We start from the raw sequence: 56,271 nt of genomic DNA, 5'->3' as shown, positions 1-56,271 counted from the left end.
GCAGTATGCCGACAACCAGCTCCTCAAACTCCTGGCCACCGGCACCCATCTCCGCTGCCTGTTTCTCGACCCCGCTGGCGATGCAATAAGGAGGCAAGAGCATGAGGACGACTATCCAGACGGGCACCTCAGCGCGCTCACCGAACTCAACATCCAAAACCTCACCGGGCGCATCCGCAATCGGCTCCCGCCCGACGCCCGCGAACGCTTGACCATCCGCGTGTATGACGAAACCATCCGCGTCAACGTGCTCCTGATTGACGACCGGCTCTGCGTTGTCCAGCATTACCTACCGCAGATGCGCGGAGTTGACTCCCCGACGATGGTCGTCGAGCGCGCCGCTACCACTCCCGGCCTCTACACAGTGTTTGACGGAATGTTCACCTCACTGTGGGAACGCAGCCGCGACGTATGAGCAACTTTGCGCACCTTCTGCCCCTGGCAAACGAGGCTGTCGACCTGGCGCATCACCTCATGCGGACCCTCCGACCTGGCACCCTCACCAGCAAGGGTGACCGCGACATGGCGTCCGAGGTGGACTACGCCATCGAACAACAGGTCCGCGAACTCCTGGCTGCCAAGGCACCCGACATTGGCTTCCTCGGCGAGGAGCACGGTCTGAGCGGCGATGCCACGGAACTCATGTGGGCACTGGATCCGGTGGACGGCACTGTAAATTTTGTGCACGGCTCACCCCTGTGCGCCATCTCTCTCGGCCTTATCCACAAGAAAACGTCAGTCTTAGGCATCATTGACCTGCCATTCCTGGGAACTCGTTATCACGCTGCCGAAGGGAGCGGCGCTTTCGCTAACGGAGAGCGCATCCATTGCAGTCAGGCACAAGATTTGAGAAATTCCGTTGTTGCTATTGGTGACTACGCTGTAGGAACTGATGCTACAGTCAAAAATGTTCAGCGACTCGGTATTACGCATCAACTAGTTGAGAACGTTCAACGGATACGCATGCACGGATCGGCTGCGATCGACCTGGCATGGCTCGCCCACGGCAAGATCGATGCTTTTATCATGCTGAACAACAAGCCATGGGACACGGCAGCGGGCGTCGTAATCGCAAAGGAGTCCGGCGTCCAGTTGGTCGACGTCGACGGGACGCCACACAGTGCAGACTCCACTGCGACGGTCGGTGGAAACGATCAGGTTCTTCCGCTCGTCCTCGCGCTCGTCCAGCAAGCTCTCTCTTCCCCGCAAGCTCACATGGTCGCTGGTCGGCCGGGAGACTGAGCGGTATGGAAGCCATCTGGTCCACCTCAACGCCTTCGGTGGAGTCCTCCCCCGCTTGGGTCGAGTCGATGGGCGGTCCTTTGCTCGCGATACCGGTTTCGGTGTTGAGCGAGTGGGGTGGCTGCACGGCCGCCGGGACGATCGCGGGTACCGGGGCCGCCCTGGATGACTACGACCGCGCTTGCGAGGTTGACGGCCTGGCAGGTGCGATCGCTATCGGTAGCAGCGGCCGGCAAGGACTTGTCTTGGCGGACGAACCCGCCAGAACCTGCTACCTGCCGGAGTGGCGGACGTTCGTCCGTTGGCTCGCCGCCGACTCCGAGGCTGAGCTGATCAACGTCGCGAAGTCCATCCTCGACGACCCTGCCGTCGACTGGGCGCAATGTGGCATCTGGGAGACGGACGGACCGGCGGTGCTTATAGATTCCGTCACCCCTGGAACCGAGGTGACGGTTGCGTACCCGGGTGAAGAGACGATGCCCGAGCAAGCCCCGATTCCGACACCGGCTGGCCGGTGGGCCGTCCGCGCCGTTCACACCCGGGCGAATGAGGAAACCGCGGTAGGCCTGGTTCAACTTTTGCCCTTACCGCAGAGCTGATCGATCGAGCTGATCCGCCGCGATGCGCGCCTTGTCACAGACCGTGAAGGCCTCCGCGACGCGTCTTAAGGATCATGTCAGGCGTCAGGTGGGACGCGAGTGTCAAGCATCAGCCGTGACGGGACAACCGGACTGCCGGCGGGATTGTTCTACGTCTTCAAGGCGGCCCTGAGCGGGCCGCACGCGCCGCCTCCTGGGCGCGCGTCCGTCGCTCCGCTGCCGCTCCGACTCCGGCCACGCAACACGCCCGGTGGCTGGCGCGGAAGCGGAGCCCAAGGGGGGCCGCCCACAGAACGAAAGGCTTTGGGTTGTGGTGTGATGGGGCCGGCAGCCGGCCGGGCCGCGCGGCCAGCCCGCGCGGCGTAGGGGAGCGCACGCCGGCCACGTCGACGAGCTGGCGGCAGTCGCCGGGTTGCTCTTATCGCGCCTCCGGCGGGGGCGCTCCGGCTCCAGGATGGCCGCGGCTGCGTCGGCGGGTCACGGTCCGTGGGTGGTCTCGCGGCAGGCCATCCCGCCAGCCATCGACCCGGGCAAGCCAACCCGCCAGCGTCCGAACGTGCGTCAAGGTCCGCTTGACGCGGCGGGCCGGGCGTCGGCCCGCTCCCCGGAGGGCGGGTGGATGGCAGACGGGATGGCTCTAGGCTCCGTAGTCTCAATGGCCTCAATTAGTCGGGGCTTTCGAGGGCTTTTTGTCGCTCAACGAGGCGAACCACCAATGCAATTGACGCTAAGTAGACGTAGAACAACCAGGCCCACCACAGTTCGCGATCGTAGTCTTTGTACTGATCGGGCTTGTTGTGACGTATCCAGAACTTGTTTGCGATTTCAAAAAACGCGCCCTCATCCTTCGGCAGCAGATGCGCCTTTACGCTTGGGCGGTAGTGTTCTAGAACGTCGGCCAAATCCCGAATTGCATCTCGCCGATCAGTCGGTGTCGCGCCCCTCCGCCGGAACTTGCTAATCGCCGATTCCACGAGGGCGCGGTTATGGGGATCGACTCCTTTCGGAGCACTCTTCATCAGCGCTTCTGTGCCAGAAACAAGGGTGCGTTCAATCACACCATCTTGCCCTAGCTGGAACCCAATCTCACATCGTCGCAATATATTGTTGATCCGCCATCGATACTCTTCCTGTGCGGGCTTAGCATGGAAGCGCGAATAGTGCCAGCCGCAACCAGAGTAAGAGTGAAAACCGCCCGCCGTTTCATCCCCTAGGGAGACACGATCGTGAAGATACTCGATCATATCGAATAACGTATCCTCGTCCCATGCTTGAACTTCGGCGGTAGACAGAGGCCACGCAATTTCGCGGCCGAGATCCAAGAGGATCCGGTCTCCGATTTCCTCGCCCATCAACCCAGCCACATAGCCGGCGTCGACGCATTCATATCCGAAGCATTCCTGCAAAAGATCGCGACGATCGAAGTCCTGCACAAGCACGAAGAAGAGGCGGCGAACCGTGGATTGCCCAAGCGCGCCACCAGGGCGACGCCCCTGCCGCTCCGACCAGTAAGTCCGGTCTGGGTCCGAAATCCCAGAACGTAGCTCCATGTACCACCAACTCCTACAAGTCTGCGAGCATCAGTCGAGCGATCTTCGCATTATCGTTTAGCTGCCAATAAAATCCGGTTTCAAGGGGAGTTTACGGAACGAGCGGTCCTGTAGCAGTTCCAGGGTAACTGCGTTTTCGGCGAACTCACTCAGCCATTTAGTAACAGCGGTACGGGAACATCCAGCTTCTAGACCCGCAAGAGCAAGCACGCGCCGATGGAGAGGATTATCAGCTCGTTTGATGGCCTCAGCGATTACAACGCGTGCCTCCTTTCGGTTCCACTTGGCAAGGCGTTGGGCAGCGACAGCGGTCATCGGTAGAGATGATCCGCCCCGGGAGAGAATAGATGCGAACTCGTCCTGGATGGGGCGACCAACACCGCCGGTCGACGGGAACATGGTACCGAGCTGGGCTGCCGCCCATTCAACCTTGGACCAAGGCTTTCCAAGGTAATCGATGTACCAGTCCTCCATGTCCCCGGTTTTCTTTGCATCTCGAAAGAGCCGCGCTAGCGCGTCTGCGCCTTGCGGCATCCGCATGGCGACTTCGATAAAGTCGTCAACTTTCTCAAAGTGTTTGTAGGTTCGCATCCGGGTAGTGGCGAACTTGATTGAGGTCCGGCTTGCAGTTTCTTTGGCATCAACGAGCCGCTCCACTAGTTCATCGAGCCGCTTGGTGACGAGTCTCTTCTTCCTAAGAAGGAGAAGCTTACCAAATAGGAGTTCCTCGTCGATTGCGCTGTGCTCGACCTCACGAGCACTAACAGCTACCTGCCCTCCCTCAAGTAGTTCAGTCTTGCCGGAGTTCATATGGAGGCCCAAGTCATTAAGCGCGCTGTTGATCTCGACTTGTGCGCGGCGGAGGTTGCCAGCATCGTCACCGAAGAGCCACACATCATCCATCCATCGCACAAAGCTACGCCGCTTACCCGGGTCGCCATCGACGTCGGACGAGTGATGATCCAACACCTCGTCCAGTTGCGACAAGTAGAGGTTAGCAAGCACGGCCGACGCCTGAAAGCGTTGAGGGATACCACTCCGGCCGGTGATTCTGTTCCAATTTACAAGACGGGCGAATAGATTATCGGCGATGGGCCGAGAGCTTGCGCGAGTGACTTTACGTTCAATTTCCTCGATTAGTCTGTCGATCGGGATGCTCGCAAAGCAGGAAACTATATCGGTCTTAAGTGCTACTTCAAACTCTCCGGCTAGGCGAGATAAGTAGGAACGGTAGTTCTCCCACTGCTTGTCGCCCGGGGAATATACCCCCGGAGTCATGCCCTTTAGCGGAAGTCGCCACCCGTATGCGTTGCGATGCATCCCTCCGATCAAGGGCACGCTGAGGTGGCCCACCAGCGCCTGGTAGGCGAGTCGGTCTAGTGGGTCCATCACCATCGCCGGCCGGATGCCGAAGTTCTCCTTTGGGACATCGATCTTGGAGACGGCCCTGACATCAGTGCTCTCAATGCGTGCTTCTATGAAATCGGGTCGGGTTGAGACCACCCAGTCCAACTCGGGCCAGCCCCATGGATCACGGAACCAGTCCCCCACCAGGTCATAGTGACATGCGGCCAGAGCCCTGTTTAGGTCCAGTGATGAGGCCCAAGACACGGCGCACCTACCTCTCAATTGGGCGCGAGAGTCCCAATCTTGCCGAGCCGACCTGGTGTTGGCTAGCCACTATTGGACCGGTTGGACTGCCGTCTGGGCCGTGGCTGGGCCGTATGGGCCGTCACGGGGCCGCCAAACGCCGACCGACGATGCCCAACGGGGACCAGCAACACCCAAGGAAACAGCAGGTCAGCCACCATGTGAAGGCGGCTGACCTGGTAGGCGACGGACGAGTCGACCTGTACGCCGGATTCTGTACGCGACGCGTACCCCGAAGGATCCGCGCCGGCGGCGGTCATCCATCTCGGCCTGCCGTTGCCGACAGGCTCTAGCGGCCTACCCGCAGACATCGGGCGGGCAGCCCTCAAGCGTCTGCGCCGGGTCGTCATCTTGCGGTGACGGCCCTTGCTTGGCCTTGCTCCGGGTGGGGTTTACCGAGCCACCCCGGTCACCCGGGGTGCTGGTGGGCTCTTACCCCACCGTTTCACCCTTACCGTCCCCGTTGGGGGTCGGCGGTCTGTTTTCTGTGGCACTGTCCCGCGGGTCGCCCCGGGTTGCCGTTAACAACCACCCTGCCCTGTGGAGTCCGGACGTTCCTCGGCGGCGGGCCGCAGCCCGCCGACGCGACCGCCCGGTCGACTCGTCCGTCGCGCTTCCATCCTAACGACGAGCGTGCTGCCGGTATTGCCGCCCCGCCAGACCAAGATCGCGCAGCTCACGGCCGGTCCGGCGGAGCTGCCTCGGAAGGCGGCGGCTAGCCTCGTGGGGCTATGGATCTCTCCCACGCCGCGCTGCTGCTCGCCGCCGGTCTCGCCGCTGGCACTGTCAACGCGGTGGCCGGTGGTGGATCGCTGATCACCTTCCCGGCGATGATCGCGGTCGGGTTGCCCCCGGTGCCGGCGAACGTCAGCAACTCGGTGGCCGTCTTCCCCGGGTACGTGGCCAGCGTGGCGGGCAGCCGGCAGGACCTGCCGCGCCCCCGCGCCCTCGCCACGCTGGTGCCGACCACCATCGTCGGCACGATCCTCGGGGCGTTGCTGCTGCTGGCCACGCCGGCCCGCGCGTTCGAGGTGGTCGTACCCTTTCTGGTTCTCGGCGCGACAGCGGTCCTGGCCTTCCAGGACCCGCTGCGCCGGCTGGTCGGTCACCCCCGGGACCTGTCGCCACGCCAGCGGACGGTAGCGGTGCAGACGATGGTCGCGCTCGGCGCGGTGTACGGCGGGTACTTCGGCGCCGCCCTCGGGGTGATGCTGGTCGCCGGGCTGGCCCTGGTGTTGGACGCGACCCTGGCGCGGGTGAGCGCGATCAAGAATTTGCTGTCCGCCGTGGTGGGGTTGACGACGCTCGTGGTGTTCGCCCTGTTCGGCCCGGTGAACTGGGCGGCCGTCGCGGTGGTCGCGCCGGCCACCCTCATTGGGGGGTACGCGGGCGCGCGGCTCGTCCGTCGGCTGCCGCCGGTGCTGCTCAAGGGGCTGATCGTGGTGTTCGGTACGACGATCGGCCTCTACCTGCTCTACCGCGCCCTGAGCTGAGCGCCCGCAACGCCAAGATCCGCGCAACATCCGGGATGGTGCTGCCTCAGCGAGCCCGGAGGCAGCAGTTTCCCCGATGTTGCGCGGATCTTGAAGCGCGGGCCGGGGCCGTCAGTACGCCTCGCCTACCGGCTCCTCGGCGGTCTTCTCGGCAGCTGCGGCGCTGCGGTTCCAGCGGGACCAGAGGACCCGCTCGCCGTAGCCGGCGGCCATCACGTGCGCGAAGGCCAGGTAGACGAGGACTCCGACGGCGAGCACCCCGAAGCCGACCCAGAACGGCAGCGAGAGGGAGTGTTCGGCGAGCTTGCCGGAGATGATCGGCGCGGGCGCGGCGGCGCCCCAGCGGACCAGGTTGAACGCGCCGGTGGCGACCCGCCGGTCGTTGGAGCCGAGGCCGAGGGCCAGGTCGGTGAGGTTGGCGTTGGCCATCCCCATGCAGAGTCCGGCGAGCACCAGCACGACGAGCGACTCGGCGGTGCTGGTGGAGGTGGCGAAGAGGACCATGCAGACCAGCAGCCCGGCGATGGCGACGCCGACGGTCTGCACGGCGCCGATGCGGTGGGCCAGGCGGTGGCCGATCACCAGGATGCCGGCGGCCAGGCCGAGACCCCAGCCGGTGAACGCCAGCCCCAGCGGGATGATGTCCAGCTTGAGGAAGAGCGGCGTGTAGCCGAGGACCACGAAGAACACGAAGTTGTACGTGGCGGTCACCGCGCAGAGGGCGATGAACGCCGGCCGGCGGAACGTGGCGAAGATCTGGCCGACGCGTACCGGAGGCTGGCGGTTGGTGGGTTCGCGGAGCTTGCGGGAGGCCACGCCGAGGGCGAGGACCATGAAGACGCCGCAGACGAAGAACGGCAGCCGCCAGCTGACCTCGCCGAGCAGGCCGCCGATGAGTGGGCCGACGGCGAAGCCGAGACCGAGGGCGGTCTCGAAGAGGCCGACCACCCACTCCCGGTCGACGGCCAGGTTGACCAGCACCACCATGGCGGTGGCGAAGAACATCGCGTTGCCCAGCCCCCAGACGCCGCGCAGCACGGAGAGCTGCACGATGGTGTCGCTGAACGAGGCGAGGATCGCGGCGACGCCGACCACCGAGACACCGGTGATGAGCACCGGCTTGAAGCCGAACCGGCCGCTGGCCAGCGTCGCCGGGATCATGCCGACGGCCATGACCGCGATGTACGCGGTGAACAGCAACTCGACCTGCCACGCGGTGACGCCGATCGCGTCGCCGATGGCGGGCAGGATCGGGTCGACGACGGCGATGCCGGCGATGGCGAGGAAGGCCACCAGCGTGGTGGCGTAGATGGCACTGCGGTTCGGTTCGGAACGCCGATCCACTCCGACTCCTCAATTAGCTGTATCCTACAGGTACTTATTCTGTATCATACAGCTATGAGTGACGACGACGAGATCACCCTGGGCCGCATCGAGACGGAGGTGGCCCTGTTGATGCGCTTCGGCGAGGCGACCCGGCGGGCCACCGGCACCGCCGAGCACCGGGTGCTCGACCGGGCGGCGTACGTGATCCTGCGGCACCTGGACAACTCCGGCCCGCAGAACGTCTCCGCGCTCGCCGCCCAACTCAACCTGGACGGCTCGACGGTGACCCGGCAGGTGTCCGCGCTCCAGCGGGACGGCCTGATCACGCGTACCCCGGACCCGTCCGACGGCCGCGGCACCGTCATCTCCGCCACCACCGCCGGCCTGCAACGGATGGCGGCGGTGCGGTCCGCACGGACCCGGCTCTACGGCGACATGCTGGCCGACTGGAGCGACGAGGACCGGGCGACGCTGGCGGCGCTGCTGGGCCGCCTCAACCAGGCCCTGGTGAACCGCAACCGCCGCCGCTGACCACGCGCGGTGGTGTCGCGGTCCCACTCACCGCCGCCACCTACCGCCGAGATGAGCCCGCCGAGCCCGCCCACCCGGCCGGGTTTCAGGAGAACGTTCGCCGCGCCCAGGTGCGGAAGTCGGTGACAGGCAGGTCGAGGGCGCGGGCCATTTCCGGACGGGCCGGGCTGCCGATCTCGTTGATCCGCTCGACGGCGTTGACCATGGCGGGCAGCAGGCCGCGCTCGACGGCCTCCTGCGGGGTGAGCACGGGAGCGGTGATCGCCCGGCCGGTGACCTCACTCAGGATGGCCGCGACCTCGGTCATGGTGAGCAGGTCACCGGCGAGTTCGACGTCCTGGCCGTCGAGCTTCCCCGGGTTCGTGAACGCGATCGCCGCGGCCTCGCCGATGTCGTCGACGGCGATCCACGGGAGTCGCGTGTCCGCGGCGAAGCCGGTGATGATGGTGCCGGTGGACCAGTCGCCGAAGAGGTACGACCAGCCGACGAGGTTCTCCATGAAGGTCGACGGCTTCAGGACGGTCCAGTGCGCGAACCCGCCGGAGCGCACCATCTCGTCGATGGCCGCCTTGCTCTCCCAGTAGTGCCTGTCCCACCGGCCCTCGGCCCATCCGGGCTGGTTGCGGTGGAAGTCCCCGGCGCCCGAGACACTGCTGTGCACGACGTGTGACACACCGGCCCGGTGCGCCGCCTCGACGACGTTGCGGCCGCGGGTCACCTCGGCGTCGCCCTGCATGTCGGTCACGTCGGGGTACGGGATGGAGAAGAGGCCGTCCATCCCGTCCGCCGCGGCGAGCAGCGAGTTGGCGTCGTCCAGGTCGCCGGTGACCAGTTCGGCGCCCCGAGCCCGCAGAGCCTGGGCGTTGTCGGTGCCGGGATCACGGACCAGGGCGCGGACCGGGACGCCACGGTCGAGCAGCGCTCGAGCCGTGGCCCCGCCCTGCTTGCCCGTCGCGCCGATGACGAGAACAGCCATGATGCCTCCCGAGAAACAAGTGGGGTGGTCCCCCACTTCTCGTCGGCTACGATATGGGGGACCACCCCACTTTTGCAAGGCGGGCCATGAGAGCGGACGCGCAGCGCAACTACGACCTCATCGTCACGGCGGCCTCCGAGGCGATCGCCCGCGACGGCGCGTACGCCTCGCTGGAGGAGATCGCCCGATCCGCCGGGGTGGGATCGGCGACCCTGCACCGGCACTTCCCCACCCGGTGGTCGCTGCTCCAGGCGATCTTCCGCGACTGTGTCCGCAACCTGGCAGCGCGCGCCGGAGACCTGCTCGACGGGCCGGACGCCCTCGACGCGCTGACGACCTGGCTGCACGAGGTCACCGCGTACGCCACGACGACCCGCGGCCTCGCGGACTCGCTCCTGAACGAGCCCGCCGAGGAGAGCGACGCCTGCGGTGCGACGCTCGTCGCCGCCGGTGCGCCACTGCTGCGCCGAGCCGTCGACGAGGGCTCGGTACGGCCCGACGTCACCATGGCCGACTTGATGATCCTCGCCAACGGCATCTCACTCGCCGCGCAACCGATGGGCGCGGCCAAGGCGGAACAACTACTGACCCTCGCCCTACAGGGCATCGGCCGCGAGCAACCGTAGGGCGCGCCAGAAGCACGGCCGTCCCTGGTGGACCGACGCAAGCTTCGAGATCGCGCAGGATCCTTGTTGTAGTGGCCTCGCGCGCGGCCCAACGCCACTACAACAACGATCGAGCACAATCTTGGGAGCCAGAGCGCGCCAAATCGCCGGCCTGACCCGGCCCGGCAGCCCTCGCTCCCGCCGCAACCCCAGCTGGACGCCGCAGCCCCCGCTGACGCCGCAGCTCCAGCTGAACGCCGCACCCCCCGCTGCCGACGTCGGAGGGCGCATGATTCGTTTGCGACATCAGCTCGATAGCGCCTGAAACCACCTCGCCGCTCCGCGACAACGACCCCACGACGACCACGTCACGACGACGCCACCCGGCCGACAACCAGGCCACGACGACGCCGATTCGCCGACGACGGCCCACCGGACAACGGCCCTGGACACAGATACGCCCGGGCACCGACCGATGTCGGCACCCGGGCGTACCAGCGGTCAGGCGACCGGTTCGCGGGCCGATTCGGCGTCGCGGTCGGGGCCGGGGGTGATCCGGGGGTCGCCCTCGTCGGCGAAGTAGTCGTCCGGCTCGGTGCCGTCGACTCCCTCGTCCGCCTTAGCGGCCCGCAGTGCCAGCGTCACCAGCGCGGCGACGGCCAGGTTGACCGCCACGGCCACGATGCCGACGTAGATCGTCTTGGTGGTGTCGAACCCGAACTCGGACAGCGGGAACGCCGAGCCGCCGAAGTGCTTCCGGGTCGGGCTGGCCACCTGGTAGAGCATCCACATGCCCAGCCCCATGCCGACCACCCAGCCGGCGATCAGGCCGGCGCGGTGGAACCAGCGGGTGTAGAGGCCCAACGCCACCGCCGGCAGCGTCTGGAGGATGATCACGCCACCGATCAGCTGGAGGTCGATGGAGAACTGCGGGTCGAGGAAGACGATGCACGCCACCGCGCCGACCTTCACCACCAGCGAGGTGATCTTCGAGACGTTGGCCTCCTGGGCCGGTGAGGCGTCCCGCTTCAGGTACTCCTTGTAGATGTTGCGGGTGAACAGGTTCGCCGCCGCGATCGACATGATCGCCGCCGGCACCAGCGCGCCGATGCCGATCGCCGCGTACGCGACACCGGCGAACCAGTCCGGGAACTGCTGGTCGAACAGCAGCGGCACGACGGTGTTGCTGTCGACAGTGCCCTCCTTGGCCCCGGGCAACGGCTTCACGCCCGCCGCGATGGCCATGTAGCCGAGCAGGGCGATCAACCCGAGCAGCAGGCTGTACGCGGGCAGCGCCGACATGTTCCGCTTGATCACGTCGCGGTTCCGGCTGGCCAGCACACCGGTGATGCTGTGCGGGTAGAGGAAGAGCGCCAACGCCGAACCGAACGCCAGCGTCACGTACTGGAGCTGGTTGTTGCCGTTGAGCAGGATGCCGTCGTTCGGGTTGGGCGAGGCGTCGAACTTCGCGTCCGCCGCGGCGAAGATGTCCCCCCAACCGCCCAGCTTGTACGGCAGGTAGATGACCGCCACCAGGATGACGATGTAGATCAGGCTGTCCTTGACGAACGCGATCAGCGCCGGCGCGCGCAGCCCGGACTGGTACGTGTACGCGGCCAGGATGGCGAACGCGATGATGATCGGCAGGTGCCGGGCCAGCGCGTTGTCGCCGGTGACCCCCATCGTCTTGAGTACCGCCTCGATGCCGACCAGCTGCAACGCGATGTACGGCATGGTTGCCACGATGCCGGTGATCGCGATCAGCAGCGCCAGCACCGGCGAGTCGAAGCGCTTACGGACGAAGTCGGCAGGCGTGACGAACCCGTGCCGGTGCGACACCGACCAGAGCCGGACCAGCACCAGGAACACCAACGGATAGATCACGATGGTGTACGGCACGGCGAAGAACCCGGCCGCCCCCGCCCCGAACATCAGGGCCGGCACCGCCACGAAGGTGTACGCCGTGTAGAGGTCGCCGCCGACCAGGAACCAGGTGATCCAGCCGCCGAAGCTGCGCCCGCCCAGGCCCCACTCGTCCAGGTGCGCCATGTCCTTCGGGGCGCGCCAGCGGGCGGCGACGAAGCCCATCGCGCTGACCAGGAGGAACAGCAGCGTGAAGACGATGATCTCGGTGAGATGGTCGCGCCACATCAGCGGCCTCCACGCTTCTTGGTCATCTGGTAGACCAGCGTCGTGGTGCCGACGCCGAGCAGGATGAACGCCAGTTGCAGCCAGTAGAAGCGGGGAAACCCGAAGACGCGGGGCGAGTCGCCGTTGAAGAAGGCCGGGACCAGCGGCACCACGATGGGAATGAAGAGCAACCAGTTCCAGGGGCTGTGGTCCTTCGCCCTGGTCGGCGCCGTAGTGGGCGCCTCCGGTTCCGGTGCAGCCATCTGACACACCTCCGGGGAGTCGAGGCTCTCGATGTAACGGCCGGAGGCTACGACTTTGTGACGGCCGTCACGCGACCCGTTCGGAGGGTGCTGCGCCGAACGGCCGGCCGGCTGCGCCGAACGGCGCGACCGACCGGCCGACTGGTGAACGGCTCAGAGAGCGGCGAGGTGGGAGGTGTCGTTGACGGTGCGGACGGCGACGCCGCCGTCGGGCCACATGTCGAGCACCGAGATCCCGGCCGCGTCCAGGAAGAGCCGGTGAAGGAACCCGTCGCCGGCGGCGAGGGCGTCGCGCAGCACCAGCTTGATCGGCGAGACGTGCGAGACGAGCACCACCGTCTCCCCGGGGTACGCGGTGAGCAACCCCGCCACGACACGGTGCGCGCGTTCGGCGACGTGGGTGAACGACTCCCCGCCCGGCGGGGCGACCCGGGGTGAGGCGAGCCAGGCGTCCATCTCCCCCGGCCAGCCCTCGCGCACCTCGGCGAAGGTGCGCCCCTCCCACTGGCCGAAGTCGCACTCGATCAGGTCGTCCTCGGTGCGCACCGGCACGTCACCGAGCGCTTCGGCGATGGCCGCCGCCGTGGCCGTACACCGGGACAGTGGTGAGCTGAGCACGGCCGCGACGGTCGGGGCCAGCGCGGCCACCCGGGCGGCGGTCTCGCGGACCTGGGCGCGGCCCTTCTCGGAGAGGGGCACGTCGCCGCGACCGGAGTAGCGGCGCTGCTCGGTGTACTCGGTCTCGCCGTGCCGGACCAGGATCAGCCGGGTGGCGGTGAAGGTCGGGCGGGGCTCCCACGACGCCGGGGCGGTCGCCGGGTCACTGCCGACCGCCGGGGCGGTCGCTCGGTCACTGCCGACCGCCGGGGCGGTCGCTCGGTCACTGCCGACCGCCGGGGCGGCGGCGCCCGTCGACGGGGGTCGCCCGGCGGCGGCGTCCATGGCGGCGTTGGCGAGCGCGTCGGCGTGCCGGTTCTGGTCGCGGGGGATCCAGGCGAACCGGACCGCGGCGAAGCGGCCCACCAGCCCGGCCGCCTGGGCAGCCAGGGGTCGCAGACCGGGGTGCTTGATCTGCCACCGGCCGCACATCTGCTCGACGACCAGCTTGGAGTCCATCCGGACGTCCACCTCGGCGGCACCCAGCTCGGCGGCGGCGGTCAGCCCGGCGATCAGGCCCTGGTACTCGGCGACGTTGTTGGTCGCCGTGCCCAGCGACTCGGAGCGCTCGGCCAGCACCTCACCGGTCTCCGAGTCACGGACCACAGCGCCGTAGCCGGCGGGGCCGGGATTGCCCCGTGACCCGCCGTCGGCCTCGACGGTGACCACGCGCGGTGCCACGACCTACAGACCCGACTCGTTGGTGCGGACCATGATCCGTCGGCAGTCCTCGCAGCGGACCACGTCGTCCGGGGCGGCCCCTCGGATGCGGGCCAGGTCGGCGCCGGACAGCTCCAACCGGCACCCGCCGCAACGGCCCGCGGTGAGCAGCGCGGCGCCCAGCCCGGTGTCCTCACGGATCTTGTCGTAGAGCTTGACCAGGTCGGCCGGGAGGTCAGAGGCGAGCGGCTGACGGGCCCCCCGCTTGAACTCCTCCTCCTTGGCGATCTCGGCCATCGCCTCGTCGCGGCGCTGCTCGGTCGCGGCCCGCTTGTCGCGGGCGTCGGCCAACCGCTGCTCCACCCCGTCGAGGACGCCCTGCGCGGTCTCCCGCTGCTCCATCAGCTCCAGCTCGGCGTCCTCCAGGTCGCCCTGACGGCGGTTCAGCGAAACCAGCTCGTGCTGGAGCGCCTCCAACTCGCGGGCGGGGCCGGTGCCGGCGGCGAGCCGGTTCTCGTCCTTCTCCTTGCGGGCCCGGACCTGCTCGACGTCCTTCTCCATCCGGGCGATGTCCCGGTCCAGGTCGTCGACCGCCACCTGGGCGCGGACCCGCTCGTCCTCCAACGCCGACAACTCCCGGGCCAGCGCCTCCAGCTCGGCCCGCTCGGGCAGCGACCGCCGACGGTGGGCGAGCTGGGCGAGGTTGGTGTCGATCGCCTGGAGGTCGAGCAGGCGGCGCTGCACCTGAGGGTCAGCCTTCACGGTCGGGGCTCCTTGTCGTCCACAACGGGTGCGGCGGCGTGCACTGTCCACGGGTCGGTATCCAGGTCGGACACCAGCGTCTCGACGCCCAACGCCTCCCGGAGGAGGTCGGCCAGGTCGTCCAGCCACGGTCGTTCGGTCGCCCAGTGGGCGGCGTCGATCAGGGCGGGACCATCGGCGGCGAGGTGCTCGCCGGCCGGGTGGTGCCGCAGGTCGGCGGTGAGGAATGCGTCCACCCCGGCGGCGGTCGCGGCGCCGAGGAAACTGTCCCCCGACCCGCCGCTGACGGCGAGGGTACGAACCATACGCCGGGGATCGCCCGCAGCGCGAACTCCCCAGGACGTGACGGGAAGCACGGCGGCGGCGTGCCGGGTCAGCTCGGCGAGGGTCATCGGCCGGGGCAGCTCGCCGATCCGACCGAAGCCCCGGTCGTCGCCGTGGGCGGGCGAGCCGGGCGCGGGTCGCAGCAGTGGCCGCAGCCCGGTCAGCCCGAACCGGGCGGCGAGGGCGTCGGAGACGCCGGGGGCGGCCACGTCGGCGTTGGTGTGCGCCGCGTAGAGCGCCACCCCGGCCCGGATCAGGTCGTGGATGATCCGCCCCTTGAAGGTCGTCGGAGCGACCGACGAGACGCCGCGCAGCAGCAGAGGGTGATGCGAGACGATCAAGTCGACGTCGGCGGCCAGCGCCTCGGCGACCGTCTCGGGCACCACGTCGACTACACAGAGCACCCGGCGCACCGGCGCGGACGGCTCACCGAGCACCAGGCCCACCCGGTCCCACTCCTCGGCCCAGGCCGGCGGGAAACGCCGTTCCAGCTCGGCCACCACGTCGGTCACCGTCGGCGCGGATCCGCTTGTGCTCACGGCGGGCCAGCTTACCGGCGCGAGGGCCGCCGGGCGGTGACGCCCGCCCGGCCACGTCGACCGGAAGCCCCCCGTCGGACTCTCAAGCGGCGTGGCGAAGCCCTCGCCGTCAACCCTCAGCAGCGCCGCGAAGCCCCGCCGTCGGAGCTTAGGCGGCGTTCGCGGCGACGGTGTGCAGCGCGGCCAGAGGCTTCGCCCACGGGAACGCGGACAGGTGCTGCTCCCCCGTTCCCGGCGGGTGCAACGCGACCACATGATCACCGAAGAGCACGGTGACACCCCACTCGGCCAGTCGGGCCACCCCGGCGCGGAACGCCGGGTGGGCGGCCATCGCCACATTGGTGTACGGCACGGCCACGATCGGGATGCCCTTGCCCTGCGCCTCGACCAGCAGGCCGAGCGCGAGGGTGTCGGCGATCCCGGCCGCCCACTTGTTGACGGTGTTGACGGTGGCCGGGCAGACGATCATGGCGTCGGCGGGCGGCAGCACGTCCGGGTCACCGGGGTTCTTGTAGTGCGTCCGCACCGGATGCCCGGTCTGCCGAACCAGTGCCGACTGGTCGACGAACTTCGCGCCGTCCGGCGTGGTGACCACGCAGACGTCCCAACCATCCTGTTGGGCGAGGTCGACCAGGAGGCCGACGTGCCGTGCCAGCGGCGAGCCGCAGGCGATGACGTAGAGCACCTCGCGGTGCCCGCTGGTACGCGGTGAACCGGCCATCAAACCGGCTCCGCGCTCATACCCCTACTCCCATGTGCTCAGCCAACTCCGCTACCGGAGAAGGCGGCGCACCACGTGTGCGACGGAGGACGTCCGACATCACCTCGTGCGCGATCGGCCGGCAGCGGATCTCCGACGGGGCCAGCCGATCGCCGAGCAGCAGCATCTCGCCGGCGTTCGCCACGTCGCCCATCTGGGCGTACCCGCGGGCGATGTCGAGCAGGTGGTGGGCGCGGCGTTCGGGCAGCAACGCGTTGAAGGAGGGTTCCGCGATGCGCAGCTGGTGCACCTCCACGGCCCGACCACCGTCGCCCAGCTCGACGGCGGCGGCGGCCCGGTGCAACTCGACGTTGGTCGGGCCGAACGACGTCCAGTAGTGGTTGTGGTCGCCACCGAGCAGGGTGGCGGCCTCCTGAGCGCAGTTGATCAGGTCGTCGACGCTCGCCGTGTCGCCGATCCGCGACGCGGCCATCGCGCCCTGGAGCAGCAGCATCCCGTAGACGGAGAGCCGGGCCGGGGACACCTCGTTGCCGCCGCCCGGGGCCAACCGGTTGGCGATCTGGACGTTCAGCTCCAGCGCCGGACGGGCCCGGCCCATCGCGACCAGGGCGTTGCAGACCCTTGTGGTGGCGATCCCGGCCAGCAGCGGGTCGTCGGCCCGCTGGGCCACCGCCATCGACCGGTCGGCGGCCAGCCAGGCCAGCTCGCACTCACCGAGTTTGCGCAGCACCGACGAGGCGATCTGGTAGACCTGCCCGAGCAGGTGGGCCGCCTCGATCGCCCGGTCACCGCCGTACGCGGCGTCGGCCGCCTGCGCGTCGCGCAGCAGCTTGGGCAGCGCCCGGGTGAGCATCCCGTAGCGGCCGTACTGATAGGTGAGCCAGGCATGGTTGACGGCCTTGCGCATGTCGTCCAGCGGCGGTGGGGAGGGCGCCGCGTCGAAGTACGCGCTCATCGAGTCGTAGCGCTCCAACGCCGCCCGGATCTCCTGCACCTCGATCTGGTCGATGCAGTTCAGCGCGTCGGTGCGGCGCTCCGGGTCCTTGCCCATGAGGAGTTGGACGTCCACCTGGAGGATGTCGGCGATCTCGTACAGGACGGAGAACTTGTCCAACCGGCGGACGCCGCGTTCGACCTTGTCCACCCAGCTCTTCGACTTGCCCAGTCGGTCCGCGAAGACCTGCTGCGACATCTTCCGCCGTCCGCGCCAGTAGGCGACCCGCCGTCCAATGGGTAGCTCGTCCATCTCCCCATCCTCCCCTGCGCGACGACCGATCGAGCCGAAGCTATGTACACGGGCGCGGCGGCCTTCGTTCACTTTCACGTTTCCGCTGGTCGCACAGGATGTACGTCAGCCGGACAGCCAGTCCTCGTACTTTTCGTGCAAGTTGCACGAGCCGTTCGTCAACCTCAACGATCGTGGGTTACGGCAGTGACGGTGCTCGACATGGGACCTGGCGAACGCCGGGCCCGACGAGGGGAGATGGCACACATGTGGGGGAATGTCGGACCGCGCGTCGCCGAACTGTCGCCGCTGGAACGGGTCCGGCTGCGCCGGGTCGCCATGCGGTACGCCGCACACGGCTGGCAGGTCACCCCGGGTGCCTGTCTGGCCCGCAGCCGCTTCGTCTGCGGGCGTGCCGGCTGTCCCACGGTGGGCTGTCACCCCGCTCTGGAGAACTGGGAACTGGCCGCCAGCGCCGACCCGGCCCGGGTCGCGACCTGGTGGCGGAACCGTCCGCACGGGGTGCTGCTGCCCACCGGCCGGGCCTTCGACGTGTTGGAGGTGCCCGCCCACCTGGGTCGGCTCGTCCTCGACGCGGTGCAGATCCACCCCGCCGGCACCGGCGTACGCGGGCCGGTGCTGGCCACGCCCACCGGACGCTGGATGTTCCTGGTCCGCCCCGGCGACCCGCTGCGGCCGGAGCTGGAGCACTGCTTCCACGTGGTCCGGCACGGGCCGGGCTCGTGGATCCCCGCGCCGCCCACCCGGCTACCCGAGGGCACGGTCCGCTGGGCGGTCGCCCCCGAGCAGGCCCGCTGGCAACTCCCGGACTCGTACCTCGTGCAGAACACGTTGATCGGGGCGCTGCGCGCCACCGGGGTGACGCTCGCTCCCGACCTGATACCCGGTCACCTGCCGCTGCCCCGACGAGGAATGTGAAGAAAGGCCCTGTCCGACGATTCCATCCGGTGCCCGACAGCGTCGCCGGGGCACCGGTCCTCGTTGACAGGAGGACGGCGCGAACGCGCGCCACGATCGGGGGAAAGATGTCCACGCACGACAGAGCGGCCCATCCCGGTGGGACCGAACCACCCCGGCGCGGCCACCGACGACACCGCTGGGCCGGCACCCGACCGTCCGGCTCGCGCCCCGGCCGTCCCCGCCCCACCGGGTCCCGCCCCGCCGGCACCCACCGCCCACTGCGCTAGTCGGTCAGAGGGATGTTGGCGGAATAGTACTGACGGCCGTCGTCGGTGACGACGGCGTGGGTGTGGTCGTCCAGGCGGTCCAGCCAGCCGCGACCCGCCGCCCCCATGGCCAGGGCGGCGGTGGCGTACGCGTCGGCCACCCCGAGGTCGGTGCCGACCACTGTCACCGAACGCAGTCCGCTGGCCGGCGCCCCACGGCGCGGGTCCAGCACGTGCCGACCCCGCTCGTAGACCCCCGAGGTGGCCACGGCCAGGTCGGTTCCGCTGAGCACCAGGCACGTCGCCATCGCGTCCCACGGGTGCCGGATGCCGATGCGCCACGGCTCCCCCGACGGCGACACACCGCGTACGCGCACGTCACCACCGGCGTTCACGCAGTGGTTCGGGGCGCCGGCGGCGAGCAGCCGATCCGAGGCGACCTGCGCCGCCCAGCCCTTCACGAAACCGGACGGGTCGAGCCGCCCGGTGGCGTACGCGTCGAAGAACCCGTCGGTGACGCCCCACAGGTCGGCGCAGGCCTCCAGCACGAACCGCAGGTCCGCCGACGCCTCGGAGAGCAGCACCTCACCCCGGTCGAAGCGGCACACCTCGCTGTCCGGCTTGTACGTGCTGAACCGGGTGTCCACCTCGCGCATCCAGGCGAAGACGTCGTCGGCCAGCTCACGCGTCCGCGCGGGCGGCAGGTCGTCGGCGAGGTCCAGCGTGATCGCCGTACCCATGATCTGCTCGACCCGGCAGAGCCCCGGTCGGGTCAGCGCGGCCGGCACGTCAGAACGCCTGCTCGATGGCGGACCGCAGCGACTGCTTGTAGGAGTTGCTGGTCTCGGTGGCACCGGAGACGGTGTTGAGGTTGGCGTTCTGCTTGCGCACCACCTCGCCGCCGCTGCCGTCGTACGCGCTGCTGACGTCGCCGCTGTGGATGTCGGATTCACCCCCGCTGGGCAGCGACAACGCGACGGCGTCGATGATCCGGTTGCCGGAGACCACGATCTGCACCTGCACGTACCCGTACTCGTTGTCGAAGCCGGCGCCGGTGACCCGGCGGTTGGTCGACTGGGCTGGCTTGCTGGTGCGCGGCGCGCTGGGCGCCTTGGTGGTCTTGGTGGCCGACGGGCGGGCAGTGGTCTTGCCGGGCTTGGGTGACACCGGCGCGTCGGCGCTCTTCGACGGGGTGGGCCCGCCCTCGGCCGGATCGGCGTCCGGTGCGGCCGGGTCGGCGCTCGGGTCGACGCCCTGCCCGGTGGGGTCCACCGGCTGGGCGGTCGGCAGGTTCTGGGCGACCTGGTTGGTGGCCGGGGAACCCTTGAAGACCACCAGCGCGGTGGTGCTGGCGGCGAGGCCGGTGATCGCGAGGAACGCGCGACGCATGGGGGTTGCCCTTCCTACAGCTCGAACGTGGCCAGGTGGATCTGCCGTCGCGGCACGCCGGCGCGGCGCAGCGCACGCACCGACTGTTCCACCAACCCGGGCGGCCCGCACAGGTAGACGTCGCGCCGGGCCACGTCGGGCACCAGTTGACGCAACCCGTCCGGGCTCATCAGTTGACGCGGACCGGGATCGTCGCGGGAGCCGATGACGTACCAGACTGAGGTGTCCCGCTCCTGGGCCAGCCAGTCCAGCTCGCGGCTGAGCAGCACGTCGGCGGGCGTGCGCGCCCGGTAGATCAGGGCGGCACCCGGGGGCAGCTCCTCCAACATCGCCCGGATCGGCGTGATGCCACTGCCGCCGGCGATGAGCAGCGCCCGCTCCCGGACCCGGTGCGCGGCGGTGAAGGTGCCCGACGGGCCCTGCGCCCAGACCCGGGTGCCCTGCTCAAGGTCGCGCAGGTCCGCTGTGTGCTTCCCGACGACCTTGACGGTGAGGCGCAGCCAGCGACCGTTCGCGGCGGCGGAGACGGAGAACGGGTGCGACTGCCACCAGCAACCCCGGGTGAGGAAGCGCCAGCGGAAGTACTGGCCGCCGAGCATCGTCAGCCGCCCCAGGCGCTCACCGGTGAGGTAGATGGAGATGGTGTCCGGGCTCTCCGCGACGACGTCGGCGACCCGCAACCTGTACCGCAGGTTGAACGCCAGCGGCGCGATCACCCGACCCCAGAGCAGGGCGGCGACCACCAGCAGGTAGAGCGCGATCCAGCCGGTCCGCACCGGACCGGGCTTGTACAACTGCGCCCCGTGGGTGAACTGGTGGCCGAAGCCGAGCAGCAGGACCAGGTAGCTGGACAAGTGCAGCGCGTGCCACATCTCGTAGGGCAACGCGCGGCGGATCGCCCGGACGCTGCTGAAGCCGACCAGCATCATGATGCCGGTGGCGACGAACGCCGAGACCATGTCCTCGTAGTCGCCGAGGAGCGTGCCGACCTCGGCGAGGATCGACTGGTTCCGCAGGTCCGCGTAGCCGACAAGGATCAGCGACATGTGCGCCAGCACGGCGACCAGCAGTGTTGCCCCGACGTCGCGGTGCCACCGGGCCATCTGCTCGCCGCCGATCCACCGTTCCAGCATCGGCAGCCGGCTCATCATCAGCACCTGCACCAGCAGCAGGTAGCCGGCGATCAGACCGGTGATCCGACCGGCCGCCGTGACGGTGGCGGCGGTGCTCCGCAACGAGCCGGCGGGGGTGCCCAGCCACCACGGCAGCACGCTGGCGACCAGGCCGACCAGGAGCAGCACGCCCAGCAGCCGCCGGCCGCCGGGACCGCGCCGGTCCGGGATCTGCGGGGGTACGGGCGCAGCCGGCCGGCCGCCGTGCCGGGACGAGGTCCCGGTACGACGGCCGGCGGCGTGGGTGTGCGGGTACGTCACGCGTACAGCTTCATTGGGGCGTACTTCTGGCGGGGGAAGACCTTCTGGACCTCCGCGTTGGTGAGCCCGAACCGGCCCTGCGCCACCGCGCCGTACACGTTGAACATGTTGTTGTACTCCGGCACGTCACCGGAGTCCAGCTTGTCCAGACCGTTCCAGGTGCCGAGCAGGGAGCCGGCCAGCTTCTTGCCGGAGAGCACGGTGACCACACCACCGTGCCCGTGGTCGGTGCCGCCGGTGTTGGAGCCGACCCGGCGACCGAACTCGCTGGACACCATGATCGTCACGTCGGCGGCCTGCGGGCCGAGGTCGGTGAAGAAGGCCGCCATCGCGCTGGCCAGCTCGTTCAACCGGCGGTGCAGTTGACCGCCCGCGGCGGTGCCCTGGTTCTCGTGGGTGTCGTAACCACCCATGCCGACGGTGGCGACCCGGACGTTGGCGCCGCCCTTGATCAGCTGGGCGAGTTGCTTGAACGCGTTGCCGACACCCTCGTACTTGACGCCCTCGACGGGCTGGTACGGCTTGGCGGCGAGCTGCTGGGCGGTGGCCAACGCGCCCATGCCCTCCTGCACGGCCTCCTCGACCGGGTGGTTGATCCCGGTGAAGAGCCCCTTGATGGCCTTCTCGGTGGCCGCCCGGTACTTCTCGTCGCCGTTGAGCCGCAACGAGCCGACGTTGTTCAGCGACAACGCGCCGTTGTTGCCGACCAGCGAGCGGGGCAGCGTGCTGCCGATGCCGACGCTGCGGAACGCGGTGCCCTTGCCCAGGTGGTCGACCAGACCGTCCAGCCAGCCCCGGCCGCCGGTCTCGTTGGGCAGACCGCCCAGGTTGCAGGCGTCCGCGGCCTGGAAGTGGCTGCGCGACAGCCGCTCGTCCGAGACTCCCGGAATGAAGCCGAGCTGGCCGGCGGTGAGCCACTTCTCCAGCGGCTTGAACGCGCTGGTCAGCTTGAAGCCGCGGTCCAGGGCCAGCGAGTCGTTGCCGAGCAGCAGGTCGGGGCGGGCCTTGCTGAGCACCGCGTCGTTGTTCGGCGCGACCAGGCTCAGCCCGTCCAGCCCGCCGTAGAGGAAGACGTGGATCAGGGTGCCGGTCTTGGTCGCCGCGAACGACGCCGACGTGGTGACGAACTGGGCCGTGGCCAGGGCCGTGGCGGTGGCCGCGGCACCCGCGACGAACGTACGGCGGGTGACGCCGCGACCGTCCTGCTGGGCCTCCTCCAGGTTCTCCAGAGTGCGGTAGCGGTCCAGCTCGGCGGCGTTCTCGGCGGCCACGATGTCCGCCTCGGCGCGCAGCAGGGCCTCGGCCGGGTTGTCGGCCAGCCGCCGCACGTCGGGGCATTCGGGGTGCAGGGGGAAAGAGTTGTACACAGTCGTCTCCATCGGGTGCCTCACCGGAGGTGGTGCTGGGGGGAAGCGAGGATCGCCCGCGCGACGGCGGTGATGGCCCCGTTGAACGTGGCGTCGACCTTGGCGGTGGCCGCGACGCCGGCCACACCGAGGATCAGGTTCTTCTCCCGCGTGCTCAGCTTCTGACCCACCAGCCGCTGGGAGAGCGCGTCCACGTACGCCCCGGCGGTCGCCGGCGGCTTGGCGACCAGCTTCTCCGGTGCCGTGTACGTGAAGGCGGTGCGGTAGCCGGCGAGGATCTCGCCCGCCTCGTTCCAGCCGTTGACCATCGTGCCGGCCGACGTCCAGGCGACGTAGACGTCCGGGTAGCCGTCCGGGGTGGGCTGACCCATCGGGTACTGGCCCAGCTCGCGCAGCTTGTCCTGGATCTGCCGCAGGCCCCGCGCGTACGGGGTGCGCTTGCTGTCACCGTTGTTGTGCTTCGGCGACGCCTCCGGCGAGACACCCAGCGTGCGGTACGTGGCAGCCAGGTACTCCATCGGGCGGCGCACCTTCTGGCCCACGGCGGCCCAGAACTCGGTGGAGCAGAACATCGCCATCAGCACCGGCTTGATCAGGCCGTTGTTGGTGGTGTAGATCTTCGCCAGCCGGTCCACAAGGGACTTCGGCGGGGTGTCCGAGACGAACCGGGTCGCCAGGCTCTGCGCCACGTACTTCGCTGTCGACGGGTGCAGCGCGATGTAGGTGATGTACGCGTCGATCGCCGCGTCGGCCTTCTTCGGGTCCGACGAGTCGTTCGCGTGGCTGAAGCCGAGGATTTTCACCTTGCCGACGTAGTGCTGCTCCGGCTTGAAGACGTACTTGCCGTCCTTGTCGATGCCACGGCCGGTCTGCAACATGGCGGCCTGACGGACGTCCGGCTCCTTGTAGCCGCCGTCGACGCCGACCGAGTAGAGCTCGAGGTTCTCCCGGGCGAGGTTCTCGTTGATCGCGTCCTTGCGGGAGTCCTTCTGGTTTAGGTAGATCAGCAGCGCGGGGTGCTTGTTCGCGGCGATCAGCATCTCCGGGTAGCTGCCCAGCGCGTGCTTGCGTACGACGTCCTGGTCGAACGAGTTGCGGTAGACCTCGCCACCGTCGAACTCCGCGGCGACGTGCAGGAAGTCGTTCCAGAAGTCGACCATCACCTCGAAGAGCTGGCGCTTCGACCAGATCTGCCGGGCGATGGTGGCGTCGATCATCTCCCGCTCCGGCTGGGCGCCCTGCTCGTTGAGCTGGTCCCGCTGGGTGCGCAGCTGCTGCACGCTGAGCTTCTGCGTGGGCAGTTCGGCGAGCTTCAGCTCGGCCTTGCTCGGCGCGATCTTGTCCGGGTCCAACTGGGCGCGGATCCAGGCGTCGATGCCCTGCTTCTTGATGTCGGCGACCACCTCGGGGGTGGGCCCGAAGGTGGCCCGCCGGGCAAGGTGCAGGATCGGGTCCTTGGCGAGCACCGTCTTCACTGTCACGTCGGTCGCGGCGGCGGCGGCGGCCGGGCCGGAGAGGGTCCGTCCGCCGGCCGGCGCGTTCTTCTTCAGCGCCTCGCCGGCCCGGGAGCCCATGTAGCTCTCGTTCTGCTCGGTGTAGGTGCGCACCGTGCTGGGCTGCTGGCCACTGGGCCGTGCGGCGGTGCCGTCGGTGACCGTGCTGCCGGTGGCGTCACCGGCCACCTCGTCACCGAAGATGCCGCGGAGCTGCGGGGTCATGGCGAGCGCCGCGCCACCGGCGACGACGGCGGCGGTGCCACCGAGGGCGACCATCGCCTTGCGTCGTCCGACCTTGGGACCCGACTCGTCGTCGTCCAGAGTGGGCAGTCCGGTGCCGGGCCGCGCCGGGACCGGGCGACCGAGCCCTTCCGGGCCGACCCACTGCGGCCCGCGCGGGCCGGGGGCGGGCTGTCCGGCGTGCGCGTAACCCTCGCCGTACTGCTCACGAGGGTCGGCCTGCGCCGGGTAGCCGCCCTGGTAGGGGTTGGGCGAGTCGTACCCGTAGGGCGCGGACGCGTTGGGGTCGCCGTAGCCGTCCGCGTTGTGGTGCTGGCGTCCGTCCCAACCGCGGTCGTCCCGCGGTCGACGTGGTGGCACATTCTGGTCGGCCATGTACCAATCCCGATTTCTGATGAGCGCCGGAAGCTGCGACCGGGCAGGTGCGGCAGGTGCGGCGACTGTTGCCTGAGGGGAGTTGCTACGGCAAAGTAACCAAGCCCTCCGGGGCCTTCAAGGTGGGCCGAACACCCTCGTGAGGGCACTTAAGACAGCGCTCAGTGCGGCGTCCGCGGCAGTCGCCGGGCCGGGGACGAGCGCAGACCTTCCCAGCAGGGCGGACGCGCGGCAGCGGGGTACGGATCGGACCTCGCCGCCGTACGCGACACTTTCCGCGCCGTTCACCACCACAGGCAAACTTAAGGTTCAGGTAAGCCGGACATGAGGTGGCCTCACGACGGTCACCGCACCCGATGTCACCGGGCCCCGCGAGAAGGAAAAGTAGCGGGAGCAGGCGAGCGTGAGCCACCACCGCAGCGGGTATGCCGCCGAACCGCTGAACGCGTGAGGGGAAGGCAGCGCCATGCTCAGCAAAGAGGATCAGCGCAGGTTCGACCAGATCACCCGTCAGCTCCGGGAGAGCGACCCGGCGTTCTTCAAGCGCCTGGACCACCGGGTCCGTGCCCGAAGGGGCCGCTACCTGATGTTGTTGACCATCGTGCTGTGGGCGTCGCTGCCGGCGATAGCCGTGTTCGCCGGTCGGTTGACCGGTGCGATCTGCGCGGTGGTGCTGGTGGCCAACGCCGCCATCATGTGGCGGTTCCGCCGCCGCTGGACGTGACGGCCCACCCGCCCAACGGGCAGCCTCGACCGCTGGATCTGACGGCTCACCGGTCGGCCGGGCCGAAGGCCCGGTACGCGCGGCGCAACCGTTCGAGCAGCCCCGGCCCGCCGATGGCCGGGGCGGGCGCTCCGAGCTGGCGCAGCAGCAGATCCGTGCCGGTCACCAGTCGGGGCGGCCGATCCGGCAGTGGCACCGGCGCGGACCAGAACCGGTCCGCCGCCTCCGCCAACGGGGTCGCCGACAACCCGGCGAGCGCACGCGCGGCGCCGACCGGCGCCGCGACCTCCACTGTCGACGATGTCCGGTCCGGTTCGGACGGTGGGGCGATCGGTGGCGGGGTGGCGCCGGTGGCCTCGGCGCGCCGGGCGCGGAGTTCGTCGAGCAGCTCCGCGCGGGACCGACCGCGCCAGTGCAGCAGCTCGAACGGGTCCGCGTCGAACGCCTCGGCCAGCAGGTAGAACGTCGCCGCGAGGTGTTTGCACGGGACCGCGAAGTCGGGGCAGTTGCACCGTTGGGCCAGCTCGTCCACACCGGCCGGGAACAGGGGCGCGCCGGCGGCGACGAACAGCTCCTCCAGCTCGTCGGGGAGGTCCCCGGCGAGCAGCCGGGCGCTGAAGAACGCCTGCCCGGCCAGCTCCTCCTCGATCCGGGACCAGAGCGCGTCCGGGAACGGTCGCAGCGCGATGGACACCTGGTACGGCTGCGGGCGGGAGCCCTGCACCACGGCGCTGACCCGCCCGGGTGCGATGTCGAGCGTCAGCACCTGGCCGGCGCGCGCGTACGACCGGCCCCGGGTCAACCGGGTGCCCAGCGCGAACGACTCCAGCACCTCGAGGAACCGCCGGGACCACCAGGAGCGGCCGATCGCGCCCCGGGCGCTGCGCGCCCGTAGACCCCCGTCGACCCGGCGGGGGCGCCCGTAGTCGGCGAACCGGTCGGTGCTCACGCCGGCGTTCTCGCTCACTCCACCACCGCCCCGGCCTCCAGGGCGAACAGCTCGCGCAGCTGGCCGGTGGACAGCTCGGTGATCCACTGCTCGCCCGTGCCCACGACCCGCTCGGCGAGGGCGCGCTTGTCGTTGATCATCGCGGCGACCTTCTCCTCCACGGTGCCGGCGCAGACGAACTTGCGGACCTGCACCCGACGGCGCTGCCCGATCCGGAACGCCCGGTCGGTGGCCTGGTCCTCCACCGCCGGGTTCCACCACCGGTCCACGTGCACCACGTGGTTCGCCGCGGTCAGGGTGAGGCCGGTGCCGCCGGCCTTCAGGGAGAGGACGAACAGCGGCGGGCCGTCCGCCGACTGGAAACGCTGCACCATGGCGTCCCGCTCGGCCTTCCCGAGCCCGCCGTGCAGGAACAGCACCTCCCGGCCGAACCGCGCCGACAGGTGACCACGCAACATCGCGCCGAACTCGGCGTACTGCGTGAACAGCAGTGCCCGCTCCCCCGCCGCCAGCACCTCCTCCAGGATCTCGGTCAGCCGGGCCAGCTTGCCGGAGCGGCCCTCCAACGCCGACCCGTCGCGCAGCAACTGGGCGGGGTGGTTGCAGACCTGCTTGAGCCGGGTCATGGTGGCCAGCACCAGGCCGCGTCGCTCGATGCCGTCGCTGGTCTCGATCCGGGCGAGCATGTCGTCGACCACCACCCGGTAGAGCGCTGCCTGCTCGGCGGTGAGGTTGCAGAGCACCTCCATCTCCAACTTCTCCGGCAGGTCCGAGATGATCGACGAGTCGGTCTTGAGCCGGCGCAACACGAACGGGCCGGTGATCCGGCGCAGCCGCTCGGCGGCCTCGGCGTCACCGTTGCGCTCGATCGGCTCGGCGAACCTCTTGCGGAACGTCGCCGCCGGCCCGAGCAGGCCCGGGTTGGCGAACTGCATGATCGACCAGAGGTCCGCGAGCCGGTTCTCCACCGGCGTGCCGGTCACCGCCACCCGCTGCCGGGCCGGCAACGCGCGGACCGCCTCGGCCTGCCGGGTCGACGCGTTCTTGATCGCCTGCGCCTCGTCCACCACCACCCGGTGCCAGTCGATGCCGGCCAGGTCGACGGCGTCACGGGCCGCCACCGAGTAGGTGGTGAGGACCAGGTCCGCGCCGTGCGCGGCCGCGGTGAACTCCGCCCCCCGCGCCCGCTCCGCCCCATGGTGTACGTGCACCCGCAACGTCGGCGTGAACCGCGACGCCTCCCGCTGCCAGTTGCCGACCAGCGACATCGGACAGACCAGCAGGGTGGGGCCGGCCTCCGGTGGGTCCCCGGCGAGCAACGCGAGCAGTTGCACCGTCTTGCCCAGACCCATGTCGTCGGCGAGCACACCACCCAGCCCGAGCGAGCGCAGGAACGCCAACCACGCCAAACCCCGCTGCTGGTACGGCCGCAGCGTCCCCTGGAAACTCGGCGGCGGCTCCAGCGGGGTGAGCCGACGCTCGACCGCACCGGCGAGCAGGTCACCCAGCGCCCCGTCGGCGCTCACCTCCAACACCGGGAGCGCACCGGTGGTGTCACCGTCCTCCAAGCCGAGGCGCAGCAGGTCGGCGACGCTCAACTCACCGCTGGAGCGGAGCAGGCGCAGACCGGCCGCGAGTCGCCCCGGGTCCAGCTCCACCCACCGGCCGCGCAGCCGCACCAGCGGGGTCTTCATCTCGGCCAGCGCCGCCAACTCCTCGGCGGACAGCGGCTGGTCGCCCAGTGCGACCTCCCAGCGGTAGTCCACCAGGGCGTCCAGACCGACACCGGCCTCGGTGCCACTGACCGTGCCGGGAGCGGTGCGGCTGCGGGCGCGTAGCCGGGCGCCGAGCCGGGCCGACGGGCGCTGCCACCAGGAGGGCAGCAGCACCCCGAACCCGGCCGCGTGCAGCACCGGGGCACCCTCGCTGAGGAAGCGGTGCGCCCCGTCGACGTCGAGCTCCATCACTTCCGGAGCGGCGGTACGCAGTGCGGCATCCAGGTCCGGCCAGAGCCGACTGGCCCGCCCCAGCTCGGCGAGCAGTGTCTCCTGCGGGCTGCCCGTGCGCCCGGTCAGGCCACCGAGCGTCTGCGGCGCCCGCCACACCTGCTCGGCGTCGACGTGCAGGCCGGGCTCGTCGGCCGCCTGCAACCCGAACTCCAACCGCCAACGCCCGCCGCCGGACGACTCGACCGATGCCGGCACGATGTCGTCCGGTGCCGGGCGGGTGGCCAGGATCGGCTCGGTGACCTCGTCCGGGGCCGGCTCCACCAACCGGAAACTGGCCCGAACCGGCCCGCCGGCGGCATCCCGCTGCCAGACGTCCAGCTCGTCGCGCAGGGTGGCCAACGCCGTGGGATCGACTGTGAAATCCCGCTGCGGGCCGGCGAGCGCCGCCAACCAGGCCGGTGCCGGGCCACCCGGCCGCAGCCCCCGGGCCAGGGTGGTGGTCGCCAGAGCGGCCCGCGCGGCGGCGTCGGTCAACGCGTCGAGCACATCCGCTACCACCTCGGCGGCGGTCAGCTCGCCCCCGCCCGCACCACGTGCGAGAGCGACGGAGTCGACGGCGGCCCGGGCGGCGGGTGGCAGGGCCAACGCCAGCGAGCGTGCCCAGGCGGCGTCGGTGCCGGTCAGCAGCGGCCGCCAGACCGCCCGCGCCGACACCTGCGCAGCGCCGCCCGCGGAAGCCCCTGCGCCCGTGGCACTGGGCGCCGGCCTCCTCGCCGACGTAGCGGCCGAGGCGGTGACGCCCGCCGACACGGCCGCCGAGGCGGTGACGCCCGCCGATGGGGCGGCGACACCGGGTAGGAGGCGTCCACGGGTCACCAGGTCGGCGGCGAAGTCGGCCAGTTCGGCGAGGTGACGCACCGTGCCTCCGGGCACCGCCGGGAGGTCGTCCAGCGCCCGCAACAGCGACAGCGCGTCGTCCGGGGCGTACACCAGGACGGGAACGCGCCACCCGGCCAGCGTGAGTCGGCCGCGGGCCGGGGGTGCGACGTCGGTCCGGATCAGCTCGGGCGAGTCGGTCGGCACGCCGGCCCGGGTGGGCAGGGTGACCAGCGCGGTGCCGGGGTGGGCCGGCTCGGCGGCGTCGGCGAGGACGGCGACCAGGTCGGCGTGCCCGGCGGCGAAGGGGTGTGGACGTTCCCGGGGCGGCCGGCCGGGGCGGGTCTGCGCGGGTGGCGCGGAGCTGTCCTCGGCCCACACGGCGAGGCCGCCGGTCGGCCCGTCGCCGGGCGACCACAGCCCGTGGATGACCAGCACCTACTCCCCCTCGTCGCCGCCCGCGCCCCAGGATAGGCGGCCCGCCGGGGCCGGCGACCGCAGCCACCGCCGAACCGGCTCACCGCACGGCGCGCACCGGCATCGTGGCGGACCCGCGGGCATGATCGACACGGCATCGCCGATATCGCGGTATCCCAGTCGGTCGGACACCCCAGTTTCGGCGAACCCGTGTTGATCATGGCCGGGGCGGGCGCGCGCAGGGCCGCGACGGCGCACGCAAGGCCGCGACGGCGCACGCAGGGCCGCGACGGCCGCGAGGACGCGCGGAGGCGGCCGGGGTCAGATCGCGCCGCACTCCCCGTCGGTCAGCTCGCGCAGGATGTCGGCGTGACCCGCGTGGCGGGCCGTCTCCTCGATCATGTGCACCAGGATCCAGCGCACCGACACCTCGCCGAGCTGCGGGTGCGGCACCACGTGGTCGAGGTCGAAGCTCGCGGCGACCGCCCGGGACCGGGCGCAGGCCTGCTCGTACGCGGCGACGAGCTCGGCGACGGTCTCCTGGCCACCGAGGGTGAAGCTCGCCACCGCGTCCTCTTCCGAGGTCAGGTAGACGTCGCCGGGCTCGGGGGCCAGCAGGGTCGGGAACCAGTTCCGCTCGACCAGTGTCAGATGCTTGACCAGCCCGGCGAGCGTGGTGGCCGAGGGCACCAGGCGGCGGCCGGCGTCGGCGTCGGAGAGACCGCGCAGCTTGCGCAGCAGCACCCCACGGTGGAAGTCGAGGAACGAGCTCAGCACGGCACGCTCGTCGCCGGTGCGGGCGAGCACCGGACCGAGCGATGGATCGATCGTCTGCTCCATCCGCCGACCCTAGCCACGAAGCGGACCCCCCGCTGCCCCGCTATCCGCTGCGGACCGGCGGTACGACGGGCAGGATGGGCGCATGGCTTCATCCGTGCAGATCCTTCTCGTCGGCGGCACGGCGGACGGGCAGACCATCACCGTCGAGCTGGACAGCAACGGCCGGCCGCCGCTGACCCATCACCACGTCGGCCCGGGTGGGCTGGCGGAGGCGCAGATCTACGAGTTGGAGACCGCCCGCGAGGAGGCCCGCGAGTGGCGTTACCGGTGGACCGGCCCGGCGGTGTGACAGCCCCGACTCAGACCCGGGTGAGGGTCTGGCTGCGCAGGCTCTCCAACACGCCCCGGGTGACCTCCGAGGTGCCCCTCGCCTGATCGCACACCTCCGCGACCCGTCGCGCGGTGCCCTCGGCGCGTTGCTCGCGCTCGTCCCACAACCGGTCGACCTCGGCCAGCAGCGGCCCCTCGACCTCGCGTTCCACGCCGCGCAGGGCCGGCACGCCGAGCCGTTGGGCCAGGTCGAAGACCTTGCCGGCGTACGGCAGGGGCAGGAACGGTGTGCCGACCATCGCCGCGAAGATCAGGAAGTGCAGGCGCATGCCGACGGCCAGGTCGAAGTGGCGCATCAGCCCGAGGACCTGCTGCGGCGAGTAGGTGCCGTGCAGGATTCGACCCCGATCGGCCGCGACCATGTGGGACAGCACCCCGTGGGCGTGCCGGATGTCGTCGCGTTCCATGGGCACGAACAGCACGCACGCGTCGATCCGGTGCACCAGGAAGTCACCGATCTGGGCCAGCAACCGGTGGTAACCGTCCACGTCCAGCCGTTCGGCGGCCCGCCCCGGCTCCCGCACGCTGATCCCGACCAGCCGCTGACCCACCGGCACGCCCTCCTCGGCCAGCAGGTGGGCCGGGAACTCCTCCGGTTGCAGGAGGAACGCCGGGTCGGCGGTGACGGTGATCGGGTTCAGCAGCCCGGCCTCCTCCAGCACCATCCGGGACTCCTGGTCCCGCACTGTCACCTGGATTGCGCTGGAGAGCGTCTCCCGGACCATGCCGGTGTCCACCGCCTCGCCGAGCGGCCCAACCCCCACCGCGTACGTGATCAACGGCAGGCCACGCTCCTGGGCGACCCGGACCACCCGCAGGTAGCGGCGGGCCTCCCGGTCGTAGAGGATGCCTCCCCCGCCCAGGATGAGCAGGTCGAGCTGGGCCAGCACCAGCGCGGAATCGGTACGGCTGACGCCCTCCCAGGGCACCGCCTCGACGTCCGGGTGGGCCGCCCGGGTGTGCTCCGGGTTACGGGAGAAGACGATGATCCGGGCGTTCGGTTCCTGCGTGCGAAGGTCGGTGAGCAGGCCGGTGAGGATCGCCTCGTCGCCGAGGTTTCGCCCACCGTACGAGCCCAGCACACCGATGGTCAGTCCGCCGCCGTGCGTCATCCGTCGCTCCTCCCCAGGTGCGGTCCGCGCCGGTTTCCCGCTGGGCAGGTGAACAGTCCTGCCGGGGGGACCCGTCCCGAGGTCGCCGTCGGCTCAGCTCGTCGGGGCGATCCGCTTCGCCATCTGCTGCGAGGTGACCTCGAAGCCCAGACTGCGGTAGAGCCCGATCGCCACGGTGTTCGTCCCGAACACGTTCAACCCCAGCTCGGGTACGCCGAGGCGGGCGAGTTCGACCTCGATGAGCTGGATCATCCGCCGCGCGTAGCCGTGTCCCTGGTGCTCCGGATGCACCTCGATGTTGTGGATCCAGGCCTGACGGGAGCCGGTTGCCACCGGCAGGGTCACCCAGATCCAGCCGACCTCGGTGTCGTCGACCCGCCCCACCCGCAGCAGCGCCCCCTCGGTCGCCGCGCCGGCCGGCAGCGACTCCCGGATCTGGTCGACCGACCGCTCGCGGGCCGCCTCCGGGCTCAACCCCCGATGAGCCACCAGGTCGTCGGCGTACCCCTGCTCCAGCGGCCCCCGCAACCGGGCCAGCTCCGGTGCCGTCATCGGCGTCAACGTCAACTCCACAGCGGCTCTCCTTCGTCCTCGCCAGCGGACAGTGCAGCAGAACCCGTCCGGGCCTGCCACCGGAACCCCACGCGGTTCGGCCCGGACGGCCGGGGTGCGCGGCCCGGCCATGATGGCGACGTGCGCATCGCCCACGTCAGCGACAGCCACCTCGACAACCCGGAGGGGGTGGCGACCTCGGTCGGCACCACTGTGGCGCTGCTGCGCGCCGCCGGGCACCAGGTCGTCCTGCACTGCCCGGGCCCTCTGCTGCGACGTCACCGACGGCCGGGTGAGGTGCCGTCGCTGACGGTGCCGACCCGGCCATACCGGCTGGCCGCGCCCCGGTCACCGGACGCACCGGCGGACATGGTGCACGTGCACACCACCGGCCCGCTCGGCGTCGCCGGCCTGCGGTGGGCCGCCGCACGGGGCGTACCGACGGTGCTGACCTGGCACACCGACCTGATCGCCTACGCGGCGCACTACCCGGAGATCCCGATCGGAGCCGCGTACGCGGGCCTCCGGCTGGGCCTGCGCTGGCACGCGCGGGACCTGTGGGCGCTCGGCCGGCCCGGCCCTGACCGGCAGACCCGACTGGCGGAACTCGGGCGGTGCCTGCTGGCGCACACCACCGTCCTGGTCGCGCCCTCGGCGAAGACCGCGTCGATGATGGCGACGATGGCGGGGCGTACCCCGATCGTGGTCCTGCCGACCCCGGCCGCCGCGCCGCGCGTCGACGCCGACGACCGGCGGCGGCTGCGGGCCCGGCTGGGCATCCCGACGGACGCGCCGGTCCTGCTCGCGGTGGGCCGAGCCACGCCGGAGAAGAACCCGGAGCTGCTGCTCGCCGCGTTCGCCCAGGTCCGCCGGACGTTGCCGGAGGCCCGCCTGGTGCTGGTGGGTGCACGACGGCACCGGCTCGCGATCCGCCGGACCGCCCACCGGTACGGGTTCGCCGGCGCGTTGCGCCTGCTGCGGCCGGTGCCGCACGACCGGGTCGGCGCGCACTACCGGGCGGCGGACGTGCTCGCCTTCACCTCCACCACCGACACACAGGGACTGGTGCTCTCCGAAGCCGAGGCGTACGGACTGCCGGTGGCCATGGTGGACACCGCGCTGGTCCAACGGCCGGGCACCGGCACCACCCGACCGGTCGCCGAGCCCACCGCCACCGCGTACGGCGCGTTGCTGACCCGGCTGCTGACCGACAGCGAGCTGCGCGCGGAGGTGATCCGGGACGGCCGGGCGGCGGTCGCGGCCTGGTCCGGGGAGCGCTACCTGGCCGAGCTGGTCAGGCTGTACGAGGCGCTGCCCCCAGCGGAGGCGACCCCGTGAAGGGGGATCTCGACCGGGTCCTGCGGGTGGGCACCGCGGCGGTGGTCGCCGTGGGGCTGGTCCTCGCCCTGGTCGCCGCCCGTGACGAGCCCGTCGAGCTGCTCTTCTACTTCACCGTGCAGGTCAACCTGGCCTACCTGGTGGTGTTGCTGGCCGGTGGCGGTGACCGGCTGCGTACCGCGCTCACCGTCTACCTCGTCGGCACCGCACTGGTCTTCGTCCTGGTGCTGGCCAACCCGTGGAGCCGCTACGCCATGGTGGCGAACGCCGACGCCCGAGGGACGATCTCCGACGCCGGTAACCTGCTGCTGCACGTCGTGGCACCGCCGCTGGCCGCCGCACACTGGCTCAGCCGTCGACCCCGGGTCGCGCTGCGCCCGGCGTACGCGGTCAGCCTGCTCGGCTATCCGCTGGTGTGGCTGACGGTCATCCTGGTCCGGGGCGCCCTCGGCGGGGCCGAGGACCGCTATCTGTACCCGTTCCTCGACGTGCCCCGACTCGGCTATCCCACTGTCGCCCTCAACGCCGTGCTCTTCGCCGTCAGCCTGCTCGTGATCGCCCTGACCGCCGTACACCTGACCCGCCGTCAGGCGCGATGAGGCGACGGCCCGTCAGCGTGCCGCGAACGCCGACTCCAACCGGCCCGCCAGCTGCGCCAGGTCGTGCAGGCGCAGGTCGCCGTCGAGCCCCTTCAACGCGGCGGTCAGCGCGCCGGCCGCCCGCCCGGCGCGCACGCCGACCTCGGCGTCCTCGACGACCAGGCACCGCGCCACGGGTACGCCGAGCAGGGCGGCGGCCCGCAGGTAGCCCTCCGGGTCCGGTTTGCCGACCCGCACGTCGTCGACGGTGACCAGCACCGGGGCGACGATCCCGGCCGCGCCGAGCCGCGCCCGGGCCAGCCGGGCGTCGGCGCTGGTCACCACGGCCCAGGGCAGCCCCAACCGGGCCAGTGTGTCGAGGAGTTCGGGCGTTCCGGGGGTGGCGACCACGTCGGACAGGTCGTCGTACTGCAACGCGAGCTGCCGTGCCGCCGCCGTGGCGACCGCGTCGTCGTCGAGGTCGGGCAACAGCCGGCGGATGGTCCGGTCGGCGGGGCTGCCGTGCGCGATGGCCAGCGCCGCTGCCGGGTCGACCGCGTACTCGGCCGCCCACCGCTCCCAGGCCCGCTCGACGGCCGCGTCCGAGTCGACCAGGGTGCCATCCATGTCGAACAGCACCGCGCCGATGCCCGCCAGTTCCACGCCCACGCTCCCCCTGTTGCCCGCACCGCGAGGATAGGTCCTCAACCATCCGCCGTACGGGCGGCGTTCTTCTCACCGAGGGGGTGGGCATGACCGAGACGTTCCACGAGTTCGTGGTGCAGCGTGCGCCGGCCCTGTCCCGGACCGCCTACCTTCTCACCGGCGACCACCAACTCGCCGAAGACCTCGTGCAGACCGCCCTGGCGCGCACCTACCGATACTGGCGACGCATCCGCGACGGCGACCCCGAGGCGTACGTCCGCCGGGTCATGTACCACCAGCAGGTCTCCTGGTGGCGACGCCGACGCCTCGCCGAACGACTGGAGGCCGAGCCCACCGAACGGGCCGGCGGCGACCACACCGACACCACCGCCCTGCGACTCACACTCACCGCCGCGCTGCGCCACCTCACCCCCCGCCAACGGGCCGTCATCGTGCTGCGCTACTACGAGGACCGCACCGAAGCGCAGGTCGCCGACCTGCTCGGCTGCTCAGTCGGCACCGTCAAACGCCACGCCCACGACGCGCTGCGCCGACTCCGAGCGTTCGCCCCCGACCTGCTCGACGCCACCGCGGAGAGGAGCACCCGATGGCCGCCCGGCTCCGCGACGCGCTACGTGCCGCCGCCGAGGACGTGCCCACCTACCCGGTGTACGAGCGCGCGCTCGCCACCGCCCGTCGCGACCGCCTGCGTCGGATGGGCGTCGGCGCGGCGGCGTTGGTGCTGCTCGCGGTGGCTGGCGTCGTGGCGCCGCTGACCCGTACACCCGGCCTCGATCCGGCCGCCACCGCGAACGCCGCGCTGCCCGACGACATCGCCCTGCCGCCGCTCGGCACGCCGCACGTCACCGACCGCCCCCGGCTCGGTCCCGCGTCGGTCGTCTTCGACGGGCCCGCACCGCGTCTGCACGGCTGGAACGACGTGAACGTCGTCGGCGTGGTCGGCGCGGACTCCGACCGCTACCGGATCATGCGGATCGGCGGTGAGTCCGTGGCGGGCAGGACGGTGCACCTCTCCCCCGACGGCAGGTACCTGGCCCGGCCGGACGGCGTCCAGGACGATCCCCCGGGTGTCGAGGTCGTCGACCTGGTCACCGGGCGGACCCAGCGGCTCTCGTCGCCCGTGGACCGCAGTGTCTGGAGCACACCTGTCGGCTGGTCCGCCGACGGCGGGTCGCTGGTGGTCAGCGACGAGGTGCCGGTCGCGTTCGACGGGGCCACCTACACCACGGTGCTGAGCGCGGTGACAGTCGCCGGTAAGCGGTGGACCAGGCTGGCCGCCGGGGCTCAGGAGGCGCACGTCGGCTCGACCGTCGCCGCTGCCCCGGGTCGGCTCGCCTACCAGTACGGCCGCACCGTCGCCGTGACCGACCTGGCCGGCCGGGAACTCTCCTCGTTCGCCCTGCCCGGCGACACGTGGCTGGCCGGAAAGGGAGCGTGGCGTCCGGACGGCACGAATCTGACGCTGGCCACCCGTGGGGCGGACACCGGGTGGACCCTGCGCCAAGTCGATCCCGCCAGCGGACGGGACGTCGGTCCGCTGGCACTGCCGGCCGTGTCCGGGGCCGTTGCCGTCCGGCAGCTCGGCTGGGCCCCGGACGGGTCGGCGCTGGTGGCGGCCTATCTGCCGGACCCCGCCGCCCCCGACCTGCCGCTGGAGGAGCAGTCGAACCCACCCACGAGCGACCAGCGCCTGCGCACCGTGCGGGTGCTGGCGCTGACGCCCGGCGCCGCCGCGCCGCGAACCGTGCTGACCGCGCCGGACCAGGTGATCGCCGTCGACGTCGCCGACCAGGTGATCCGCAACGGACGCGTCCGCGACGCGCAGCCACCCGGTGGGGTGGGTGGACGGTTCTGGCTCTGGACGGGTCTTTTCACGATGCTGGTCACAGTGGGCCTGCTGTACGCGAGCCGCCAGCGGATCGCGCTGTGGCGCGACGACCGGCGGGTCAGGCGGGCGCGTCGAGCCGGCGAGTGAGGTGCGTCACTCGCCCCCGTCCAACACCGGGCGTACCGCGTCGACGAACGAGATGCGGTGCTTCGTCCGTGCCTCGATGGCCGCGAGCCAGCGCTCCCGGTGCCGGTCGCGCAGCGGAACGGTCGCCTGCCCCGGCCCGTCGCCGAGTCGACGCTGGTCGGCGTACTCCGTGGTGAGGCTGGTCAGCACCGACCGGGCCACCGAGTCCACCTCTGCCGGGCCCTCCAACAACACCAGGTTGTACGCCTCGTCCACGGCGCGCATCGCCGCGTACGTCTCGTCGTAGCCGGGCACCGGCTCACTCCCGCCGGCTTCGAGCCACCGCCGGTCCAACTGCCGGTACGCCTGGTCGCAGGCGCTCAGGAACCCGACGAAGCTCGTCCCGGCGCGTCGTCCGACGCTCGGCGCTCTCCTGCCGGGCGACGGTGAGCTGGTGGGCCAGTTGCCGGCGGGTGCTGAGCGCGCCGACCAACCCGGTCAGGCCGGCGGCGGCCAACGTGGACAGTGAGGTGATCAGCGCGACGGCGACGGTGTCCTGCACCCGCCCATCATGGCGTGAGTGGGGCGGCCGGCCGGGGCGGGTCCTCCCCGGTGAGCCCGTCCACCGACTCCCGGATCAGGTCGGCGTGGCCGACGTGCCGGGCGTACTCCTCGATCAGGTCGACAAGGATCCGCCGCAGGCTGGGCACCTGGCCGTCGGGCCACGGACCTTGGGCCGGTTGCTCGGGTCCGGCGTCGGTCAGTAGCTCGGCCACCGTGGCGCGGGAACGGGCCACCGCCTCCCGCCACAGCATGTAGAGCTGCTCCGGGGTGTCCTCGGCGGCGGACTGCCAGTCCCAGCCGGGGTTCGCGTCCCAGTCGACGGTCTCCCACGGCGCGCCGGGCGAGCGCCCGGCCAGCTTCAGCGAGAAGTAGTAGTCCTCCACGAAGGCGAGGTGCTTGAGCAGCCCGCCCAGGGTGATCGACGACGGGCCGAGCGTCGCCCGCAGACCGTCGGCGTCGAGCCCACCGGTCTTCCACGCGAAAGTCGCGCGCTGGCGCTCCAGGGAGCCCAACAGGGTTGCGGTCTCGTCACCCGCGATCGGTGGCCCGCAGTGACCGTGCTCGTCCGAGTCCGCCATGGGGGTCGAGGTTAGCGGCATCAAGCCTGGTTTCGCTGCTTACTGCCTGATGTCATATAAGCCGCTGGATGCGGACCTTCGGGTGCTCGTTTCTCAGGTGGCCATGCTTGTGCTGGCGGACCTGCTCGTCCCAGACCTCCTGGTCGTAGTCCGGGTCTGGCGGGATCCACCTGTGGGAGCCGTCGCTGTAGTGGAACTTCTCGTCACCCAGCCGCAGGATGCTCAACGGGTCCAGCCGAGGAACCGAGAGTGCAGGTGGCCGGCGGGGACGTGGGTAAGGTCGTGGGCGGCATCGACGAACTGGGCAGCCAGGTAGAGGGCCAGTGACACCGGGGCTCGGTCGTATTCGGCTTGAAGCTCTCGGCGTCGGGTCTGGCATGGCCACTCCCCCGCACAGCCGCCGCACGTCCAGGTTGGCGTGGTCGGGTGGTGAGTCGTCACTGCGGGCCGTCCTGGCTGGGCCAGTGAATGCTGCTGATCGGGATGCGGTGGCGGCTTCGGCATGGCAGATCGCCTCCGCAGCGGCAGATGCGCCGCCAGTGTCGCCAGGACCAGACGGGACGGTGACGGTGAGCGAGAGTCAGTGCCACTGCCAGCACGTACTCGTCGTACGAGACTCGCTTCACCGGCTCGCCTCGGCCGCCCGCGTCACGGCCAGCCCTTTCCCTGTCGAAGGGAGCACTGCCGTCTCCTTGTGCTGGAGCAATCTGGGGGGCGTGGATGCCCGAGCGCGGGGGACGCGCCGAACATCCACGCCGGCGAGGACGGCCACAGCGCCAACCGAGGGGATCGACCTCCTCGGCAACCTCCCATAGGTACCGTTGGGTAGTCAAGGGCTGACGTAGGTGGTCTACTCGTGTTGCCAACCGAGGAGAACCACGTGCCGCCGCGTTACCGCTATGAGCAGATTGCCGACGACCTCGCCGAACGCATCGCGTCAGGCGAGTTTCAGTCTGGCTCCAAGCTGCCCAGCCGGCGAGAGTTGATCGAGCACTACGGTGTCACCGAGCCGGTGATCGACCGCGCCATGCAGGTACTACGGATCAAAGGGATGACTGAGACCCTGCCCGGCGTGGGAGTTTTCGTCGCCGAATAGCTGGGGCCCTGGACTGCCGGGTCCGAACCGTCGAACCATCGACGGAGCCGGACGGCTCCATAGCAGTGAAGGGGTGGGCGCGGCAGGTGTCGAACCTGCGACCTCCGCTTGTAAGTTCTCTGAGGCAACATCCGGCAAGGTTCTTTGAAGTCCAGAACCAGGGGCCGGAAGGCAGGACGACCCCTATGGCCCTGCTTGAACGAGGATGAACGAGACGACAGCTGAGACGAGCCCCGACAGCAACCGCCCAGGCGCTGCGGATCGGGCCGGGGACACGGATCGCAACCGTCCAACATGCCCGCCGCGCCAGCAACCGCAAAGATCAGAATCGGCGCACACAACAGTGACGACCTGTCCGGGTTGAGGGAGGCGAGGTGCCACTGTCCTAGACTCCACTGGGCCGATCAGGAAGAGGTGTGCGCGTGGGAACTGACAACTCCGCAAGCAGGCTTGTGGCACTCCTATCGGAGGTACAGCAGCGGTCTGGCTCCGAGAGGCTAGCCATCGACGCCTGGATGCAAATCTTCGGAGTAACGAACCTTGCTGGCGTCCTCAAGAGCGCAGCCGACTTCGCGAGCCTCGTCGATCAGGTAGAAGCCGAAGTGCGTGCTCTGCCAGAGGACGAGGACCCGGAACATCTCTTGGCGCACCTGCCTCAGGTCCATAAAGTCCTCGACAGCTTTTTTTCGTCTAGGCGCCTGAAAATGGATCAAGTCGCGGCCCAGGTAACGGGAGAGATGGTTTACAGCATCGCGACCTGCGAGCGGGCGCTGCGCCGCAACGGCAAGGTCGAGCCTGTGATTTCAGAGAACTCGTCAGGACAACTCGTAGAAGACGTCAGGGCGATCATCGATGAGGTAGTCCGCAGTGACCTTCCGAGTGACCTGAAGGAACTCCTGGTGGACCGGTTGAGGGGCGTGGAGGCAGCGCTGCTCAAGGTCCGCATCGGCGGATACGCCAACGTTGAGAAGGCAATGGATGCCTTAACACTCGGGGCGGTGCGGGCTACCAAGCCAGACAGTGAGGAGCGCGCCAAGGTCGGGTCCGTGCTCGGTCGCCTCTGGGGAAAGCTGGGCGAGCACGCCCAAGGCGCGGAGGCTATCGCCTCGACAGCGGCCAACACCGCGGAGATGGTCAAGGCGATCACCGGAGCCTGACCCGTGCGTCATACGCCCCTTCGACTCGCCACTGGCCCGGCCTAGTTGGGCACCCTCGCAATGGGCTGTGCTGATCAGCCAAGGCAACCCTTCGACGGCGTCCGATAGTAAGCTCACCCGATGGAGCGAGGCAGTGACGACGGATTTACAGTCCGCCACGACCAACGCTTCGACCAGGGCGCACACGATCCCAACAGCCCAGGTGACACGGATGCGACACAGCCCTCGCTTGGTGCGCTCGCGTAGCGCCGCATGCTGGCAGGGGCGTAGCCCGAGAGCAGCGTCACGGTTCTGGCCGCGCGGGCATGTCGCCCGCCGCCGATCGCAGGGGCCTCGGTGGCCGATACAGACCTAACAAAGCACACCGAAGACCTCGAGCGATGCCCAATCGGCTAGTTGCCACCGATGCGTCACGCTAAGTAACGTAGTGCCGTGCGTATCACTCACGTCACCTTCGGTGCATTCAAGTCACTTTATGACGTCGAATGTGACTTTTCGCCTTTCACGGTCATTACAGGACCGAACGGAGCCGGCAAGAGCAACCTTGCCGACGGGATCAATTTTATTGCAGCGGCGTACAGGAATGGGCTAGAAATGGCCGTTGCTGGGGCAGGCGGTTATGACAGCATCGCCCATCGCCGAACTAGCCGAGCTAGGACGCCGATTTCCATCGGCTTAGAACTTGAACTGGGCCCGCACGATGTAGAGCAATACTTCCGACTCCCCCGGCAATCGACACGCCGAACCAGAACATCTAAGCGCGGAATCTCGTACCCGCTCAGCTTCCGCCACCGCTTCTCTTTTCGAGCCCGCGGCCAAGCACTGGCTTCAGAATTCAGCGTCGAACAAGAGACCATGGAAGTTGCTGACGCGGCTGGGACATTGCTGCGAATCTCTCGCCTAACAAAAGACGATGAGTCCGGTTTTGCGATACTACTCGACGACCGCATAAGGAAGCTCGACGAGCACAGTGAACGCCTCTTTTATCCAGTTGTTGACGAACAGTTCCAGCGGATTCAACGACGGCCTCTTGCGAATACTGATCTACTCTTCACCTCGTTGAGTATATACGGGGGCCTCTTCTCACTAATCAGGCGAGAGCTTCACGGAAGCGTCTTCCAACTCTCCCCTCAGCAAGCACGAAAACCAGGTGCTCCGACTCCAAACGCAAGCCTGCAGAGATACGGGGAGAATCTTCCCGCCGTCGTCCACTTCCTGCGAAAACATCGTGCCGAAGCATGGGCCCGCATAGAAGATGCGATGCGCGTCGTGGTTCCAAACCTGGTCGAGATAGAAACTCGACACACCGAGGACCGTTTCCTTGCGCTGCAGTTTAGAGAGAGAGGCGTGAGGCGGGCATGGAGCACCAGCGAAATGTCAGACGGCGCTATCCAAGCCTTGGCGTTGTTCACTGCGGTCCTCGACGGACGTTCGGGTTTCCTACTCATTGAGGAACCCGAAAACTCTCTTCATCCGTGGGTTTTGCGTCGGTTCCTCGATCTCTGCAGAGACGAGAGTGAGAGTCAGATCGTCCTGACTACCCATTCTCCTGTCGCAATCGACTACACACCTGCTGACTCACTCCGTTTGATGTGGCAGCGTCACGGCCGTAGCTCTTACCAGAACTGGACCACGCTGAACCCAGAGATAGTTGAAGCCTGGAAGCGGGGCGACGTCCGAGCTTTCGAAGCCTACGACTCCGGCCTCTTTCACGAAGCTGTTCCACCGGGATTTCTCGCGGTTGACGAGGACCAAATGAGTAGCGGGGATGACGGCTGGATGAATAAGGAGGCGGACCGCTCGTGAAGGTCGCCATCCTCACAGAGGGAGATAGCGAATTCTCGGCGCTTCCCCATCTAGCTAACCAGTTCCGGGAGGCTTGCAGCCTATCCTCATATCGCGTCATTAAGGTTGCAGTAACGCCAGATGCTCCCGTCGGCCAGGTGGCGCGGCAGTGCGCGGAGCGCGCACGCGTCGCTGCCCTCGCCGGTGCTGACTTTGTAGTCGTGCTGCTCGACAGGGAGCAGCAAGCTGATTGCTGCGGGTTGATTGCTGAGAGTATCCGATCAGGAATGTTGCGGTACTGTGAAGCCTTGAATCAGATTCGACTGGCGGTCGTCCTTAAGGACCGCAAGTTCGAGAATTGGCTAGTTGCTGACCTCGAAGCGTTACGAGCACAGCCAGCGCGCTTTAACGTAACAGCGGCGCTCTCTAGGTCCGTCTCTCCAAACAAGGCAGACAGCACGGACGCCGAACTGCTCATTAAGCGAGCAGCAATTGGTAGTTCTTACGATAAGAGGGCCGACGCAGGACGAATCTGCCGTCAGATGGATATCCTCCGGGCCGGCGCGAATAGTCGAAGCTTCCGCCACCTGTTACATGTTCTGGAACATCCTACCTACAAAGACCAATGTAAGCGCGTTCCTGAGGCTCAGGTCCCGTCTCAACCGAAGAGATCGTCCCGGCCCCGGACAGGACGGACGGGCCGGTGAAGCTGCCGCCTTTTCTACTTGCCTAATCAGTACGCCAGCAAGTTCACCCATGCTTGCAATTATCGCAATTGCCTCTACGACATGGAATGCCTCAGCCTCGTGCGGTCCATTTGCATAGCCGATCACTGGCACGCCGGCCGCAGGGGGAGGCGCTTGGGTTGAAGTGGCGGTGGGTTGAACTGGAAAAGCGCATGTTGCGGATGCCCCGGCAATTGCAGCGGCACAAATGGCGACACGGCTGCAACGACCCGCACCGCTGCGGCGCGCGCCTGCACAAAACATCCGACTGCCGCCGAGGCTGCAAACGCCACCAACGCGTGTGCCCCCGCAGTGCCTGTCTGACTGCCAACAGCACGCGAGCAAGTGCCCAAAGCGTCAGGGCGGCGGTTTGCGAGAAGTCGACGTGAAGTCACGCGCCGCCGGCATTCCCAGTCAGTCCGCTAGTCGAGGCCCTGCACAGCAGCGTGAGGTGCAGAAGAAAGAACGGAGGCGGCGGCGCAACTCTGCCAGGAAGGCGATTGGGTGTTCACCCAACCGACCGGCAAGCCGATCGACCCGCGCGCCGACCACGACTCCTGGAAGGCGCTGCTCCTGGAGGCAGGTGTCCGAGACGCGAGGCTTCATGACCCGGGGCATACGGCGGCGACCATGCTCCTGGTCCTCGGCGTGCCGACCCGCACCGTCATGGAAGTGATGGGCTGATCGCAGATGGCTATGACGACGAGGTACCAGCACCTAGCCCCGCAACTCATCGAGGGAATCGCCGGACAGGTCGCCGGATTGCTCTGGAAGGCCGACTGAGACAACAACTGAGACGAAGAGGGCCACCGGATGTCCGGTGGCCCTCTTCGCTTACTGGTCGGAGTGTGGGCGCGGCAGGTTTCGAACCTGCGACCCCTCGCTTGTAAGGCGAGTGCTCTCCCACTGAGCTACGCGCCCGGATCGCCCGTGCGGCGGGCCGGTGGCTGGCAAGCTTACCCTGCCCGCTGCCGACCCGGGCGCACGGCGTACCCCGGGTCAGGCTGTCGCTTCGGCGATGGCCTTGCGCCAGGCCAGCTGGTCGCGGGCCTCGCCGGGGCCGTTCATCTCGGCGAAGCGGACCACGCCGGTCCTGTCGATGACGAAGGTGCCCCGGTTGGCGAAGCCCGCAGTGTCGTTGAAGACCCCGTACGCCTGGGCGACGCCGCCGTGCGGCCAGAAGTCGGCCAGCATGGGGAACTGGTAGCCCTCGCGGTCGGCCCAGATCTTGTGGCTGTAGACCGAGTCGACGCTGACGGTCAGCACCTGGACGTCGTCGTTCGCGTACTCGTCGAGGTTGTCCCGCACCTCGGCCAACTCGCCCTGGCAGGTGCCGGTGAACGCGAGCGGGTAGAAGACCAGCAGGACCGCACGCCTGCCCCGGAAGTCGGAGAGCCGGACCTCCTGGTTGTTCTGGTCCTTCAGCACGAAGTCCGGCGCCTCGGCGCCAACCTCGATGGGCATGTGAACCCTCCTCGGCTCGGTCGGGGAGACGGCACCAGCCTGCCGCCCGGCGGTGCGGACCGCCGGGCGCGCGAAGCGGGGTGGGCTATTTCTTGGCCTTGGCCCCTCGGCGCAGCACCAGGCGGGCGCCGCTCCAGTCCCGACCGGCGTTGACGGTCGAGGTCTGCTGGAGGCCTGCGGTGGGCGCGGACTCCGCGACCTCGCTCGGCTCGACGTGCCCGTCACGCCCCGCCTTCGGGGTGAGAAGCCACACGACGCCGTTGTCGGCCAGCGGGCCGAGGGCGTCGACGAGAAGTTCGAAGAGGTCACCGTCGCCGTCCCGGTACCAGACCAGCACCGCGTCGACCACCTCGTCGGTGTCCTCGTCGACCAGATCTCCACAGCGGTCGGTCAGGGCGTCTCGGAGATCCTGGTCGACGTCGTCGTCGTACCCCATCTCCATGACGACCATCCCCGGTTCGATCCCGAACCGGTCCGCCAGGCTGCGTACCCCGTCGGCGGCCTGACCAGCGGTCGCGCTCACTGTCGCGTGCCTCCTCATCTCGTACTGCTCGCGGCGTCGGTGCGACGCCGTCAGGCAAAGTCCACACAGTTGTGCCTCCCCGCGCAAGTGGCGCACCGGGTGGAACGGAATTTACCGTGCCAGCAGCGTACGGGCACCGTCGGTAATGGCGTCCGTGGAGACCAGAACGTGACGCGCTGCCGGACCTAATGGTACAAACGAGTCAACTCCGGCTACTCGTCGCGCTGCACCGACATATCCGGCGTCGACCAGCGCGGCGATCACTCCCTCGCCGACCCCGCCGGATCGGCGAGTCTCGTCCACCACCAGCACCCGGCCCGTCGCGGAGGACTCGCGGATGATGTCGGCCACCGGCAGCGGGGCCAGCCAGCGCAGGTCCACGACCCGGGTGCCGACCCCCTCCTCGGCGAGGACGGCAGCGGCCCGCAGCGACATCCGCACGCCGTTACCGAAGGTGATGATGGTCAGGTCGTCCGCCGAGCCGACCCGGTAGACCCGGGCCCGGCCGATCGGCACGTGCCCGGCGACCCACGCCCCCGGCTCCGGATAGCCGGCCAGCCACTCCCCGTCGCCGTCGGCGTACAGGTCGCGGGTGTGGTAGAGCGCGATCGGCTCCAGGAACACGCACACACTGCCGTCCACCGCCGCGCTGGCCAGGCAGGTCCGCAGCATGGGCGCGGCGTCGTCCGGCCGCGCCGGCACCGCGACCACCAGACCCGGCACATCCCGGAGTACGGCGACCGAGTTGTCGTTGTGGAAGTGCCCGCCGAACCCCTCCTGGTACGCCAACCCGGCCACCCGGACGACCATCGGGTTGCGGAACGCCCCCTGCGAGAAGAACCGCATGGTGGCCGCCTCACCGCGCAGCTGGTCCTCGGCGTTGTGCAGGTACGCCAGGTACTGGATCTCCGGCACCGGCAGCATCCCGGCCAGCCCCGCGCCCAACCCCAACCCCAGCACCGACGTCTCGTCGAGCAGGGTGTCGAAGACCCGGGCCGGCCCGAAGCGGTCCCGCAGCCCCTTCGTCACCCCGTACACGCCGCCCTTGGCGGCCACGTCCTCACCGAACACCGCCATCTGCGGGTGGTCGAGCATCCCGTCGGCGAGCGCCGCGTTGATGCTCTGCGCCAGGGTCAGCGGACCGGTCAGCTCCGGCGGCTTGCCGCCGAACGCCTCCGCCCGGGCGCCCGCGCCCGGGCCGCTGGCCCGCGCCGCGGCGTCGGCCACCGCCCGCGCCACCCGCACCGGGCGGCGGGGCGCCAACGCCGACACCACGTCGGCCGCCGACGCCAGCTTCGGCTCGCCCAGCACCTCCTCGGCCAGTCGGCGCACCTGCCAGCCGGTCTCGTCGTACCGGGCCAGCAGCTCCTCGCCGGTCGCCACCCCGGCGTCGACGAGCAGGCGCGCGGTGGCCGCCACCGGATCGCGGTCCAGGTCCTCGGCCAGCTCGGCCGGGCTGCGGTACGCCGACTCCGCGTCCGCCCCGGCGTGCCCCATCAGCCGGACGGTGCGCAGGTGCAGGACCGCCGGGCGGCGGTTGCGGCGTACCCAGGCGGCGGCCTCCGCCGCCACCGCGTACGCCCGCACCGGGTCGGCCCCGTCCGCGCTGAAGTAGCGGATGCCCGGCTTGGCCCGCAGGGTCGCCTCGACCCAGCCCTCCGGTGACCGGACGCTGATGCCCAGCCCGTTGTCCTCGCAGACGAAGAGCACCGGGATGCGCAGCCCGGCGTGGTCGTACCACCCGGCGGTGTTGAAGGCGGCGGTGGCGCTGGCGTGGTTGACCGAGGCGTCGCCGAACGAGCAGACGACTATCGCGTCCGGCGGCCACGGGACGTGTGCGGCGCCCGCGCCGCTGCCGACCCGCACCCCGGCCCCGGTACGCCGCCCGGCGCTGTCCAGCCGGCGCAGCCGTTCCACGGCCAGCCCCATCCCGACCGCGCGAGGCAGATGCGAGGCGATGGTGGAGGTCGTCGGCACGACGGCCAGGTCGGCCCGGCCGAACACCTTGTGCCGGCCACCGGCGATCGGCTCCTCGCTGGAGGCGACCATTCCGCGCAGCACGTCCCGGGCCGCGTCCGCGTACGCGCCGAACCCGCCCGCCGGGGCGGGCTCGGGCCCTGACGGATCAGGGTCGGTGGTCGAGTCGGCGTCGGTCGACGCTGGATCGCTGCCGGCCCGCCGGTCGCTGCCCGCCGTCGGATCGGCGGTCGGCGCTGGGTCGGCGGTCGGCGCTGGGTCGGCGGCGGAGTCCGGCTCGCCCGACGGTGACGCGGCGGCGGCCTGGGCGGCGCGCAGGCAGTAGAAGGCACCGGAGCGGTAGTGCAGCAACGCCGGATCGGTGGGGCGCAGCGCGGCGGCGACCGCGGCGTTGCCCTCGTGCCCGGCGGAGCCGATGGTGTAGAAACCCTCCCCGAAACTGCGCAGCCAGCGCCCGGCCAGGTCGAGCTGCCGGCTGGTCACCTGCGCGTCGAACAGGTCGAGCACCTGCGCGCCGGTCAGCGGGGCATCGTCGGTGACCGGGTCAGCGGGGTCACGCCGACGCTCCGCGGCGGGCAGCGCCGCCAGCGTCTCCCGGAACCGGTCGTCGAGGTCTTGCGGGGTGGTCACGTCGCACAGCATTACCGACGGGAGGCCGCCTCGCCCAGTGGGACACGGCCGTCGCGGGCCGACTCACTCCGGACCGCAGGGCTCCGAACAACCATCGTCGGACGCCTTCCGAACCAGGTCACGAAGGGTGCGCAGCTCTTCGTCGGTCAGCCCGGACAGGAGTCGGGAGTCGGACATCACCATGGTCACCCGGTCGCGTTCGACGCGGCCCTTCTCGGTCACCACCAACGTCTTCTGCCGGCGGTCCACCGGGTCGGTGCGTCGTTCCACCAACCCGGCCTGTTCCAGCTTGTCGACAAGCATCGTCACGTTCGACCTGTCGCAGCCCAGTTGGCCGGCGAGATCACGAGCCGGCAGCGGACGGTCCGGGTCCAGTTGGTGCAACGCCCGCGCCGTCGCCGGGGTGAGCCCCAACTCGGCAAACGCGGCACCCTGCCGGTGTCGCAGGGCGTCGCTGACGCGGGCCATCCGGCGCAGCACATCGGCGGCGAGACCAGCCCGATCCACCGGTCCACCTGCTACGGAACCCACCTCCTGCGGCACTGCCACATCGTACGCACCGGGTCCGCCCGGTCGGCTCAGTGTTCGAGTTCGGTGACGGTGGCCGACGCGGCGACGGTCGGGGCCGGCGGGTCGGTCGCGGTGGACGGCGGGCCGGCGGGCCGGTTCAGGGCGCGGGCGCAGCGGCCGGCAGCCACCGGCGCGGCCAACAGCAGGCCGGCTGTCAACGCGGCGGCGGCCGGTGTGTCGGGCCGCGTCAGGTGCAGGCCACCGATGACGGTCACCCCGAGCACCGCGGCCAGCAGGGTGCCGGTGGAGATCAACGCGGAGAACGCGGTCGCCGCGCCGGCCGGCAGGGCGGTCGCTAGCCGGTCGACCAGCGGGGTGAACCCGGCGGCGTGTGCGGCACCGCCCACGAACAGCAGCAGGCTGCCGGGCAGCCACTGCCAATCGTCCCGGGTCAGCATGGTGACCACCAGCACGACGGCCGCCAACAGCGGCGGGCCGATCAGCGGCAGCGCGTCGCGCAGTCGCCCGGAGAGGCGGGGCGCCGCGAGGCCGCAGAGCGCGAACCCGGCGGCGTACGGCAGGAAAGCCAGGCCGGCGGCCAGCGCGGTGAAACCGAGCCCCTCCTGCAACCGCAGGGTGAGGGTGAACAGGAAGCCGGCGTAGCAGCCCATCACCAGGCACGCGGCGAGCAGACCGGCCGGCACGCCGACACGGGTCAGCACCGCCACGTCCAACAGCGGCGTGCCACCGCGCCGGATCAGCCGGCCTTCGTGGCGCAGGAAGACGCCGACGCCGACGACGCCCGCCGCCACCCCCACCGGCGTCGACCAGCTCGGCCAACCGAGGTCCCCGCCGAGCACGGCCGGCCCCACCAGGGCCAGCATCGCGGCGGCCAGCAACAGCACCCCCGGCAGGTCGAGCGCCGCGGGCCGGGTGGCCGCAGCCGGCATGGCGGCCAGCGCCCGCCGACCGGCCACCAGCAGCACCGCACCGACCGGCACGTTGACCAGGAACGCGGTGCGCCAGGCCAGCCCGCCGGCGTCCAGGGTGACGAGCAGACCGCCGGCCACCTGCCCGGCCGCGACCCCGAGCGCGAGAATCATCGAGTACGCCCCGATCGCCCGACCGCGGGCAGTCCCCACGTACGTGGCCTGGATGAGGGCGAGGACCTGCGGCACCATGAGCGCCGCCATGGCGCCCTGCACGACCCGGGCGCCGACCAGCGTCACCGGTTCCGGCGCGAGGCCGCAGGCCAGCGACGCCACGGTGAACCCGGTGAGGCCGAGCAGGAAGACCCGGGCCGGCCCGTGCCGGGAGCCGATCCGGGCGCCGGTGACGACCAGCACGGCGAAGGCCAGGGTGTACCCGGCCAACACCAGCTGGGCCAGTGCGGGCGGGCCGGCCAGGTCGAGCCGGATCGTCGGGGCGGCGACCGCGGCGATCGAGGTGTCCATCGAGGCCATCGCCTGTCCGGTGAGCAGGACGACGAGCGGCGCACGGCGTCCCGCCGTGGTCGTGGTGGTGGTCATGCCGGCCACGGTGCCGACCGGGGTGGGTCGGCGTCTTGACGATCCTTGCGGCCGCCCGGTCCGGCTCCGCGTGTCGTGTCGGCGGGTCCGCCTAGCCTGAGCGGCATGCGCAGCAGCCACACCCTCGTGCGGCAGCCCGACTTCGTGGTCCACGCGGTGCGCTGCCGCGACGACCACACCGGCTGGTCGCATCCCGAGCCGGCCACCGCCCACGGCGTCGTGCTGGCCCGCCGAGGCGGCTTCCGGCGGCACGGTCGGGCCGGGGAGGAATTCGTCGACCCGACGGTGGGCTACCTGACGGTGCCGGGCGAGGAGGAACGGTTCGCCCACCCGGCCGGCGGCGACGACTGCACCTCCGTACACCTCTCACCCCGGCTGTGGCGGGAGCTGCTCGCAGGTCGGTCTGCGACGCCGGTGCTGCACCTGGACGCCCGCATCGATCTGGCGCACCGGCAACTGCTGCGGGCGGCACGGCAGGGCGACGCGGGTTTCGCCGCCGCCGAACGCCTGGTCCGGCTGGTCGCCGTGGCCACCGGCCCGGCGGCCGACGCGCCGACCCGGGATCGGCCGATGGTGGAGGCCGCCCGCTCGGCGCTGCACGACGGCGGGCCGCACACCGACGGCCTGGTCCCGCTGGCCCGCTCGCTCGGCGTGTCGCCGTACCGGCTGAGCCGGTCCTTCCAGGCGTTGGTCGGCGTGCCGCTGACCCGCTACCGCAACCGGCTGCGGGTGGGCCGTGCCCTCGACCGGCTGACGGAGGGGGTGCCCAGTCTCGCCGTGCTGGCAGCCGAGCTGGGCTTCGCCGACCAGGCGCACCTGACCCGCACGCTGCGCGCCCATCTGGGCCACACACCAGGGCAGCTACGCCGAGTGCTCGACGAGGCCCGGTCCCGCCCAGCGGGGTGACGCCGCCGATCTCGACAGCCCGGCCGTCGCCGGGCGTCAGCCCGGGAGGAAGGAGAAGCGGACCTGACGGGTCGGGTTGTCGCCGTTGGTGTCAACGAGGCAGATCGACTGCCAGGTGCCGAGCGCGAGTCGGCCGGCCAGCACCGGCAGCGTCGCGTACGGCGGAACGAACGCCGGCAGCACGTGGTCGCGGCCGTGGCCGGGCGAGCCGTGCCGGTGCCGCCAGCGGTCCTGGGTCGGCAGCAGGTCGTCCAACGCGCTGAGCAGGTCGTCGTCGGAGCCCGAGCCGGTCTCGATGATCGCCAGGCCGGCGGTGGCGTGCGGCACGAAGACGTGCAGAAGTCCGTCGTCCTCGCCGGAGACGAACTGCTGGGCCTCCGCGGTGATGTCGCGGACGGCCGGGCGGGACCCGGTCTGGACGGTGATGACGTCAGTGCGCATACGTCGCATTCTGCCGCAACCCGCGGTCAGGAACCGCCGCCACCGCCGCCCCCGGAGTCCCCACCACCGCCGGAGGAGCCACCGCCCCCGAAGTCGCCTCCGGAGTAACCGCCGCCTGCGGAGCCACCGTCCCCGCCGCCGGACCAGGTCCAGCCGTCCGAGTCGCCGTAGTAGGTCGAGGGGATGCTGGTGTCGGCGTGCCGCTGGCGTGGACCGGGCACACGACGAGGGGCGCGGCGCGGCGCGGGTGCTCGCAGCCCGCCGCGGACCTGAACCGCGCCGAACGCCATCGCTCCGACGCCGAGGATCATGATCGGCAACGCGGCGGTGTCGCCGGCCAGGAGGACCGGCACGGAGAGAAGCGCTCCGAGCGCGCCACCCGAGAGGATCACGACGCCGGTTGCCACCCGCCACCCGTTCATGTCCGGCACGGTAGCGAGCCCGGGCAAGCGGGCGGTTTGGGCGGTCGTAGCGCTAAGTTACCGGTGAGTACCTGTGTTCAGCATCGCGTCGGGGGCACCTAGGCGTGACGACAGGTGCCACCAGGGGGCAGGATGGCGCTAGAGACCTATCCCACACACAACCGAGGGAACGCCTGTGGCTACGGAACGCAAGCGCCCGGTGATCAGCGACGGCCTACCGAGCCAGCTTCCGGACATCGACCCTGAAGAGACAAGCGAATGGGTCGAGTCGCTTGACGGTGTCATCGACGAGCGCGGCGCCAAACGCGCCCGCTACGTCATGCTGCGCCTGCTGGAGCGGGCCCGTGAGCGCCAGGTCGGGGTTCCGCCCCTGACCACCACCGACTACATCAACACCATCCCGTCCGAACGCGAACCGTGGTTCCCGGGTGACGAGCACGTCGAGAGGCGCATCCGGGCGTACGTCCGGTGGAACGCCGCCATGCTCGTGCACCGGGCACAGCGCCCGGAGATCGGCGTCGGCGGGCACATCTCGACCTTCGCCAGCTCGGCGTCGCTCTACGAGGTGGGCTTCAACCACTTCTTCCGGGGCAAGAACCACCCGGGCGGCGGCGACCACATCTTCTACCAGGGTCACGCCTCCCCCGGCATGTACGCGCGGGCGTTCCTGGAGGGGCGGCTCAGCGAGCACCAGCTCGACGGGTTCCGCCAGGAGTTGTCGCACCCCGGCGGCGGCCTGCCGTCGTACCCGCACCCGCGGCTGATGCCGGACTTCTGGGAGTTCCCCACCGTCTCGATGGGTCTCGGCGGTCTGAACGCGATCTACCAGGCCCGGTTCAACAGGTACCTGCAGCACCGCGGCATCAAGGACACCTCGCAGCAGCACGTCTGGGCGTTCCTGGGCGACGGCGAGATGGACGAGCCGGAGACGCTCGGCGCGATCGGCGTGGCCGCCCGCGAGGAGCTGGACAACCTCACCTTCGTGATCAACTGCAACCTCCAGCGGCTGGACGGCCCGGTCCGGGGCAACGGCAAGGTCATGCAGGAGCTGGAGGCGTTCTTCCGGGGTGCCGGCTGGAACGTGATCAAGGTCGTCTGGGGCCGTGAGTGGGACCCGCTGCTCGCCGCGGACACCGACGGCGCGCTGGTCAACCTCATGAACACCACGACCGACGGCGACTACCAGACCTACAAGGCGGAGTCGGGCGCGTACGTGCGGGAGCACTTCTTCGGGCGCGACGCGCGCACCCGCAAGATGGTCGACCCGCTCAGCGACGACGAGATCTGGAACCTCAAGCGGGGTGGGCACGACTACCGCAAGCTCTACGCGGCCTACAAGGCGGCCACCGAGCACACGGGTCAGCCCACTGTCATCCTGGCGAAGACGATCAAGGGCTGGACCCTCGGCTCGCACTTCGAGGGCCGTAACGCGACCCACCAGATGAAGAAGCTGACGCTGGAGGACCTGAAGACCTTCCGCGACCGGCTCTACCTGGACATCCCGGACAAGGCGCTGGAGGACAACCCCTACCTGCCGCCGTACTACAACCCGGGTGAGAAGTCTGACGAGATCCAGTACCTGAAGGAGCGGCGCGAGCAGCTCGGCGGTTACCTGCCGTCCCGGCGGACCAGCACCAAGCGGCTGACCATCCCCGGTCCGGAGCGGTTCGCCGACGTCAAGCGCGGCTCGGGCAAGCAGAAGGTGGCCACCACGATGGCCTTCGTCCGCCTGCTCAAGGACATCATGAAGGACAAGGAGTTCGGCAAGCGCTGGGTGCCGATCATCCCGGACGAGGCCCGCACCTTCGGCCTCGACTCGATCTTCCCCACCGCGAAGATCTACTCGCCGCACGGCCAGCGCTACACCTCTGTCGACCGAGAGCTGTTCCTGTCGTACAAGGAGTCGACGACCGGTCAGATCCTGCACGAGGGGATCAACGAGGCCGGTTCGGTGGCCTCGTTCACGGCGGCGGGCTCGGCGTACGCCACCCACGACGAGCCGATGATCCCGATGTACATCTTCTACTCGATGTTCGGGTTCCAGCGGACCGCCGACGGGCTGTGGGCGGCGGCCGACCAGATGGCGCGGGGCTTCCTGCTCGGCGCGACCGCGGGGCGCACCACGCTCAACGGTGAGGGCCTCCAGCACGAGGACGGTCACTCGTTGCTGATCGCCGCCACCAACCCGGCGGTGGTCGCGTACGACCCGGCGTTCTCGTTCGAGATCGCGCACATCATGGAGCAGGGTCTGCACCGGATGTACGGGGACGCGCAGGAGAACGTCTTCTACTACCTGACGGTCTACAACGAGCCGATCCTCCAGCCGGCCGAGCCGGCCGGGGTGGACGTGGAGGGCCTGCTCAAGGGCATCTACCGCTACTCCCCGGCACCTGAGGTCGACGGCCCGAAGGCCAACGTGCTCGCCTCCGGCACCGGCATGCAGTGGGCGCTCAAGGCCCAGCAGTTGCTCGCCCAGGACTGGGGGGTGGCCGCCGACGTGTGGTCGGTGACCTCCTGGACGGAGCTGCGCCGCGACGCGGTGGAGACCGAGGAGTACAACCTCCTCAACCCGGGCGCCGAGGCGAAGATCCCGTACATCCAGCAGAAGCTGGCCGACGCGGACGGCCCGAAGGTAGCGGTCAGCGACTGGATGCGGGCCGTACCGGACCTGATCGCCCGGTGGGTGCCCGGTGACTACACGTCGCTCGGCACCGACGGCTTCGGCATGTCGGACACGCGGCACGCCCTGCGCCGGCACTTCCACGTCGACGCCGAGTCGATCGTGGTGGCCACGCTGCGGCAGCTCGCCCGCAGCGGCGCGGTGGCGGCCACCGTGCCGGCCGAGGCAGCGAAGAAGTACGCGATCGACGACGTCAACGCCGCCCCGGTCGGCGAGACCGGCGGCGACAGCTAGACCAGCACGACCAACGAGGGGCCCGGCACGCTGTCGCGTGCCGGGCCCCCGCCTGTCGCTACACCCTCTGCCCCGCGCCCCCGCCCCCGCACCCCGCCCCTTTTTGCGCCGATCAGGGAGTTGTGGTGGGGACGAAGCGGTTACAACACCGCGAATCTGGCACCAAGTCCATGATCGACGCCGGTGAGGACCGAGCGAAGCTGTCGGCGGGAACGGCAGCGGCGGGGGTCCGGGGTCCCTGGCGGGGATCCGGACCACCGCCGTCGCGGGTGGCGCCGGGAGGATGGGCTCTCGTCAGCCGACGGCGGCCAGGTCGGTGAGCCGGGCCAGCGAGTCCTCCAGGTCGGCGCCGACCCGGCGCAGTCCGAGGCGCAGCAGGGCTGCCTTGACCGGCCCGGCCGGCCAGCGGACCACGATGAGCCGCACGATGGTCCCGCCCTCCTCCTCGTCGGTGGTGAGCTGGACGTAGATCTCGGTGCGTGCCTCCGCCCGAGCTCCGGCCCCCTTGGCCCGTTCCCGCCAGCCGATCAGCGTCGGCTCCTGGTAGGCGATCACCTCGGCCTCATGCGCCGAGCCGCGCCCCGCCTGGACCAGTTGCCGCCGTCCGAAGCCCTCCCCCGAGAGCACTTCGGCCGCGCGGACCCCCGCCAGCCAGGCCGGCAACTGCTCGGCCCGCTGGACGACATCCCAGACAACTTCAATTGGCGCCGCCACGTGCGCACTGCGTTCAACGAGGATCATTTCCGTCTTCCTCCGGTGAGGACATCCCACGATATCGGCACTCTATGCGTTAAATCGGACTTACCTGGACGGGTTCGGAAAAAGACACGCCGATCAACCATTGCGGATTGCGCCAGGCCGGCCTATGGCGCATTCATCGAGAGCGCTTTAAAGTCCCGAACACGTTTCACGTTGACCGGGAGGGCGCATGTCGACCGCACCGATGCCCCAGTTCCCCACCGGCTTCCGCTGGGGCGTCTCCACATCGGCCCACCAGATCGAGGGCGCCGCCACCGCCGACGGGCGCGGTCCGTCCATCTGGGACACCTTTGCCAGCGAGCCGGGCCGGATCAGTGACGGCAGCACCGGCGCGGTGGCCTGCGACCACTACCACCGGCACACCGAGGACGTCGCGCTGCTGGCCGGGCTGGGCGTCTCGGCGTACCGGTTCTCCATCGCCTGGCCCCGGGTGCAACCCACCGGCACCGGCCCGGCCAACGCACCCGGCCTGGACTTCTACGACCGCCTGGTGGACGACCTCCTGGCCGCCGGCATCGACCCGGTGGCGACGCTCTACCACTGGGACCTGCCCCAACCGCTCGAAGACGGCGGCGGCTGGCTGCACCGCGACACCGCCGCCCGATTCGCCGACTACGCCGAGCTGGCCGCCGCCCGACTCGGCGACCGGGTCCGGCTCTGGATCACCCTGAACGAGCCGTTCATCCACATGAGCATGGGGTACGGGATGGGCGTGCACGCCCCCGGCCGGATGCTGCTCTTCGACGCCTTTCCGGTCGCCCACCACCAACTGCTCGGGCACGGGCTGGCGGTCGCCGCGCTACGGGCCCACAGCGCCAGCCCGGTGGCGATCGCCAACAACTACTCCCCGGTGCGGGTGCTCGGCGACAGCGACGCCGACCGGGCCGCCGGCGCCGCGTACGAGGCGCTGCACAACCGACTCTTCACCGATCCGCTGCTCGGACGCGGCTACCCGGAACTGCCCGGCCTCGACCTGGGCATCGTCCACCCCGGCGACCTCGACACCATCGCCACACCGATCGACGTGCTCGGGGTCAACTACTACAACCCCACCGGTGTACGCGCCGCCGAGGAGGGCTCCCCGCTCCCGTTCGACCTGGTCCCGTTGGACGGCTACCCACGCACCGCCTTCGACTGGCCGGTGGCCCCCGACGGGCTGCACGAGCTGCTCGGCTGGCTGCGTGACACCTACGGCGACGCGCTGCCGCCCATCGAGATCACCGAGGGCGGGTGCGCGTACGACGACGCGCCGGACGCGGACGGGCA

Annotated in this window: 51 protein-coding genes, 1 tRNA gene, 1 other RNA gene and 7 pseudogenes (2 of these 60 running past the window's edge); 21 read left to right on the top strand and 39 right to left on the bottom strand. The window is 70.0% G+C overall.

What is annotated here, in order from left to right; all coding sequences use genetic code 11:
* The 3 genes in view from O3438_RS30240 to O3438_RS30230 are tightly spaced (at most 5 nt apart) and all read left to right on the top strand, a layout consistent with a single transcriptional unit that may run on beyond the window.
* Positions 1-415: the 3' end of a DUF5919 domain-containing protein gene (locus O3438_RS30240; protein WP_269682948.1), read on the top strand. Its footprint begins 533 nt before the window's first position; 415 of the gene's 948 nt are visible here — the last part of the coding sequence; its start codon lies off the left edge, out of view; its stop codon occupies positions 413-415.
* Positions 412-1,242 carry an inositol monophosphatase family protein gene (locus tag O3438_RS30235; RefSeq protein ID WP_269682947.1) on the top strand — a complete coding sequence of 277 codons (831 nt, stop codon included), beginning with the start codon at positions 412-414 and terminating at the stop codon, positions 1,240-1,242. The genes O3438_RS30240 and O3438_RS30235 overlap by 4 nt, the downstream gene beginning before the upstream one ends.
* Positions 1,243-1,247: 5 nt before the next feature.
* Entirely contained in the window at positions 1,248-1,841 is a 594-nt protein-coding gene (locus O3438_RS30230) for an Imm21 family immunity protein (RefSeq protein ID WP_269682946.1), read from the top strand.
* Between the two features lie 665 nt (positions 1,842-2,506).
* Here the strand turns inward: O3438_RS30230 and O3438_RS30225 are convergent.
* The 3 genes from O3438_RS30225 to rnpB all read right to left on the bottom strand — a co-directional run bounded on the left by O3438_RS30225 (position 2,507) and on the right by rnpB (position 5,645).
* Positions 2,507-3,391: a hypothetical protein gene (locus O3438_RS30225; protein ID WP_269682945.1), complete on the bottom strand. Its 885-nt coding sequence runs from the start codon at positions 3,389-3,391 to the stop codon at positions 2,507-2,509.
* A 57-nt stretch (positions 3,392-3,448) separates the two neighbouring features.
* Complete coding sequence (locus O3438_RS30220) at positions 3,449-4,942, bottom strand: RNA-directed DNA polymerase (RefSeq protein WP_269682944.1); 1,494 nt, start codon at positions 4,940-4,942, stop codon at positions 3,449-3,451.
* Between the two features lie 286 nt (positions 4,943-5,228).
* Positions 5,229-5,645: RNase P RNA component class A (gene rnpB / locus O3438_RS30215), an RNA gene on the bottom strand.
* Positions 5,646-5,772: 127 nt separating this feature from the next.
* Between rnpB and O3438_RS30210 the strand changes: the two genes are divergently transcribed.
* Positions 5,773-6,534, top strand: coding sequence for a sulfite exporter TauE/SafE family protein (locus O3438_RS30210; protein WP_269682943.1), 762 nt, complete (start codon positions 5,773-5,775; stop codon positions 6,532-6,534).
* A gap of 111 nt (positions 6,535-6,645) precedes the next feature.
* Here the strand turns inward: O3438_RS30210 and O3438_RS30205 are convergent, their stop codons facing one another.
* Positions 6,646-7,878, bottom strand: a complete 1,233-nt coding sequence (locus O3438_RS30205; RefSeq protein ID WP_269682942.1) for an MFS transporter — start codon at positions 7,876-7,878, stop codon at positions 6,646-6,648.
* A 54-nt stretch (positions 7,879-7,932) separates the two neighbouring features.
* Between O3438_RS30205 and O3438_RS30200 the strand changes: the two genes are divergently transcribed.
* Positions 7,933-8,391: a MarR family winged helix-turn-helix transcriptional regulator gene (locus tag O3438_RS30200; protein ID WP_145779582.1), complete on the top strand. Its 459-nt coding sequence runs from the start codon at positions 7,933-7,935 to the stop codon at positions 8,389-8,391.
* 85 nt (positions 8,392-8,476) lie between these two features.
* Here O3438_RS30200 and O3438_RS30195 read toward each other — a convergent pair whose 3' ends face one another.
* Positions 8,477-9,367 (bottom strand): NmrA/HSCARG family protein, encoded by an 891-nt coding sequence (locus O3438_RS30195; RefSeq protein ID WP_269682941.1) that lies wholly within the window; start codon positions 9,365-9,367, stop codon positions 8,477-8,479.
* An 86-nt stretch (positions 9,368-9,453) separates the two neighbouring features.
* On the opposite strand from O3438_RS30195, the gene O3438_RS30190 reads away from it, so the two are divergent.
* Entirely contained in the window at positions 9,454-9,993 is a 540-nt protein-coding gene (locus O3438_RS30190) for a TetR/AcrR family transcriptional regulator (protein WP_269682940.1), read from the top strand.
* A 480-nt stretch (positions 9,994-10,473) separates the two neighbouring features.
* Here the strand turns inward: O3438_RS30190 and mctP are convergent, their stop codons facing one another.
* The 7 genes from mctP to O3438_RS30155 all read right to left on the bottom strand — a co-directional run bounded on the left by mctP (position 10,474) and on the right by O3438_RS30155 (position 17,274).
* A complete protein-coding gene (gene mctP / locus O3438_RS30185) occupies positions 10,474-12,123 on the bottom strand; it encodes a monocarboxylate uptake permease MctP (protein ID WP_269682939.1) in 1,650 nt (549 codons plus the stop codon).
* On the bottom strand, positions 12,123-12,365 hold the full coding sequence (locus O3438_RS30180; RefSeq protein WP_145779578.1) for a DUF3311 domain-containing protein: 243 nt from the start codon (positions 12,363-12,365) through the stop codon (positions 12,123-12,125). The genes mctP and O3438_RS30180 overlap by 1 nt, the downstream gene beginning before the upstream one ends.
* Positions 12,366-12,518: 153 nt before the next feature.
* A complete protein-coding gene (locus O3438_RS30175; RefSeq protein WP_269682938.1) occupies positions 12,519-13,703 on the bottom strand; it encodes a bifunctional RNase H/acid phosphatase in 1,185 nt (394 codons plus the stop codon).
* Between the two features lie 3 nt (positions 13,704-13,706).
* Positions 13,707-14,444, bottom strand: a complete 738-nt coding sequence (locus O3438_RS30170) for a zinc ribbon domain-containing protein (RefSeq protein WP_269682937.1) — start codon at positions 14,442-14,444, stop codon at positions 13,707-13,709.
* Positions 14,441-15,271 carry a Nif3-like dinuclear metal center hexameric protein gene (locus O3438_RS30165; RefSeq protein WP_269683804.1) on the bottom strand — a complete coding sequence of 277 codons (831 nt, stop codon included), beginning with the start codon at positions 15,269-15,271 and terminating at the stop codon, positions 14,441-14,443. The genes O3438_RS30170 and O3438_RS30165 overlap by 4 nt, the downstream gene beginning before the upstream one ends.
* Before the next feature lie 184 nt (positions 15,272-15,455).
* Positions 15,456-16,028 (bottom strand): flavoprotein, encoded by a 573-nt coding sequence (locus tag O3438_RS30160; RefSeq protein WP_088988255.1) that lies wholly within the window; start codon positions 16,026-16,028, stop codon positions 15,456-15,458.
* A 16-nt stretch (positions 16,029-16,044) separates the two neighbouring features.
* Positions 16,045-17,274: a helix-turn-helix domain-containing protein gene (locus O3438_RS30155; RefSeq protein WP_269682936.1), complete on the bottom strand. Its 1,230-nt coding sequence runs from the start codon at positions 17,272-17,274 to the stop codon at positions 16,045-16,047.
* A gap of 246 nt (positions 17,275-17,520) precedes the next feature.
* Here O3438_RS30155 and O3438_RS30150 point away from each other — a divergent pair, with 246 nt between their 5' ends.
* A complete protein-coding gene (locus O3438_RS30150) occupies positions 17,521-18,192 on the top strand; it encodes a bifunctional DNA primase/polymerase (RefSeq protein ID WP_145785505.1) in 672 nt (223 codons plus the stop codon).
* 265 nt (positions 18,193-18,457) lie between these two features.
* On the opposite strand, the gene O3438_RS30145 is transcribed toward O3438_RS30150, so the two are convergent.
* Genes O3438_RS30145 through O3438_RS30125 form a run of 5 tightly spaced genes read right to left on the bottom strand, consistent with a single transcriptional unit; the run spans position 18,458 to position 24,740 of the window.
* The gene (locus O3438_RS30145) at positions 18,458-19,180 is read right to left on the bottom strand and encodes an FAD:protein FMN transferase (protein ID WP_269683803.1); all 723 of its coding nucleotides are present in this window, start codon (positions 19,178-19,180) and stop codon (positions 18,458-18,460) included.
* 49 nt (positions 19,181-19,229) lie between these two features.
* Complete coding sequence (locus O3438_RS30140) at positions 19,230-19,829, bottom strand: FMN-binding protein (RefSeq protein WP_269682935.1); 600 nt, start codon at positions 19,827-19,829, stop codon at positions 19,230-19,232.
* 14 nt (positions 19,830-19,843) lie between these two features.
* Positions 19,844-21,262, bottom strand: coding sequence for a ferredoxin reductase family protein (locus O3438_RS30135; RefSeq protein WP_269682934.1), 1,419 nt, complete (start codon positions 21,260-21,262; stop codon positions 19,844-19,846).
* Positions 21,259-22,641 (bottom strand): DUF1501 domain-containing protein, encoded by a 1,383-nt coding sequence (locus O3438_RS30130; protein WP_269682933.1) that lies wholly within the window; start codon positions 22,639-22,641, stop codon positions 21,259-21,261. Before O3438_RS30130 ends, O3438_RS30135 begins: the two co-directional genes overlap by 4 nt.
* Positions 22,642-22,649: 8 nt before the next feature.
* Entirely contained in the window at positions 22,650-24,740 is a 2,091-nt protein-coding gene (locus O3438_RS30125) for a DUF1800 domain-containing protein (protein ID WP_269682932.1), read from the bottom strand.
* A gap of 466 nt (positions 24,741-25,206) precedes the next feature.
* Between O3438_RS30125 and O3438_RS30120 the strand changes: the two genes are divergently transcribed.
* A complete protein-coding gene (locus tag O3438_RS30120; RefSeq protein WP_088988248.1) occupies positions 25,207-25,464 on the top strand; it encodes a DUF3040 domain-containing protein in 258 nt (85 codons plus the stop codon).
* Positions 25,465-25,510: 46 nt separating this feature from the next.
* Here O3438_RS30120 and O3438_RS30115 read toward each other — a convergent pair whose 3' ends face one another.
* From O3438_RS30115 to O3438_RS30105, 5 genes and pseudogenes are all read right to left on the bottom strand, one after another.
* Complete coding sequence (locus tag O3438_RS30115) at positions 25,511-26,431, bottom strand: SWIM zinc finger family protein (protein ID WP_269682931.1); 921 nt, start codon at positions 26,429-26,431, stop codon at positions 25,511-25,513.
* Positions 26,428-28,599: pseudogene (locus O3438_RS30110) on the bottom strand (DEAD/DEAH box helicase); the annotation flags it as partial. The pseudogene O3438_RS30110 and the gene O3438_RS30115, both read right to left, overlap by 4 nt.
* 65 nt (positions 28,600-28,664) lie before the next feature.
* Positions 28,665-29,124: pseudogene (locus tag O3438_RS34380) on the bottom strand (ATP-dependent helicase); the annotation flags it as partial.
* A gap of 77 nt (positions 29,125-29,201) precedes the next feature.
* Positions 29,202-29,676: pseudogene (locus O3438_RS34375) on the bottom strand (ATP-dependent helicase); the annotation flags it as partial.
* A gap of 300 nt (positions 29,677-29,976) precedes the next feature.
* Positions 29,977-30,495, bottom strand: coding sequence for a DinB family protein (locus O3438_RS30105; RefSeq protein ID WP_269682929.1), 519 nt, complete (start codon positions 30,493-30,495; stop codon positions 29,977-29,979).
* A gap of 82 nt (positions 30,496-30,577) precedes the next feature.
* On the opposite strand from O3438_RS30105, the gene O3438_RS30100 reads away from it, so the two are divergent.
* A complete protein-coding gene (locus O3438_RS30100) occupies positions 30,578-30,784 on the top strand; it encodes a hypothetical protein (protein ID WP_088988245.1) in 207 nt (68 codons plus the stop codon).
* 10 nt (positions 30,785-30,794) lie between these two features.
* Here O3438_RS30100 and O3438_RS30095 read toward each other — a convergent pair whose 3' ends face one another.
* Together O3438_RS30095 and O3438_RS30090 are read right to left on the bottom strand one after the other, a co-directional pair.
* Entirely contained in the window at positions 30,795-31,937 is a 1,143-nt protein-coding gene (locus O3438_RS30095) for a polysaccharide pyruvyl transferase family protein (protein WP_269682928.1), read from the bottom strand.
* A 93-nt stretch (positions 31,938-32,030) separates the two neighbouring features.
* Positions 32,031-32,510 (bottom strand): GNAT family N-acetyltransferase, encoded by a 480-nt coding sequence (locus O3438_RS30090; protein WP_269682927.1) that lies wholly within the window; start codon positions 32,508-32,510, stop codon positions 32,031-32,033.
* Between the two features lie 120 nt (positions 32,511-32,630).
* Between O3438_RS30090 and O3438_RS30085 the strand changes: the two genes are divergently transcribed.
* Together O3438_RS30085 and O3438_RS30080 are read left to right on the top strand one after the other, a co-directional pair.
* Positions 32,631-33,827: a glycosyltransferase gene (locus O3438_RS30085; RefSeq protein ID WP_269682926.1), complete on the top strand. Its 1,197-nt coding sequence runs from the start codon at positions 32,631-32,633 to the stop codon at positions 33,825-33,827.
* Positions 33,824-34,426: a Pr6Pr family membrane protein gene (locus O3438_RS30080; RefSeq protein ID WP_269682925.1), complete on the top strand. Its 603-nt coding sequence runs from the start codon at positions 33,824-33,826 to the stop codon at positions 34,424-34,426. Before O3438_RS30085 ends, O3438_RS30080 begins: the two co-directional genes overlap by 4 nt.
* 12 nt (positions 34,427-34,438) lie before the next feature.
* On the opposite strand, the gene O3438_RS30075 is transcribed toward O3438_RS30080, so the two are convergent.
* A complete protein-coding gene (locus O3438_RS30075; RefSeq protein ID WP_269682924.1) occupies positions 34,439-35,068 on the bottom strand; it encodes an HAD-IA family hydrolase in 630 nt (209 codons plus the stop codon).
* An 89-nt stretch (positions 35,069-35,157) separates the two neighbouring features.
* Between O3438_RS30075 and O3438_RS30070 the strand changes: the two are divergent.
* Positions 35,158-35,652, top strand: a pseudogene (locus O3438_RS30070) (SigE family RNA polymerase sigma factor); the annotation flags it as partial.
* Between the two features lie 5 nt (positions 35,653-35,657).
* Entirely contained in the window at positions 35,658-37,046 is a 1,389-nt protein-coding gene (locus O3438_RS30065; RefSeq protein ID WP_269682923.1) for a hypothetical protein, read from the top strand.
* A gap of 6 nt (positions 37,047-37,052) precedes the next feature.
* Here the strand turns inward: O3438_RS30065 and O3438_RS30060 are convergent, their stop codons facing one another.
* Genes O3438_RS30060 through O3438_RS30045 form a run of 4 tightly spaced genes read right to left on the bottom strand, consistent with a single transcriptional unit; the run spans position 37,053 to position 38,393 of the window.
* Positions 37,053-37,340 (bottom strand): hypothetical protein, encoded by a 288-nt coding sequence (locus O3438_RS30060; protein WP_269682922.1) that lies wholly within the window; start codon positions 37,338-37,340, stop codon positions 37,053-37,055.
* 4 nt (positions 37,341-37,344) lie between these two features.
* The gene (locus tag O3438_RS30055) at positions 37,345-37,587 is read right to left on the bottom strand and encodes a hypothetical protein (RefSeq protein WP_269682921.1); all 243 of its coding nucleotides are present in this window, start codon (positions 37,585-37,587) and stop codon (positions 37,345-37,347) included.
* A 7-nt stretch (positions 37,588-37,594) separates the two neighbouring features.
* Entirely contained in the window at positions 37,595-38,167 is a 573-nt protein-coding gene (locus O3438_RS30050) for a DinB family protein (RefSeq protein WP_269682920.1), read from the bottom strand.
* Positions 38,168-38,219: 52 nt separating this feature from the next.
* Positions 38,220-38,393, bottom strand: coding sequence for a hypothetical protein (locus tag O3438_RS30045; RefSeq protein ID WP_269682919.1), 174 nt, complete (start codon positions 38,391-38,393; stop codon positions 38,220-38,222).
* Positions 38,394-39,023: 630 nt separating this feature from the next.
* Between O3438_RS30045 and O3438_RS30040 the strand changes: the two genes are divergently transcribed.
* From O3438_RS30040 to O3438_RS30025, 5 genes and pseudogenes are all read left to right on the top strand, one after another.
* Positions 39,024-39,263, top strand: coding sequence for a winged helix-turn-helix domain-containing protein (locus tag O3438_RS30040; RefSeq protein ID WP_269682918.1), 240 nt, complete (start codon positions 39,024-39,026; stop codon positions 39,261-39,263).
* 422 nt (positions 39,264-39,685) lie between these two features.
* Entirely contained in the window at positions 39,686-40,420 is a 735-nt protein-coding gene (locus tag O3438_RS30035; protein WP_269682917.1) for a hypothetical protein, read from the top strand.
* 432 nt (positions 40,421-40,852) lie between these two features.
* Positions 40,853-42,226, top strand: coding sequence for an AAA family ATPase (locus O3438_RS30030; protein WP_332367476.1), 1,374 nt, complete (start codon positions 40,853-40,855; stop codon positions 42,224-42,226).
* The gene (locus tag O3438_RS34370; RefSeq protein ID WP_442929677.1) at positions 42,223-42,912 is read left to right on the top strand and encodes a DUF4276 family protein; all 690 of its coding nucleotides are present in this window, start codon (positions 42,223-42,225) and stop codon (positions 42,910-42,912) included. Before O3438_RS30030 ends, O3438_RS34370 begins: the two co-directional genes overlap by 4 nt.
* 516 nt (positions 42,913-43,428) lie before the next feature.
* Positions 43,429-43,614: pseudogene (locus tag O3438_RS30025) on the top strand (tyrosine-type recombinase/integrase); the annotation flags it as partial.
* Positions 43,615-43,779: 165 nt separating this feature from the next.
* Here the strand turns inward: O3438_RS30025 and O3438_RS30020 are convergent.
* From O3438_RS30020 to O3438_RS29995, 7 genes and pseudogenes are all read right to left on the bottom strand, one after another.
* Positions 43,780-43,851, bottom strand: a tRNA-Val gene (locus tag O3438_RS30020).
* 78 nt (positions 43,852-43,929) lie between these two features.
* Positions 43,930-44,394 carry a peroxiredoxin gene (locus tag O3438_RS30015; RefSeq protein WP_269682915.1) on the bottom strand — a complete coding sequence of 155 codons (465 nt, stop codon included), beginning with the start codon at positions 44,392-44,394 and terminating at the stop codon, positions 43,930-43,932.
* 85 nt (positions 44,395-44,479) lie between these two features.
* Complete coding sequence (locus O3438_RS30010; protein WP_007463483.1) at positions 44,480-44,917, bottom strand: DUF3052 domain-containing protein; 438 nt, start codon at positions 44,915-44,917, stop codon at positions 44,480-44,482.
* Positions 44,918-45,028: 111 nt separating this feature from the next.
* Positions 45,029-46,999 (bottom strand): annotated as a pseudogene (locus tag O3438_RS30005) (thiamine pyrophosphate-dependent enzyme); the annotation flags it as partial.
* A gap of 192 nt (positions 47,000-47,191) precedes the next feature.
* Positions 47,192-47,536 (bottom strand): annotated as a pseudogene (locus tag O3438_RS34365) (transketolase); the annotation flags it as partial.
* Positions 47,537-47,587: 51 nt separating this feature from the next.
* Positions 47,588-47,992: a MarR family winged helix-turn-helix transcriptional regulator gene (locus O3438_RS30000; protein WP_269683802.1), complete on the bottom strand. Its 405-nt coding sequence runs from the start codon at positions 47,990-47,992 to the stop codon at positions 47,588-47,590.
* A gap of 110 nt (positions 47,993-48,102) precedes the next feature.
* Complete coding sequence (locus O3438_RS29995) at positions 48,103-49,563, bottom strand: MFS transporter (protein WP_269682913.1); 1,461 nt, start codon at positions 49,561-49,563, stop codon at positions 48,103-48,105.
* 105 nt (positions 49,564-49,668) lie between these two features.
* Here O3438_RS29995 and O3438_RS29990 point away from each other — a divergent pair, with 105 nt between their 5' ends.
* A complete protein-coding gene (locus O3438_RS29990; RefSeq protein ID WP_269682912.1) occupies positions 49,669-50,469 on the top strand; it encodes an AraC family transcriptional regulator in 801 nt (266 codons plus the stop codon).
* A gap of 36 nt (positions 50,470-50,505) precedes the next feature.
* On the opposite strand, the gene O3438_RS29985 is transcribed toward O3438_RS29990, so the two are convergent.
* Both O3438_RS29985 and O3438_RS29980 read right to left on the bottom strand, forming a co-directional pair.
* Complete coding sequence (locus O3438_RS29985) at positions 50,506-50,910, bottom strand: YjbQ family protein (protein ID WP_269682911.1); 405 nt, start codon at positions 50,908-50,910, stop codon at positions 50,506-50,508.
* 26 nt (positions 50,911-50,936) lie between these two features.
* Positions 50,937-51,332 (bottom strand): hypothetical protein, encoded by a 396-nt coding sequence (locus tag O3438_RS29980; RefSeq protein ID WP_269682910.1) that lies wholly within the window; start codon positions 51,330-51,332, stop codon positions 50,937-50,939.
* 175 nt (positions 51,333-51,507) lie between these two features.
* On the opposite strand from O3438_RS29980, the gene aceE reads away from it, so the two are divergent.
* Positions 51,508-54,246: a pyruvate dehydrogenase (acetyl-transferring), homodimeric type gene (gene aceE, locus O3438_RS29975; protein ID WP_332367475.1), complete on the top strand. Its 2,739-nt coding sequence runs from the start codon at positions 51,508-51,510 to the stop codon at positions 54,244-54,246.
* Positions 54,247-54,540: 294 nt separating this feature from the next.
* Here aceE and O3438_RS29970 read toward each other — a convergent pair whose 3' ends face one another.
* Positions 54,541-54,987, bottom strand: a complete 447-nt coding sequence (locus tag O3438_RS29970; protein WP_269682909.1) for an SRPBCC family protein — start codon at positions 54,985-54,987, stop codon at positions 54,541-54,543.
* A 187-nt stretch (positions 54,988-55,174) separates the two neighbouring features.
* Between O3438_RS29970 and O3438_RS29965 the strand changes: the two genes are divergently transcribed.
* A protein-coding gene (locus O3438_RS29965; RefSeq protein ID WP_269682908.1) for a GH1 family beta-glucosidase crosses the window boundary here: on the top strand, positions 55,175-56,271 show its 5' portion. It continues 253 nt past the right edge of the window; the window shows 1,097 of its 1,350 coding nt (coding positions 1-1,097); the start codon lies at positions 55,175-55,177; its stop codon lies off the right edge, out of view.

Origin of the sequence: Micromonospora sp. WMMC250 (assembly GCF_027460215.1) — a bacterium.
In the GTDB taxonomy this organism is placed as follows: Bacteria; Actinomycetota; Actinomycetes; order Mycobacteriales; family Micromonosporaceae; genus Micromonospora; species Micromonospora taraxaci.
Note: the sequence above shows the minus strand (reverse complement) of the source record. Positions and strands in the feature narration are given on the sequence as shown.

Coding starts and splice junctions, on each gene's coding strand:
- O3438_RS29970 (WP_269682909.1), bottom strand. CDS start 54,987: ATGATCCTCGTTGAACGCAGTGCGCACGTGGCGGCGCCAATTGAAGTT.
- O3438_RS30100 (WP_088988245.1), top strand. CDS start 30,578: ATGGCTTCATCCGTGCAGATCCTTCTCGTCGGCGGCACGGCGGACGGG.
- O3438_RS29995 (WP_269682913.1), bottom strand. CDS start 49,563: ATGACCACCACCACGACCACGGCGGGACGCCGTGCGCCGCTCGTCGTC.
- O3438_RS29980 (WP_269682910.1), bottom strand. CDS start 51,332: ATGAACGGGTGGCGGGTGGCAACCGGCGTCGTGATCCTCTCGGGTGGC.
- O3438_RS30120 (WP_088988248.1), top strand. CDS start 25,207: ATGCTCAGCAAAGAGGATCAGCGCAGGTTCGACCAGATCACCCGTCAG.
- O3438_RS30195 (WP_269682941.1), bottom strand. CDS start 9,367: ATGGCTGTTCTCGTCATCGGCGCGACGGGCAAGCAGGGCGGGGCCACG.
- O3438_RS30065 (WP_269682923.1), top strand. CDS start 35,658: ATGGCCGCCCGGCTCCGCGACGCGCTACGTGCCGCCGCCGAGGACGTG.
- mctP (WP_269682939.1), bottom strand. CDS start 12,123: ATGTGGCGCGACCATCTCACCGAGATCATCGTCTTCACGCTGCTGTTC.
- O3438_RS30125 (WP_269682932.1), bottom strand. CDS start 24,740: ATGGCCGACCAGAATGTGCCACCACGTCGACCGCGGGACGACCGCGGT.
- O3438_RS30140 (WP_269682935.1), bottom strand. CDS start 19,829: ATGCGTCGCGCGTTCCTCGCGATCACCGGCCTCGCCGCCAGCACCACC.
- O3438_RS30225 (WP_269682945.1), bottom strand. CDS start 3,391: ATGGAGCTACGTTCTGGGATTTCGGACCCAGACCGGACTTACTGGTCG.
- O3438_RS30200 (WP_145779582.1), top strand. CDS start 7,933: ATGAGTGACGACGACGAGATCACCCTGGGCCGCATCGAGACGGAGGTG.
- O3438_RS29985 (WP_269682911.1), bottom strand. CDS start 50,910: ATGCGCACTGACGTCATCACCGTCCAGACCGGGTCCCGCCCGGCCGTC.
- O3438_RS29990 (WP_269682912.1), top strand. CDS start 49,669: ATGCGCAGCAGCCACACCCTCGTGCGGCAGCCCGACTTCGTGGTCCAC.
- O3438_RS30190 (WP_269682940.1), top strand. CDS start 9,454: ATGAGAGCGGACGCGCAGCGCAACTACGACCTCATCGTCACGGCGGCC.
- O3438_RS30155 (WP_269682936.1), bottom strand. CDS start 17,274: ATGGACGAGCTACCCATTGGACGGCGGGTCGCCTACTGGCGCGGACGG.
- O3438_RS30015 (WP_269682915.1), bottom strand. CDS start 44,394: ATGCCCATCGAGGTTGGCGCCGAGGCGCCGGACTTCGTGCTGAAGGAC.
- O3438_RS30160 (WP_088988255.1), bottom strand. CDS start 16,028: ATGGCCGGTTCACCGCGTACCAGCGGGCACCGCGAGGTGCTCTACGTC.
- O3438_RS30180 (WP_145779578.1), bottom strand. CDS start 12,365: ATGGCTGCACCGGAACCGGAGGCGCCCACTACGGCGCCGACCAGGGCG.
- O3438_RS30210 (WP_269682943.1), top strand. CDS start 5,773: ATGGATCTCTCCCACGCCGCGCTGCTGCTCGCCGCCGGTCTCGCCGCT.
- O3438_RS30150 (WP_145785505.1), top strand. CDS start 17,521: ATGTGGGGGAATGTCGGACCGCGCGTCGCCGAACTGTCGCCGCTGGAA.
- O3438_RS30145 (WP_269683803.1), bottom strand. CDS start 19,180: ATGGGTACGGCGATCACGCTGGACCTCGCCGACGACCTGCCGCCCGCG.
- O3438_RS30050 (WP_269682920.1), bottom strand. CDS start 38,167: ATGGCGGACTCGGACGAGCACGGTCACTGCGGGCCACCGATCGCGGGT.
- O3438_RS30230 (WP_269682946.1), top strand. CDS start 1,248: ATGGAAGCCATCTGGTCCACCTCAACGCCTTCGGTGGAGTCCTCCCCC.
- O3438_RS30235 (WP_269682947.1), top strand. CDS start 412: ATGAGCAACTTTGCGCACCTTCTGCCCCTGGCAAACGAGGCTGTCGAC.
- O3438_RS30105 (WP_269682929.1), bottom strand. CDS start 30,495: ATGGAGCAGACGATCGATCCATCGCTCGGTCCGGTGCTCGCCCGCACC.
- O3438_RS30000 (WP_269683802.1), bottom strand. CDS start 47,992: ATGGCCCGCGTCAGCGACGCCCTGCGACACCGGCAGGGTGCCGCGTTT.
- O3438_RS30130 (WP_269682933.1), bottom strand. CDS start 22,641: ATGGAGACGACTGTGTACAACTCTTTCCCCCTGCACCCCGAATGCCCC.
- O3438_RS30095 (WP_269682928.1), bottom strand. CDS start 31,937: ATGACGCACGGCGGCGGACTGACCATCGGTGTGCTGGGCTCGTACGGT.